The sequence below is a fragment of the uncultured Gemella sp. genome, assembly GCF_963525165.1.
Classification (GTDB): Bacteria; Bacillota; Bacilli; order Staphylococcales; family Gemellaceae; genus Gemella.
Genome location: NZ_CAURJN010000008.1, coordinates 1 through 57,671, shown reverse-complemented (window position 1 = coordinate 57,671; position 57,671 = coordinate 1). Strand labels below are relative to the sequence as shown.

The window sequence follows — 57,671 nt, the reverse complement described above, 5'->3', positions numbered from 1 at the left end:
AATGAAGTTATCATTGCGACTGATGCAGGTCGTGAAGGGGAGCTTGTTGCTCGTTATATTATCGATAAGGCGAAATGCAATAAAAATGTAAAAAGACTTTGGATCTCATCTGTAACTGATAAGGCGATTAAAGATGGTTTTAGAAATTTAAAAGATGGTAAAGAGTATCTTGGCTTATATCATTCTGGTATAGCACGTGCTAATGCTGACTGGTTAGTTGGTATTAATGCATCAAGAGCGTTAACATTAAAGTATAATGCATCACTTAACTGTGGTCGTGTTCAAACTCCAACATTGCAGATGGTTTTTGAAAGAGAAGAAAAGATTAAACAGTTTAAACCAAAAGACTATTATACTTTTGAGGCGCAAATCGACGGCGTGAAATTCAGTTGTGGTAATAGTGAGTTTAATCTGGAAAAAGCAGAACAATTTATTAAAAAGAATATCAATAAAGAAATTAAATTCAATGAGGTTCAGAAGAAAGCTAAAACTTCATCAGCCAAACCTTTATACAATCTAACTGATATTCAACAAACTGCTAGTGCGTTATTCGGTATGTCACCGAAACAAACGTTAAATATTGTTCAAAGTTTGTATGAGAGACATAAGGTATTAACATATCCAAGAACGGACAGTAGATATTTAACTAGTGATATGAAAAATACTCTAAAAGATCGTATTCAAGCTATCGGTGGAGATTTTAGAGAAACTACTGCAAAATTACTTAAAGTAAAAGATTATAATACTAAGAAAATTATTAACAATGCAAAAGTTAGCGATCACCACGCTATTATTCCAACAGAGCAAAGACCTAATTACATGTCGATGTCAGATATGGAGACTAAAATATATAATTTAGTAGCGAAGAGATTTTTAGAGAATTTATTACCAGAGTATAAATACGAAGAGACTACGTATTCGTTTAATATTGAAAATAAAGTATTTTCTGCCAAAGGATTAAAAGCGATTCAAGAAGGATATAAAGAATTAAGTCGAGAAGAATTACAGGATAAAACTATAAATCTTCAAAATGGTAGTCACAAATTTGAAGCATTAGTTTATAATAAAAAGCAAACAACTCCACCAAGTTACTATACTGAAGGTACGCTAATTTATGCTATGGAGAATCCATTTGAGTTTGTTGAGGATGAGAATGAAAGAAAGATTCTTAAGGAGACTAATGGAATAGGTACTGTAGCAACACGTGCAGATATATTAGAGAAATTATTTACAAATGATTACTTAGTTTTAGATAGTGGTCGAATCAAAACTACAAACAAAGCGAAGCAGTTATTGAATCTAGTTCCAAAAAATCTTAAGAGTCCATCTTTAACTGCTGTTTGGGAGAAACAATTAGATAATATCGCTAGGAACAAACTTTCAAAAGATAAGTTTTTAAATGATGTTAAAGATTATACTAAATCATGTATTGCGGAAATTAAAGATAGTGAAGATAGATTTAAACACGATAACATTAGTGGAAAGAAATGTGAAGAATGTGATAGTTTTATGCTTGAAGTAGATAAAAAAGGTACTAAAATGCTAAAATGTTCTAATCCAAGCTGTCGCAATCGCAAGGTCATTAGTAGATTAACAAATCTTCGTTGTGATAATTGCCATAAGAAGATGACATTATTTGGTAATGGTGAAAATGCTACTTATCGTTGTCAATGTGGTAATTCATTAAAACAAAAAGAAGTTGATAAACGAATTAAATCTAGTAAAAAAGACAAAGCAAGTCGTGTAGACATGAAAAAATACATGAAACAAGAAAAATTAGAAAACAATGCTTTGGCAGGTTTAGCTGGATTGAAATTGAAATAATAAAGAGGTGATTAACATAGAAACTAGAAGAAAGTTGTCAAGAAAAGAAATAAACGATATTCTATTAGAGAAAATAAATGAAGAAAATATGAAAGTTATCCAAGAGGAAGATGAGAGAATACAGTTAAATAAGATTGAGTATAGGAAAAATAAGTTTAATGTAGTTTCTCTTTTTAGTGGAGCTGGGGGATTGGATTTAGGTGTTGAATTGGCAGGCTTGGCAAGTGTCTTAGGAGAAGACGTATTATCAAAATGTTATAATTCAACGAAAGAGGAGTTTGATAAAATTAGAGAAGAAGGTATTTTTAATACTATTTTTACGAATGATATGTTTAAAGAAGCTAATGAAACGTATCGAAATAATTTTTCAAATTCGATTATTAAACTTGAGAAAGATATAAGGAAGGTCGCTGAATTTCCTCGTTGTCAAGTTATGATTGGGGGATTTCCTTGTCCGGGGTTCTCAGAAGCAGGACCACGTTTGATAGATGATAAAAGAAATTTTCTTTATATTCATTTTATTCGTGCTTTAATGCAATCACAACCAGAATTCTTCATCGCTGAAAATGTTAAGGGAATGATGACTTTAGGTAAAGGAGAGGTGCTCCGCCAGATTATAGATGATTTTTCAGCTGCTGGATATACAGTATCTGCTCATTTGGTTAATGCAAGGGACTATGGTGTTCCACAATTAAGAGAACGTGTATTTTTAGTAGGGGTCCATAAAGAAAAGATTGAGAAGAAATATGGTTATAGGTATCAACTTCCCGAGAGTACGCATGATGCAAGAGAAAAAATAAATTTATTTTCTTCTAAAAAACCGTATTTAACACTAAAAGATGCAATAGGTGATTTAGTAGAAAATCCTGGGAGAATATATGAAGGTGACTATTCATCTATTTATATGAGTAGAAATAGAAAGAAAAGTTGGAATGAGCAAAGTTTTACTATTCAAGCATCAGGACGTCAAGCCCCACAACATCCTGGGGGGGAACCAATGAATAAAATAGATTCTAACAAATGGGAATTTAAAGGGATGCTTAATAGACGATTATCTATAAGAGAAATCGCTAGAATTCAAACGTTTCCAGATTGGTTTGAATTTTCTGATGGAAATAATGAAAAAATAAGCGAAAATAGTAAAGTTGATAAAATATATAAACAAATTGGTAATGCTGTTCCGGTATTACTTGCTAAGGCAATAACACAACCAATTGCTGATTTTATCTATAAAAACATACTTAAAGAGGAGGATAAAAATGACAACTAATGTTATCGATGCAATACTTAATATTATAAAAACAAATAACTTTTCTCTTCTAGACATATATATTAGTAATAATAGAGCAAATTCTATGGGATTAGCTTTAGAAAAGTATATTATGGATAGTTTTGCCAATACAATCCTAGAGAATGATGAGAAGATACGTAAAGAAAGATATTCACAAGTGTTTTCATATAAAGGTAATACTTCTAATCCACCAGATGCAATGATAAGAGATGGGATAGCTTTGGAAGTGAAAAAGATTGAATCAAAAAGCAATCAATTACAATTAAATAGTTCATATCCGAAATCTAAGCTGTTTCATGATAATCCAAGGTTAAGTAAAGGTGCAAAAAATGCAGAGAGCTGGGTTGAAAAAGACTTTATGTATGCAATAGGATTTGTAAAAGATAATTACTTAAAGGAGTTAGCTTTCATAGATGGTGAGGTTTATTGTGCGGATAAAGAAATATATGAAAATAATTTTGAAAGATTAAAGAAGAGTATTGTAGAAACAGAAGAATTTGAATTTTCTAAAACTAATGAATTAGGAAGGATAAATAGAATTGATCCATTGGGGATAACTAGTTTAAGATTAAGGGGAATGTGGCTTATCGATTCTCCTTTCACGGTATTCAAGGATATTTATAAAGAACAAAGAGGAGATAACTTTACTTTATTTGCATTAATGCCGACATATAAATATAAAAAATACGAAAATCGTAAAGAATTAGAAAAATTATGTTCTAAAGATAACTGTTTAACGATTTCTGATGAATTAATTGAAAATCCAAACAATCCTGTTCAGCTTATCGAGTGTAAGAAAATTGTATTTTCAAAATAGATATGTATATTAACTTTTTTCACTTTAATTCTAGTGTTTGAATCGAGACTATGCTATAATAAATAATGAAAAAATTTGTCTGAGAGGTAAATGATGAAATATGTATCGGTGGCTGTAGATGGGCCAGCAGGATCAGGAAAAAGTACAATAACAAAAATGGTAGCAAAGTCATTAGGATTCAACTATGTTGATACTGGTGCAATGTATAGAGCTTTAACGTATAATTTCTTATCTAATGGATTAGATGAATTAGAAGAAGAAAAAATTAAAGAATTATTAAATAAAATTGATTTCAGAGTTGAATATGTAGATGGTGTTCAATACGTTTATGTTAATGATGAGGAAGTAAGTGATAAGATTCGAACTGAAGAAGTATCGAAATTTACTTCGTTATTCGCTAAATCTCCAGCGGTGAGGGATTTTTTAATCGATACTCAAAGAAATCTAGCCAATACCAATAATATTATTATGGACGGTAGAGATATTGCGTCTGTAGTACTTCCGAATGCGGATGTTAAAATATTTTTAACGGCATCTGTTGAAGAAAGAGCGAGAAGAAGAGTATTGGATTTTGAACGTCAAGGTATTGCAAATGTAGACTTCGAAAAAGTAAAAGAAGACATTAAAGAGCGAGATTGGCAGGATGAAAATAGAGATATTGCACCACTTGTTAAGGTGGATTCTGCAATATTATTAGATACAACAAGTATGACTATTGATGAGGTTGTTGTGAAAATGACTGAATTGGTAAAAAGTGTAGAAAGTAGAAATTAGCAGGAGAGTACTATGTATAATTTTATTAGAAGTTTATTGGCGCTGTACTATAAGATTTTTTATAAAGTCACTATTATCAATAAAGAAAAAATAGAAAATGCTAAAGGTGTTGTAATTTCAGGAAATCATCTTAGTAATCATGATCCACTATTGTTCCCAGCATTTTTTGATAAAAAAATTCGTTTTATTGCGAAAGAAGAATTGTTTAAAATAATTTTTGTAAAACAGGCTTTGGAAGCTACAGGAGCAATTCCAATTAAGCGAGGAACGTTTGATAGAGCTGCGATTAATAATAGCATAAAATTGCTTAGAGAAGGTGAAGTTGTTGGGATTTTTCCTGAAGGAACGCGTTCACATTCGAAAGAATTAGATTTAGGGGAGTCTCACAATGGAGCATCATTCATAGCAACAAGAGCAAAAACTAAAATTATCCCATTTGCAATTATCCCTGATAAAAATTTCAGAATTTTTTCTAGTATTAAGATTGTAATTGGTGATGAAATTGATGCTGCTTCATTAAAAGAAGAAGGTAAGAGTCACGATGAGATTACTGCAATTTTAATGGAGAAAATTTCAGAGTTGATTGCAAAGGAGAAATAAAGTGTACGAAAAAACAATAAAATTTAAATTAGAAAAAAAATTCTTCAATCAAGCAGGTTTTTTAGATAATAAATATGTTTATGATTGGATGAATTTGGCTAAGAAATATTATTTAAATGGCTTAGGAATAGATATTGATTCATTAATGAATTATAATTTATATTATGCCGATATTGATGTTAGGTATTCAATTAGGTCGAATATTAGATATAATAGTCAAGATATATTTATTAAGACGTGGATAGAAAAACATAGCGGTATTAAAACTATATTTTCTTACGAATTTTATGTAGATGGTGAGGTAGTAATCCTTGCTACAAGTTCACATAATATTCTTGGTACTGATAGTGATCGTGCTATTAGAATAGACCGTAATTTACCGAAATGGGACCAGATTCTTAAAGATGTTGTAGGTAATGAATATATAGAATAGGGCTGCTTGAAGGCAATGAACAACTAGTAACTATGAGAAATGATAGTTACTAGTTGTTCCTTTTTTAATTATTTATTAACAAAGTAGCGCTATAAGGTATTAATCTAAAAATTATAATCGAGTGAATTAGTGGTGAATTTTTAACGTAGATTCTACCTTAGAAATAGTTTCTGGTTAGGTATTTGAGTCAAAATTTTAAAAAAATTTATATGAGAATTCATAAACGTAGTGATTTATTGATATCTAAATTTGCTTTATAAAAGCTTTTTAGATGTCTAATAAACTTTGAATGAGTGACTTGAAATAATCGATTTCTTCAAAATTATGATTTTTCAGTTGCTTCTTTAATTTGGGAATTAACATGAATGAATTAGTTTTATTAACAATAGCCACTTTAATTGATAAAATATCTATTTTGTTATATACTTTAAGGTGGTTTAAAATGTAATAATTTTAAAATTAGAAATATATATAATAAAAGAAGAAAGGTAGATAGTATGATATATTTAGATAATTGTGCTACAACTAAACCGTATAAAGAAGTGCTTGATACATTTGTTGAAGTTAACAATTCTTATTTTGGTAATGCTGCTAGTATCAATAAGTTTGGAAAAACGACTAATAAACTTCTTTCAGCTGCCAGAGGACAAGTAGCATCTATCTTACAAGTGGCGGAAGACAGTATATTTTTTACATCTTGCGCTACTGAAAGTAATAACATAGCTTTACTTGGAAGTGTTGAACATAAAAAAGATTTTGGTAATAGAATTATTGTTTCAAAAATTGAACATCCGTCAGTTTTAGAATCTTTTAGAGAATTAGAAAGAAGAGGGTTCATATTAGACTATTTAAATGTTGATGAAGATGGAGTAGTCGATTTAAATCATCTAAAAATACTACTAACAAAAGAGACGATTTTATTAAGTGTAATGCAGGTTAATAATGTTTTTGGAGTAATTCAACCAATAGAAGAAATTTCAGAAATATTAAAAGATTATCCGAAGGTTCACTTCCATGTTGATGGAGTACAGGGGGTATTAAAAGATAAACTTGATTTATCAAAAGTTGATAGCTATGCTATTTCAGCACATAAATTTCATGGTATAAAAGGTATTGGTGTACTGTATTTAAAATCTAGAAGAACAGTTCACAATATAACTTTTGGTGGAGGTCAAGAGGACGGTTTACGTAGTGGAACGGTAAATGTTGCAGCTGCGGCAAGTCTTGCGAAAGCTCTGAGATTATCACAAGAAAAAGTAGAAGCTGTAAAAATAAAACATAGAGAATTTAAGGCTATGATTGTTAATGAATTTTCAAAATACAAGCACATGGTGATTAATTCACCTTTAAATGAAAAGTATATTGATTCAATTATAAATATAAGCTTACCTAAAATAAAAGGAGAAGCAATAGTTAATGCCCTTAATGAAAGGGGGATAATGGTTTCAACGACAAGTGCGTGCTCATCTAAAACTTTTCATCTTAACGAAGCACTTTTTGCAAGAGGGCTGTCAAGAGAGAATATAGAGGGAAGCATTCGTGTAAGTTTTTCAAATGAGACTACTAAACAAGAAGTTGAAACATTTATTGAAGTATTCATTGATGAATATAATAAAAAATTTAAAGAGGTAATTGAAAGTGGAATTTAGTCATATTATAGTAAGATATGGAGAACTTACATTGAAGTCTGGTAACAGAAATGAGTTTTTAAAAAAATTAACTAAAAATATTCGTTACAATCTTCAAGGATTAACAGGTTTCCATGTCCAAACAAAAAGAGATAGAATGTATATTCATCTAGCTCATAATGAAGATGTTCAAGAAATCATGGAGAGATTAAAAAAAGTTCCAGGTATTCACAATTTTTCTCCTGTATTAAGAGCAGGATTAGATGTTGAAGAAGCAAAAAAAGTTATTGATAGACTTTTAGAAACTAAATTGGATAAAGAGTATAAATTCAAAATCCAAACAAAAAGACCAAATAAAAACTTCCCACACAATACTAACGAATTAAATAACGTATTTGGAAGTCATGTTTTAATTAATTATAAGAATTTAAAAGTAAATGTTAAACAACCGGATTTTATAATTAATGTTGAAGTACGAAGTGAAGGAATTTTTATCTTTACTGACTTTATTAAAGGGGTAGGAGGATTCCCGGTAAATACTTCTTCTAAAGCATTGTTGTTATTATCAGGAGGTATCGATTCTCCGGTTGCTGCTCATACTTTACAGGTTAAAGGTGTAGAAGTTGAAATGATTCACTTCCAATCACCGCCATTTACTTCAGCTGAGGCTTTACAAAAGATTTTTGATTTAACAATTAAATTAAGTCAAGTTGTAGGTAAAATTAAACTTCATGTTGTAAACTTTACAAAACTACAAACAGAAATTGTAAAACGTGTACCTTCAAATTATACAATGACTTCAACTAGAAGATTTATGTTGCGTATCGCTGAAGAAGTAGCGAAAAAAGAAGGTTGTTTAGCTATTGCTACAGGTGAATCTCTTGGTCAAGTAGCATCGCAAACGCTTGAGTCAATGAATTGTATTAATGAGGTAACTAATTTACCAGTTCTACGTCCATTATTAACTATGGATAAAGTTGATATAATTAAAATAGCACAAGAAATAGATACTTTAGAAATTTCTAATTTACCGTTTGAAGATTGTTGTACAATCTTCACACCTAAAGCACCGAAAACTAAACCAAGATTAGAAAAAATAACAGCTTATGAAGCTCGTGATGACTATTCTGATCTAATTGCTGAGACACTAGCTAGTGTGGAAACATATCTATTCGATAAGAATGGTAGAGTAGTTACTCAAGATATGAGAGAACAAGAAGTTAAAAAAGAAGAAAAAGATGATTTTTCTGGATTACTATAAAGATAGAAAGAGAGACGATTAATGGAAAAAAAAGTAATAGTAATAGGTGCTGGTTTAGCAGGAAGTGAAGCTGCTTGGCAACTAGCAAAACGTGGAGTTAAAGTAGATCTTTACGAAATGAGACCTAAAAAAATGACACCTGCGCACAAGACTCAAAATTTTGGAGAATTAGTATGTTCTAACTCATTAAGAGCTAATAACGTAACAAATGCTGTTGGTCTTTTAAAAGAAGAAATGAGAATGTTAGATTCTATTATAATTAAATGTGCAGATGCGACTCAAGTACCAGCAGGTGGAGCATTAGCTGTAGATAGAGACAAATTCTCAGAGATGATTACTGAAACTATTAAAAATCATCCAAATATTAATGTAATTGGTGAGGAGTTACCAACAATACCTAAAGGTGATATTCCTGTAATTGTTGCAACTGGTCCACTTACATCAGACGCACTAAGCCAAGATATCAGAAATTATACGAAACAAGATGGATTATACTTCTACGATGCAGCCGCTCCTATTATCGAGAAAGATTCAATCGATATGGATAAAGTTTACCTTAAATCAAGATATGATAAGGGTGAAGCTGCGTACTTAAATTGTCCGATGACAAAAGAAGAATTCTTTAATTTTTATAATGAATTGATAAATGCGGAAGCAGCACCATTAAAAGAATTTGAAAAAGAAATTTATTTTGAAGGTTGTATGCCTTTTGAAGAAATGGCGAAACGTGGAGAAAAAACTTTATTATTTGGACCTATGAAACCAGTAGGTTTAGAAGATCCAAAAACTGATAAACGTCCATATGCTGTTGTACAATTACGTCAAGATAATAGCGAAGGGACTTTATATAATATCGTAGGATTCCAAACACATCTTAAGTGGGGAGAACAAAAGAGAATTATTAACATGATTCCAGGATTAGAAAATGCTAATATTGTCCGTTATGGAGTTATGCATAGAAATACATACTTAAATTCTCCACAATTATTAGAAAAAACTTATAGATTAAAAGAAGAGAAAAACATCTATTTTGCTGGTCAAATGACAGGGGTAGAAGGATATGTTGAAAGTGCAGCTTCAGGAATTGTGGCAGCATTAAATGCTCTACACAATACAGAAGATAAGGAAGTAGTATTCCCAACAGAAACTATGATAGGTGCAATGGCAAATTATATCGTAGATAATACAAGTAAAAATTTCCAACCTATGAATGCAAATTTTGGAATTATTAAACCACTTCCAGAAAGAATTAAAGATAAAAAGGAAAAATACGAAAGATATGCTAAAAGATCACTTGAAATGTTAGAAAATTTCAAAATTGATTAAATTAATTTTTAAAAAGTCTTACAATTTATTAAAATTAATGGTATAATAAGCTAGGAAGTATTTTGTAAGGAGAAAATTAATGGCAAGTTTATTACAAAAAACAAGAAAAATAAGTACAATTTTACAAGAAGGACGCCATGAAAATGTAGATTTTGAAGCTATGGCTATGCGTCTTAGTCCAATTCTAGATTCAGTCGTATATATTCTTGATACTGAAGGTAATATTCTTGGATATGATTCTATAGTTGATTATTCTAATGAACGAATGGAACAAATTATTCAAGCAAGAAAAGTGCCTAAAGCATACTTAGATGCAACTTTAAAAGTTTATGCCACAAAAGTTAATATTCCATTTCAAGATCCATTGTCAATTTTTCCAGAAGAAGAACACGAGCGTTTTGAAGGAAATAGCTATACTGTAATCTTACCTATTAGAGGTGGGGGAGATCGTCTTGGGACATTAGTTATAGGTAGAATGGACAGTGACTTTAAAGATGACGATTTAGTATTAGCTGAATATGCATCAACAGTAGTAGGAATAGAAATTCTGCATGAGAAACAAGATAAAGAGAAAAACTTAGCGCGTGATAAAGATATGGTTAATATGGCATTAAATTCATTATCTTTCTCAGAAAAGGAAGCTATTGAACATATCTTTAGAGAATTAGATGGGACTGAAGGGTTACTTATCGCTAGTAAAATTGCTGATAGAGTAGGAATTACTAGATCTGTAATCGTAAATGCATTAAGAAAATTAGAAAGTGCGGGAATTATTGAATCTAAGTCGTTAGGAATGAAAGGGACTTATATCAAAGTTCTAAAAGAATATTTCTTAGAATTAATGTTTTCTAATGAATTTTAAAAAATAAAATTGTAAAAAAAGAAAGATCGTTTGTGTACGGTCTTTCTTTTTTTGCTATTTATGATAATTTTAATGTTTCTTATGAAAGTTTGCTTAAGAATTTTTCGTTATTAATGATTACTCTAGTGTGCGTAGCATCCCCAATTTTTTTATCTGCCTCAAAAGCTTCCAAAGAAAAAACTATAATTTTTTCTTTGATAATTTCTGTTACCTGACCTTGAACGGTGATTTCTTTACCGACAAGAGTAGGCGCTAGGTGATTTATATTGATGTTGCTACCAACACTACCTAAGTCATCTGTTAGGAAGGTATTCAAGTAATTTTTAGCGGCGTTTTCCATAAATGCAACAAGACTTGGTGTTGCAAGTACATCTAAATCACCACTCCCCATATTTTTAGCAGTATGATTTTCTTCTACTATAAAATATTGTTTGAACTCTGTATTAATTTTAATATCCATAATATTATCCCTCTATTTATTCATAAAATGTTACTTCATAATCGATAAATATATTATCTTTATAGTTGAATTTAGCTGAGAAGAATGGTTTATCTTTGACTAACCAATCAAGAAAGATATAATCTCCTTCCCATGTTTTTATATTGTGTATTTCTGATTTTTTCACCCATATTAGATCGCCTTCGTTGCAATCTTCAGTCAAACTTCCTTTATAATTTGTCGCAGTATATACGTAAGTGTACCAGTCTTTTTCACCATCGAAATTAGGGAACGTTATAATCCCTCTAAGTTTCGGTTTTATTATGTCAAGATTTGTTTCTTCTTTAACTTCTCTAATGACACAGTCTTCTGGACTTTCACCTGGTTCGAATTTTCCACCAACACTAATTGTTAAACCTTCATGTATATCATTTTCTTTTTTATTTCTTTTTAACATTAAAAAACTTTCGCCATCATCAACGTAGCACATAGTTGCAAGAACATTGTTCATATAATTATCTCCTATATTTAAAGAAAAAGTAGGAAGGAGGAAACACTCCTCAATACCTACTTACAAAATTTTTATGTATTTACTAAAAAATTATTTTTCTTCGCGTTTTTTATCTAAACCTACTACGTCTAATAGCGCAACAAAAATTGTAAATAATACAGCAAGTATTGCACAGTCACGAAGTGTATTAATCTCACCATTAGTTCCCAAAATAGATGAAACGATAAATACTATAACAGCTGAAAATATAAACGACCAAATAAGTGAAATAATATATTTCATTGTCACCACTCCTTAAATTTTATCTACAATATCTATTATACAACTATTCTTATAAACTAGCAAGATTTTTATTGATATTTTATGTATTTATATATCTTTTAAATTATAGAGAAAAGGTGTAGAATTATAATAATGATATGTGAGATGGACTTTTATAGGGAATTCTATGAAAACGATATTAAGATTTTATAAATTGTAGATATAAATAAAAATTATGTTATAATATATACAACGTGGAGGTTACTGATGTACCAAAAAGTATACATAGATGATAATATTGAAAATTTAATAACTGATGAAATTAGGAGAATATTTAATGATTATGCTATACCTTTTAGTTTTATAAAAGATTCAAAAATTGTGGATAGAAATGCATTGTATTTAACTAATGATAAAGATAGGCTGAGTGATAAGTTAATAAATGTTTTTTTATTAAGTGAAGAATATGATTTTTTAGATGTAAAAAATGCAATTTTTATTAAAAACATAGAAGATATAGTAAATGTTATAAAAAATGATGTTTGGAAAAATTGGGCACAGGAATTGCAGTTTTTAGCGCAGTGTAGTTTGGCATATAGTAAGGATAGATTTGATAGAGAACGTTCTGAAAGAATTAGAGAAATTGCATGTGAGATGCTGTCGTTCAAATATGATTTACCAATTGAAAAGATAAAAATGGATTTTGCTGGTGAAATAGGGTATCAAACACCCAAAGTTGAAACTAGAGCGGCGGTAATTAAGGATAATAAGATACTGTTGGTTAGGGAACAATTTGATGGGAAATGGGCGCTACCAGGTGGATATCAAGATGTGAATATGAGTATTAGAGAAAATGTTATAAAAGAAGCAAGTGAGGAAGCAGGCGCTGTGGTTAAACCACAAAAAGTAGTAGCAGTCTTTGATTATAATAGACATCATCACGTTAATTTTCCATTTGGTATGGTGAAAATATTTGTCTTATGTGAATATATTTCTCATAATTTTCATGAGAATACGGAAACTTTAGGTGCCGAGTTCTATTCATTAGATGAATTACCGGAATTATCATTAACTAGAACTACGAAAAAACAATTGGAGATGTGTTTTGAATGTTCTAAAAATCCAGAAAAATGGGATACTGTATTTGATTAATATATTTTAGGAGATGGTTTTAAAAATATGAATTTACGAGAGACTTTAATAAATAAAAATCTTCCCGTGCACGAGCAACTCATGTTTTGTTTGTTGTTAACTGCGGTTGGGGGTTTTTTCGATGCCTATACATTTGTTAACTGTGATGGTATTTTTGCTAATGCACAGACAGGAAATTTAATTTTTGTAGGTATAGACTTAATTGAAGGAAACTTTCGAGAGGTCTTACATTATTCAATACCGATATTGTCTTTTATAGTAGGAGTATTGGTAAGTAAACATATCGAAACGAAGTATAAAGAATTATCTATATTTAAACACATATATATGTTATTGCTTACACAAATATTTGCTTTGTTGGTTATATTATTTAAACATCAATATTTAGGTGTAGATATTAGACCTATTGTAATATCATTTATCTGTGCAATTCAGTTTGATGGTTTTAGAAAAGTAAATAATTTAGTTTTTGCAAGTGTATTTTGCACAGGTAATCTGCGCTCTATGAGCGAGCATTTATATAAGTATGTTGTTTTGAAGAAAAAAGAAAGTAAAACTCCTCTTGCGATTTATTCTACGGTTATCTCGATGTTCTTATCGGGGGTAGTTTTAGGGGCTGCAATGTCAAAGATTTTCTTGCATAAAGCGATTTTTGTACCACTGATTATTATATGCATTAACTTATTTTTGGTTACTACTATTTATCATAAGTTTGGGCGAAAAAAAATATAAAATAATAAAATTTCAAGGCGATTTTAGATATTAGTTACTAACTTTTATAAACGTCTTGAAATTTTTATATTTAAATAAAAATTGTTATAAATGCATTTACATAAAGTTTTATAGATGTTATAATCAATATAGAAATAAAAATTAGGGTAATTTTAATACTAAGGGGGTATTTTTATGAGTGAAACAGTATTAAAAAAATTCAATGAATATTTGTTAAATAGAAAAGAGTTTTCTACTAACACTATTAATTCGTACGATAGGGATTTGAAAAAAATCTTTTTATATTTAGCGGAAAAAGGGTATTCTACTGAAGATTATTCTTGGTTAAATGAAGAATTTGTATCTAGATACATTGATTATCTTAAAGATAAGGATTATTCTTCTGCAACTTTATCAAGAACTATTTCGACTGTTCACATCTTTGTGGAGTATTTATGGATTGAAAAGATTATTCCAAATAGAGTAAATATAGAAGTTCATATCGACAAAGAAGATCATCATGATTTAGTGATTTTCACAAGACAAGAAATTGCTAAAATTCTTGATGTGAAAACGAACAATTTAATGGGGTATAGAGATAAAGCTATTTTTGAATTATCTTATTCTATTGGAATTAAACCAACAGAGTGTATTAATCTAGAACTTAAAGATGTTAATACTACTATCGGATATTTAAAATATAGAAAAAAAGATGGCTATAGAACAATAGCACTTAATAGAGAATCAGTTGAAGCTATTGAAAATTATATAGTAGAGTTGAAAAAAGAATATCCAAAAATCAAAGATGATAGTAAATTGTTCTTAAATCATGACGGTGAAGGTATTAGTCGTCAAGGCTTTTGGAAAATATTCAAAAAACGTCAACAAGATTTAGGATTAACAAAAGAACTAAATACTATGAATTTTAGAAATTCTCTTGCTATTCATCTGCTAGAAGATAAGGTGCCTGCAGAAGAGGTTCAAGAGTTATTAGGTTTAAAAAATATTCATAGTTTAAAACTATATTTCTCTAGTTTGGAGAGAAATAAATCGAAAAGAATGATGACGAATCATCCAAGAAAAACGATTAATTAAAGGATAAAATAGATGTATAATGTTAACTTAGAGGTTTTTCAAGGCCCACTTGATTTACTTTTGCATTTAATTGAAAAGATGGAGATAGATATTTATAATATACCTATAGCTCGTCTAACAGAGAGTTATTTGGAATATATAAATAATAGCGAAGAATTTTCATTAGAAAATGCAGAGGAATATATTGTAATGGCAGCAACACTATTACACATAAAGAGTAAAAATTTACTTCCTAAGTTTGAAGATGAAACTATAGAAGACGAAGAAGATTTGGTTCAACAGCTTCTTGATTATAAAAATTACAAGGAACTTAGTGAAAAACTTGATAATCTTCAAAAAATTAGAGCACAGTTTTTAGATAAAGAAAGTGTAAATATTGAAGTAGAGGGTAGTATAGAAACACTAAGAATGCCTTCTTCGAAGTTGTTACGAGCTATGGAGAATATTCTTAGATCTCTTGAAGATAAAGAAAATGACGTGTCATTGGTAAGTTATCGTAGAGAAGTTTCATTTGAACAGGTGAAAGAAGAACTAGTTAATAAGTTTAAAAACAGAAGAAATATGTCATTTTTCGAGTTGATTAAGTCATATTCGCAAAAGAATGAAGTTGTTTTGGTTTTTATGGGGATATTAGCGATGATTAAAGATCAGGAATTGCTATGTGTTGACAAAGATAGTGAAATCATTCTAGAATATAAATCGAAGGAAAATTAATATGCTATTAGATGAAATAAAAAAAATAATTGAGGCTTTACTTTTTATGAAAGGTGAAGAAGGGCTTAATATTGAATATTTCTCTACTTTTATGGAAGTTGAGTCTCATGAAGCTGAAAATATGCTAAATGTATTTTGTGAGGAGTATAATAATGCTAATAATTCACTAATAATTAAGAAATTTGGTACAACTTACAAAATGTTATTAAGAGATGAGATGGCTGAGGTAATAAAAAAAGCTGTAATATCTAAAAATCTTGTTAAGTTATCCAAAGCTTCTTTGGAGACTTTAGCAATTATCGCATATAATCAACCGATAACAAAAGTTCAAATTGATAAAATAAGGGGTGTAAGTAGTGATTCTATATTACACTCTCTTGTTAGTAAAGAACTTGTAGTATCTAATAAGACATTAGATACTATTGGTAAACCAAAGCTATATGAAACAACTGATATATTTTTAGATGTTTTTGGATTAGAAAGTTTGGAACAATTACCTAAATCGGAAATTGTTACTAGTGAAGAAATAAATAAATTTTTACAAAATTAGGAGGACGAGATGGCAGAAAGACTGCAAAAATTAATAGCGGCATCAGGGTACACATCACGAAGAAAGGCTGAACAACTTATTCTTGATGGAAAAGTGAGTGTTAATGGTGAAGTTATAAAAGAATTAGGAGCCAAAGCGGAACCGAGTGACATTATTATCGTAGAAGGAGTACGATTATTAAAAGAAAATAAGAGATATTACTTATTCTATAAACCAGAAAAAGTAATTACGTCTATGTCTGATGAAAAAGATCGTACATGTGTAAAAGACTTTTTTGAAAATGTTAATGAACGTGTAGTACCTGTGGGAAGATTAGACTACGATACTTCAGGCGCACTTATTATGTCAAATGACGGTGAGTTTATTAATTTAGTAACACACCCTAAACATAAAATTAAAAAGACATATGTTGCGAAAATTAATGGTAAATTAGAAGATAATCATCTGAGAATACTTCGTAATGGGGTTAGAATCGATAATTATAAAACTGCTAAGGCAGAAGTAAATATTGTTAAAAATAAAAATAAGAGTGGAAATACGCTAGTAAGATTAACAATTCATGAAGGAAAAAATCGCCAAGTAAGAAAAATGTTTGAAGCATTAGGTTATGAGGTGATTAAATTAAAACGTGAATCTATAGAAGATTTAACTTTAGAAGGGCTAAAAAAGGGTGAGTATAGACCTCTTACAATTCATGAAGTAAAAAGACTTATTAATAAGGCTAAAAATGGAGAGAAGTAAATAATTAGGAAGTGATGTATTGTGGCAGAGAGAGTATTAATAATAGATGACGAAGAAAGAATTAGAAAATTATTAACTATGTATCTTGAAAAAGAAGGATATATTGTTGATGAAGCTAGTAATGGTCATGATGGTTTAGAAAGATTAAAGTATATGGACTATTCTTGTGTGCTTCTAGATGTTCAACTACCGATGCTGAATGGGAAATCAATTTTATCGGAACTTAGAAAGACTAAGGCGACACCGGTGATAATCATGTCAGCTCAAGCTGATGAACAAAGTAGAGTTGAAGGATTTGAATTAGGTGCAGATGACTATGTTGTTAAACCTTTTAGTCCAAGAGAACTTATGTTAAGGATAAATGCAATTCTTCAGCGAACAAAGAGAAGTGTCTTTTATACTCCAGAACTTTATGCAAAAGATGTACTTGTTTTTCCAGGATTAATCATTGATGTTAATTCGCATAAAGTTATTGTCGATGACAGTGAAGTATTGTTAACTCCTAAAGAGTTCGATTTGCTACTATTTTTAGCTAAATCACCGGACAAGGCATTTAAGCGTAATGAAATACTTCGTGCTGTTTGGGATTATGATTTTTATTCAGATCTTAGAACTGTTGACACTCATATTAAACGTGTTAGAAAAAAATTTGATAAAATATCTCCAAAGGTTGCTCAGATGATTGTAACGGTTTGGGGAATAGGATATAAATTTGATACATCACAAAATAGTCTATAAAAGGAGAATATATGCTAGCATTTTATAGAAATTTAGCAAAGTTAACTAGAACTGCGAGTAAATTAGCAGGAAAAAAGGGAACAGATTTACCTGGTAAGGTATTAAGAAAAGTAAATGATAATGTTCTTACTAAATTAGCTAGTGATTTTGATGAAATTGTTTTTGTAACAGGGACTAATGGAAAAACGACAACATCAAATCTTATAGGTCATACTTTAAGATCTGCTGGTGAAAATTTTATTAATAATTTCGAAGGAGCAAATATGTTAGATGGTATTATCTCAACGTTTGCTATTCAAGGGAGAAATAATACTAAATTAGCTATTATTGAAATTGATGAAGGTTCTATTAAACGTGTTATGAAATATATTACACCGACGAAATTTGTTATTAATAACTTCTTTAGAGATCAAATTGATAGATTTGGTGAGATAGACACATTAATTGCGACGATTGGAGAACAGCTTGAAGGTAAGAAAATTCAGTTAATCTTAAATAGTGATGATCCATTTGTTACAAGACTTTCTAAGTATGGTGAAGATAATATATATTTTGGAATTGCAAAAGATGCATATCAGTTTTCTGATTTTGGGATTTCTGAGTCTAAATTCTGTCCAAATTGTGGTATGGAATTGATTTATGATCATGTTCACTATAGTCAACTTGGGTTTTATCATTGTTCTAAATGTGATTTTAAACATCAAAGCGTTAAGTATGAAGTAACAAGAGCAACTGTTGAGCCTTTTATTAATATGTGTATTAATAATGGAGAAGCAATTGAGACGAAACTTGCTGGAGATTACAATATTTATAATTTACTTGCAGCTTATTCTTTACTTAAAGAATTAGGGTTATCTGAAGAAAAGATAAAAAATGGACTTGGAACATATACTCCTACTAATGGTCGTATGCAGAGTATTAGTTTTGCAAATGGATCTACAGTATTATTAAATTTAGCAAAAAATCCGGCGGGGCTAAATGCATCATTAGCTATTGCTAATTCCATTAAGGAAGAAATAAACTACTTATTGGTCCTTAATGATAACGGTGCTGATGGATTTGATATATCATGGATATGGGATACAGATTTCAATATACTAGCAGGACAAAATATTAATAATATAGTTTGTTCTGGAAAGCGGGCAAAGGAATTAGCTCTAAGATTAAAATATAGTGAAGTAGAAGCTAATATTGTTGTTTATGAAGACATATCAGAAGCTGTAGTTAAGTTGAAAGAATATACTGAAAAATATGCGATTGCTATTCCTAATTATACAGCATTGGTAGAAACTCAAAGAGAATTGGAGAAATAATTCTATGGATTTAAAATTATATCATTTTATGCCAGATAAATTGAATTTATATGGTGATATAGGAAATGTGATTGCGCTAAAGAAACGTTGTGAATGGCGTGGAATTAACCTTGAGATTGAAAATATTACATCTACTGATGGTGTTAAACTAACAGATTGTGATATGTTTTTTATCGGTGGTGGCTCTGATAGAGAGCAATGTATTGCAACTGAACAGTTTAGTAAGATTAAGAATGAATTCAAAGCTGCAATAGAAGATGGAATTCCAGCTCTTACTATTTGTGGTGGTTATCAATTTCTTGGTGAGTATTATAAAACTGTAGATGGTGATAAGTTACCAGGATTAAATATACTAGATTTCTATACAGAGTCGAAAAAAGATGCCCCGCGTCTTATAGGTAATATACTAGTTGAATCTGAAAAATTTGGTAATATTGTAGGGTTTGAGAATCATGGTGGAAGAACATATCACAATTATGAAACATTAGGAAATGTAGTGGTTGGATACGGAAATAATGATGAAGATAAAAAAGAAGGGATTCTATACAATAATCTGATTGGAACTTATCTTCATGGTCCAATTTTACCTAAGAACCCTAATGTAACAGATTATTTAATCAAAGCTGCATTAGATAACAAATATGGAACTTATGACTTTATTGAATTAAATAATGATATAGAGTTGAATGCTAATAAACATATGGTCGAACTGTTGAAAAAATCTGTAAAATAAATAAAAACTAGGTGAATCTGTATTTAATTCACCTAGTTTTATTTATTAAAATTGTTGTATACATTCTTTAAACTTAGTGATAAGTTCAAGAATTAATTCTTTATCTAAGCATGAGAATGCTATTCTTATATGCTCATCATCCATTGAATACACTCCATATTTGTATTCATTTAAGAATTTTAATCTAAACTCGTGTGCATTAATTGTGCTAGGTAGTTTAATAGTGAAGAAATAACCAGAGTTGAAAGGTAAAACTGTAACTAAAGTATCTATTTGTTCTTTAGTGATAGCTGATTTTAGTTCATTATATCTTTCTTGGATAATATTATCATTTTCTTCTTTTTCTTTAAGTGATTCTTCGTTGTCTAGTAATCTTATTGCAATTTGTTGCGATAAGTTTGATGGCGATGATGTTGTACTTCTTAAATATCCTTGTGTTTTTTCTTGAAGTTTTAGTCGTAATGAGTCATCCTTTGTGTAATATGTGATGAAACCTACACGTAACCCCCAACTATAATATTCTTTAGTAATTCCATCTAATTTAACTATTAGGCAGTTTGAATTTTCTGCAAGTTTATATGTTGCACTAAGAGTAGGAGTTTTGTGATTATCTTCGAAAAATAATCCGAAGTAAGCATCATCAGAAACGATGATAAGTTGTTTATTTGGGTGCTCTTTAGCGAAAATGTTAATTACTTCAACTAATTGAGTTAATTCTTTATTTGATGGCGTATAACCTGTTGGGTTATTAGGAAAGTTTAATATTAATGAAATTTTATCTTCTTTAATTGCATATAGTGCTGTTTTAAAGTTTTCGACACTAAAATTATTATTTTCATCAAATTGGTTGTATTTATAGATGTTGTTCCCTAATTTAATTGTGTATATTTGTGCGTAGTTTTGCCAAAATAGATTTGGTAAAAGTAAAGCATCGCCAGCTTCACTAAATAAGTTTGCCGCAATATCAATACCTTGTGTAATACCTGTAGTTACCATTGGTAAAGATAAATATTCATCATTGATTTTTGGGTTATCTTTTAAGATTTTTTCTTTCCATAGTTCTCTCATCTTAGGTAATCCTGGTGTAGGAGAATATGGTAAATATTCTGAATTATTTATTTCTGTTATGACTTTGTTTATTGATGGTAGTGCCATTGCTTTTTTGTTTGCTGTAGCGATACCGATAGTAGCATTTATTGCTCCTACAACTGCGGCTGTTTCTTTCGATTGAATTAGTACGTCTTGAGGTAAAATAATATTTTCACCTAATTTTGAAAAAAATGACATAGTATTCCTCCTGTTTAGTATATAAATTAATTATACCACTAATAGCTGATTACTAAAAGATTTTAACAAGAGTATTTTTATAATCGTAGCTAAAATTTGTTATTTATGGTAGGATAGTAATATCTGATTAAAGTAGGAGAATTTGAATGAAAAGTGTAGACTTATTAAAAAATAAAGGTGTAATGAATTTTACTTCGATATTCTTACTAATTATTGCATATTCATTTTTACAAGGTATACTATTTGAATATATCTTTAAAAATATAGTTGGGTATAATATTATATCTGTTTTATGTTCGTATATATTTTCAGCTTTTATTTTATTATTTTTTATTAAGTATTTTGAAAAAACAACGATTGATTATTTTGGTTTTAATAAAGAAAATAATTTAGTAGCTATTAAAGCTGGGTTAGGACTAGCTATATTTAGTGTTTTAGGAGTAGTAGCTATTTTATTGATGTCGAATAACGTATCGCTAACCTTATCTAAGGATTTAAATATTGGCATGATAATTATTCTTATTATATTAGTTTTAATACAAGGTTTTCTAGAAGAGATTGTTTTTAGAGGTTATTTGATGACTAGATTAGCAGCAAAAAAAGGGAAATGGATAGCCATTATATTGAGTTCGCTATTTTACTTAGTATTCCGTATGTCTAATCCGACTACATCAAAACTAGATTTAATAAATATATTTTTAATATCAATTGTAATGTCATTATTATATTGGTATTTTGATAATGTTTTAATTATTGCAATTTTTCATGCTTTTTGGAATTGTATTTCAGGTGTGATATTTGGGTTTAATATAAGTGGGATTAGGGTATCTGATTCAATATTTATTGTTGAGGCAATTAGTGATAAACAAATACTAATCGGAGGAAGTTATGGAATAGAGGGTAGTATTATTGCTACAGTTTTCTTTGCTATTTTAGGACTTTTGGTGTATATGGGTTTATATTTAAAAATGTTTAGAAAGATTGCAAAGAGATAATTAGAAATTGACTAAGATATAAAATTTTAAGATTATTATTTTATATCTTATTTTTTATTGTTTTTAATGCTAAAAAGTAACAAAACAATCAGTTCAAATGTTCTTATATTAATTATTTTTAGTACTATTTGCTAGTAAATATAGATAGAATATGTTATAATAATGTGTATCTTTTTGGGCTTTATATCGATTTGATAATAAAAAGATAATAAGATATAAGAAAAGTTCAATAATGTGAGGTGTAATTATGGTTAAAAAGAAAGATGAAGTAAGATGCTCTTTTTGTGGAAAAAATACTAACGAAGTTTTTAAAATGATTGCAGGGAATGACGTGTTTATTTGTGATGAATGCGTTGATTTATGCTCAGATATAATCGAAGAAGAAATTGACTATAGAAATGCAAAAAATAAACCGGTATTTAAATTATTAGAACCTCAAAAGATCATGGAACATTTAAATGAGTATGTAATTAGCCAAGATAAAGCTAAGAAATCAGTAGCTGTTGCTGTTTACAATCATTATAAGAGAATTATAGCAAAAGAAAACAAGGGTATTGAATTACAAAAAAGTAATATTGCTTTAATAGGTAGCACTGGATCTGGGAAAACGTTAATAGCGCAAACATTAGCGAAGATGCTTGATGTTCCTTTTGCGATTTCTGATGCAACTACATTAACAGAAGCTGGATATGTAGGGGAAGATGTTGAAAATATTCTTCTTCGCCTTATTCAAAGTGCAAATTACGATATAGAAAGAGCGGAAAAAGGTATTATCTATATCGATGAAATTGATAAAATTGCTAAAAAAGGTGAGAATGTTTCAATTACACGTGATGTTTCTGGAGAAGGGGTTCAACAAGCTCTTCTTAAAATTTTAGAAGGTACTGTCGCTAGTGTTCCACCACAAGGAGGAAGAAAACACCCTGGTGAAGAAATGATAAAAATAAATACGAAGAATATACTATTTATTATTGGTGGTGCATTCTCAGGTATTGAAGAAATTATTAAACGTCGTCTTGGAGAAAAAGTTATTGGTTTTTCTAAGAGTGATGAGTTAAATGATAATGAGGATATCATTTCTAAAGTTAAACACGAAGATCTTGTTAAGTTTGGTATGATTCCAGAATTTATAGGACGTATCCCAGTGGTATGTTACCTTGAAGAACTAGATGAGAATGATTTAGTTAGGGTTCTAACAGAGCCTAAGAATTCGGTAGTTAAACAATATGAATATTTATTTGAACTTGATGGAGTAAAACTAGTATTTGAAAAAGAGGCATTAGTAGAAATTGCTAAAGAATCGATTAAGAGAAAAACAGGAGCTCGAGGCTTACGTTCTATTATCGAAGAGTTACTTTTAGATGTAATGTTTGAAATTCCAAGTAAAAAAGATATTAAAACTTGCACGGTAACACGTGATAATGTAATTAATAAAACAAAACCAATTTTAAAATAAATAGGTTAGAGAGGAGTTCGTTTTGACAAAATATTATTTATTAGAGAATAGAGATTTATTCTTTCCGTCTAATACTTATACAATAGATGTAACGGACAAAAAATTTTTAAAAACGATAAAAACTGTAAAAAAAGATAAAATTCCAGTTTTTGTAACGTATAAGAGAAAACCAATTGATAGTTATGATGATTCATTTTCTGAAGAGGATGTATTTGATAGTAATGGATTCAATGTTTTCTTTGGTACATATGGTCAACTTACAATTGATAAAAAAAATAAAAAGTATGAATATCACTGCTACGGTATAGCTGAGGTAAAGAGTGGTGTTTATAACAATAATATTGTAGAAAATTTAGATATTAATATAAGAGAAATCGTAGATAATGGATTTGATAAAGAAGGATTATTAAATAGCATCAAAACAAAGTTTGAAAACTATTTAAAGAGAGAGAACTTTGATATTGATTATTATAAAACTGATGATTTAGAGAAATTTATAAATAAAAATATTAAATTTTTCCCAATCGATAAGATGCTAAAACAAAGAGTATTGTTTTTACTAGATTTAGAGAAAAAAGCAATTTTCTTAAATAGAAGTTTAGAAGCGTTTTTAGTTGGTAATAGTTATAAACGTGAAATAGATGAAAAAGTTCGTACGAATATCGATAATCAACAGAAAGAGTATTTCTTAAGAGAACAGATGAAAGTTGTGCAAGATGAATTGAAACAAATTGCACCTGAAGATGATGATATTGAAAAAATTCGTCAAGCGATTAATGCAATTGAGTTATCTGAAGAAGACAAGGCAGTATTATTAAAGGAAGTAGACCGTTTAGAGAAAACACCGGTAATGAGTCCAGAACATTCTATAATTAGAACTTACCTAGATACTGTAGTGGCTTTACCGTGGAACACATTAACTGATGATGAAATTGATATACAAAATGCCGAAAAAATTCTAAATGAAGATCATTATGGTCTAGAGAAAATTAAAAAAAGAATTTTAGAGTTTCTAGCTGTTAAGAAGTTACGTGATGATATGAAGTCACCAATATTATGTTTATCTGGACCTCCAGGGGTAGGTAAGAGCTCATTAGCTAAGTCTATTGCCGCTTCTATGGGAAGAAGTTTTGTACGTATTTCTTTAGGAGGTGTCCATGATGAAGCTGAAATTCGTGGACATAGGCGAACATATTTAGGTGCTTTACCTGGTAAAATTATTCAGTCACTGAAAAAAATTAAAACTAAGAATCCTGTTATTTTATTAGATGAAATTGATAAAATGGCTTCTGATATAAAAGGTGACCCGGCAGCTGCAATGCTTGAGGTGATTGATCCAGCTCAAAATAATGAGTTTGTTGATCATTACTTAGATATTCCATTTGATTTATCGAAAGTGCTGTTTATTGCTACTGCAAATAATTTAAGTTTAATTCCAGCGCCTCTTAGAGATAGGATGGAAGTTATTGAACTTGAATCATATACGATTAAAGAAAAGGAAAATATTGCTACTAAGTATTTAATTCCACGTCAAATTAAAGAAAATGGACTTAAAAAAGGTCAAATTACTTTTAGTAAGCAAGCTATTAATAAAATAATTAATGGATACACTTATGAGGCTGGTGTTAGGAATTTAGAGCGTATCTTTGGTTCTGTTTGTAGAAAAGCTGCGTTAAAAGTTCTTAAGGGTGAAGAGAAAATCAAGGTTGGAGTTAATAATCTTGAGGAATTTGCGGGTCCAGAGAAATATAGTGCTAAAGATAAAAATGTAAAACCTGAGATTGGATTAGTTAATGGTTTAGCATATACTGTTGTAGGTGGGGATACACTTGAGATAGAAACAGGAATTTCTAAAGGTAATGGGAAAATCATTTTAACTGGTAAGCTAGGGGATGTCATGAAAGAGTCAGCTCAAATGGCTATTTCATTTTTACGTTCTAATGCAGAAAAACTAGGAATTGAAGATGTTAATTTTTCAGAAATTGATATACATCTACATGTTCCAGAAGGAGCTGTTCCTAAGGATGGTCCGTCAGCAGGTATTACTATTACTACTTCAGTATATTCAGCTTTAACTAAAAAGCCAGTTGATAATAACATTGCGATGACTGGAGAGATGACTCTACATGGTAAAGTACTACCAATCGGTGGGGTTAAAGAGAAAATCTTAAGTTCTGAAAAAATGAATATTAATACTATTATTATTCCAACTAAGAATAAAAAAGATTTAATTGATATACCTGAAGAAGTTCTTGAAAAATTAACTATTCACGCAGTAGACAATATTCAAGAAGTATTTAAAATAGTATTTGGAGAATAATAATGAAAAAGTTAAATACACATAATGTAGATTTACTTATAAGTGCCGTATCAAAAAAACAATATCCAGAACATGATAAACCAGAAGTTGCGATGTGTGGTCGTTCAAACGTTGGGAAATCATCTTTTATTAATACAATTTTAGAAAGAAAAAACTATGCTCGTGTTTCTTCTAAACCAGGGAAAACTCGTACACTAAACTTTTTCGATGTAAATGATCAAGTAGTTCTAGTAGACGTGCCGGGATATGGGTATGCAAAATTATCAAAACCTGAAAAAGAAAAACTATATGATATGATAGTTGAGTATTTTACTAATAGTGAAAACCTTGGATTTGTATTACATTTAATTGATAGTAGACACAAGCCTTCGCAAGATGATATTGAGATGAATGAATTTTTAAATTACTACGAGATACCATTCGTAATCGTTATGACAAAAATTGATAAAATATCAAAAAATGAATTGGCTAAAAATACGGGAATTATAAAACGAGAATTAGACCTAACGAACAATATGGCGATTATTCCATTTTCTTCGGTTACTAAAATAGGTAAAGATCAAGTACTTAGTGAAATTGCTAAAGTTTTAGAAGATTAAAATTTGAAATATATGTTAAAGATGATTCAAAAATCGTGATTTCGTGGAAATCGATTTTGTTGAGTCACTTCTTATTTTTGATTATCCTTATGGTATAAGGTGTATTTTTTTATAAATATTTTATCTTTACTTAGTAAAATAAACTTGGTATAATAAGGATTAGGTGAGTCAACAAAAAAAGTTGACATTTTTCACCGAAAAGTATTGACATACTTTTAGTTTAATGTTAGAATAATATCTAGCTTAGAAAACTTAGCGTTATAGATTCAACTTTTTCATTAAAACACTTCATAAACACACACATAAAATTAATAAAAAAGTTGAAACATAAGGAGTACAAACATGGCAGTAAAAATCCGTTTAAAAAGATTAGGTGCTAAAAAATCACCTTTCTACCGTATCGTTGTTGCTGATTCAAGATCTCCACGTGATGGACGTTCTATCGAAACTATCGGTACTTACAATGCTGTTAAAGAACCAGCAGAAGTTAAAATCGATGAAGAGTTAGCATTAAAATGGTTAGGTAATGGAGCTCAACCTTCTGACACAGTTAGAAGTTTATTATCAAAAGAAGGAATTATGAAAAAATTCCACGAATCAAAATTAAATAAATAAGAAATTTAGCCCCTTAGTAAAATAAGGGGTTTTTGTTTGTTTTAAATTGTGTTATAATATAATATAAAAATTCTAAACACAACACAACTATATGGCTGTAGAGTGGAATAAAAAATATAAAAAAGGAGGATAATATATGGAATATTTAATTGAAATATTACCAAGTCTGATGAATGGTGCATTAATAACTTTAGAAGTATTCTTCTTAGTATTAATTTTATCTATTCCATTAGGTATTTTTGTTGCATTCATAATGCGTTTTAATATAAAGATACTAAATTATTTTATTAATATTTATATTTGGATTATGCGTGGAACACCGTTATTATTACAGTTAATTTTTATCTATTATGTACTGCCTTCAGTAGGAATACGTTTTGATAGATTACCTGCAGCTATTATTGCATTCACCTTAAATTATGCAGCGTACTTTGCTGAAATATTCCGTGGAGGTATTGAATCTATACCAAAAGGACAATATGAAGCGGCAAAGGTATTGAAATTTACTCAGTTTCAAACAATTAGATATGTAATATTACCGCAAGTAGTTAAAATAGTTCTACCTAGTGTATTTAATGAGATAATGAGTCTTGTTAAAGATACATCTTTAGTTTATGCATTAGGAATCAGTGACCTAATATTAGCAAGTAGAACAGCAGCCAATAGGGATGCTAGTTTATTACCAATGTTTGTTGCAGGAGCTATTTATCTGATTTTAATAGGGGTAGTAACGCTTGTATCTAAACAAGTAGAGAAACGTTATAATTATGATAGGAGGTAACTTATGTTAGAATTAAAAAGTATTAGTAAAAAATTCAAAGATCGACAAATACTATCGGATTTTAATTTAACAGTTGAAGAGAATAAGATTTTAGCAATAGTAGGACCTTCTGGTGGTGGGAAAACAACCCTATTAAGAATGTTAGCTGGTCTTGAAAAAATAGACTCAGGTGAAATTATTTATAATGGTGAATCTCTTCCGATTGATGAATTGGAAAAAAGAAATCTTTTAGGTTTTGTATTCCAAGATTTTCAACTTTTCCCTCATCTTACTGTCCTAGAAAATCTAGTTTTATCTCCAATTAAAACTATGAATATGGCAAAAAGTGATGCTGAGAAAAAGGCGATTGAATTGTTAGAAAAACTTGGTTTAGAAAAACAGATTAATAATTATCCGACTTCATTATCAGGAGGTCAAAAACAAAGGGTTGCTTTAGCTCGCGCTATGATGATAGAACCAAAAATTATAGGTTATGATGAACCGACAAGTGCATTAGATCCTGAATTAAGGTTAGAAGTTGAAAAATTAATACTTAAGAATAGAGAACTAGGTATTACACAAATTGTTGTAACTCATGATTTACAGTTTGCTGAAAATATTGCCGATAGTATTCTAAAAGTAGAACCGAAATAAGAGGTGATTAAATGAGAAAATTAAAATTCTTTCTAACACTTATTATTACTATTTTAATAATTACGGGTTGTGCTTCCGGAGGAAAAGATAAACCAAAAAAAGATAATTGGAATGATTTTCAAAAAGATAAGAAGATTGTTATTGGTTTCGATAATACATTTGTACCGATGGGCTTCCAAGATAAAAGTGGAAAAAATGTTGGCTTTGATATAGATTTAGCGAATTCTGTCTTTGAAAAATATGGAATTAAGGTAGAGTGGCAAGCTATAAACTGGGATTTAAAAGAAACAGAATTAAAGAATGGTAATATTGATTTAATTTGGAATGGATATTCGAAAACTGCAGAAAGAGAAGCTGTTGTGCAATTTACTAAGCAGTATATGATAAATGAACAGGTCGTAGTTGTAAAGAAATCTAAAGGTATTAAAAATGTAACAGACTTAAAAGATAAGGTTCTAGGTGCTCAAAATGGTTCATCTGGATATGATACTTTTAATGAAAATCCAGATGTTCTTAAAAATATTGTAAAGAATAATGATGCTACTCAGTACGAAAGTTTCAATGAAGCTTTAATTGACTTAGAAAATGATAGAATAGATGCATTGTTAATCGATAGAGTGTATGCAAACTATTATTTAAAACAACAAAACAAATTAGAAGATTTTGATATTTTAAATGCTGGATTCGATAGTGAGGCTTTTGCAGTCGGAGCAAGAAAAGCAGATGTAACACTTGTTAAAAAAATTAATGAAGCATTCTATGAGATGTACAAAGAGGAGAAATTCCAAGAGATTTCTAAGAAATGGTTCGGAGAAGATGTTGCAACTGAAGAAGTAAAAAGTAAATAAATTATTAGGAGGCAAGCTATTGAAAAGAATTTAAATAGTAAGCCTCCTTTTAGTGTAAACATGTAAAAAAGAAAATTAGGGATAAAATTTAAAAGGTAGAAGAAGTAATAGCTGTCAACAAAAAAAGTTTACAAATATTAGTAAAAGTACTTGATTTTTTTTAGAATATTATTTATAATAAGTAGGTATGTGATTAACTCACTGAAAAATAACTCTGTTCGTATTAAAAGCGTTCAGGGCAGAAGGAGACGATAATAATGAGAGAAGGAATTCACCCAGATTACCGTAAAGTTGTATTCATGGATACTACAAGTGGTTTCAAATTTTTAAGTGGTTCTACTAAACCATCTAAAGAAACTATCGAGTGGGAAGATGGAAATACATACCCATTATTAAAAGTTGAGATCTCTTCAGATACACACCCATTCTACACAGGGCGTCAAAGATTCGCTCAAGCAGATGGTCGTATCGAACGTTTCAACAAAAAATACGGTATCAAGTAAGAAAAATAAAACAGACATTTCTTTATTGGATTGTCTGTTTTTATTCTATTAGTAATTGTATAATATAAGCCCGAGGGGATTAATAATGATAGAAAATAGAAAATTCGGATGGATAGAATGTATTTGTGGTAGCATGTTTTCTGGGAAGTCAGAAGAGTTACTTAGACGTATAAAACGTGGAGTAATTGCTAAGCAGAACGTGCTTCTATTTAAACCGTCTATAGATAATAGATACGAAGAGAACAAAGTCTCTACTCATAATGGAAATAGTTATGAATCTGTAAATATTGATAAAGCAGAGCAGATTTATGACTATATAAATGATAAAAAATATGATATCATAGGAATTGACGAAGTACAGTTCTTTGACGATAAAATTGTTGAAGTTATAAATAAGCTTGCTGATGATGGAGTTCGTGTTATTGTTGCAGGTTTAGATATGGATTTCAAAGCAGAACCATTTCATCCTATGCCTGAAATTATGGCTGTTAGTGAGATGGTAACTAAACTTCATGCTGTATGCAATAAATGTGGAAAAGAAGCAAGTCGAAGTCAAAGATTGATTAATGGAGAACCTGCTAAGTATGATGATCCAATCGTAGTTATTGGAGCTAGTGAATCATATGAAGCTAGATGTCGTCATTGTCATGAAATTAAAAGATAAATTAGGAGGAACAAATGGAAATTTTTGGACAACTTGAGATAGTTGAAGAACGTTATGAAAAGTTAAACGAATTACTTAGTGATCCAGATGTTGTAAGTGATACAAAGAAACTTATGGAATATTCAAAAGAACAACGCTCTATTGAAAAAACAGTAGCTGTATTTAGAGAATATAAAGATATAGTTCAACAAATTAAAGATACAAAAGAACTTCTTGAAATTGAAGAAGATAAAGAAATGAAAGAAATGATGCAAGAGGAGATTAAGGAATTAGAACCAACTCTTGCACCTATGGAAGAAGAATTAAAAATTCTATTATTACCAAAAGATCCTAACGATGGTAAAAACGTTGTTGTTGAGGTTCGTGGAGCAGCCGGTGGTGATGAAGCACAATTATTCGCAGGTGATTTATTACGTATGTACACTAGATTTGCTGAATCACAAGGATGGAAAGTTGATGTATTAGAACGTTCTGAAACTGGAATCGGTGGTATTAAAGAAGCAATCTTCATTATTTCTGGAGAAGATGTATACTCTAAGATGAAATTCGAAAGTGGAGCGCACCGCGTACAACGTGTTCCTACAACAGAATCAAGTGGACGTATCCATACTTCAACAGCAACAGTAGTAGTATTACCAGAAGCTGAAGAGATTGAAATTGATATTAATGAAAATGATATCCGTGTTGATACATTTGCATCAAGTGGTGCTGGAGGTCAATCGGTAAATACAACAATGTCAGCTGTACGTTTAACTCACATTCCTACAGGTGTTGTAGTATCTATGCAGGACGAGCGTTCGCAGATTAAGAATAAAGAAAAAGCTATGAAAGTTTTACGTGCTCGTGTATATGATAAATATCAACAAGAAGAACAAGCCAAGTTTGATGCTGAACGTAAATCTAAAGTTGGTACTGGGGATCGTTCTGAACGTATTAGAACATATAACTATCCTCAAAACCGTGTTACTGACCATAGAATTGGTTTAACTATTCAAAAATTAGACCAAATTATGGAAGGGAAACTTGATGAAGTTCTAGAAGCACTTCGTATTGCTGAGCAAGCTGAGAAAATGGCAGAACTTAATAAAGGTGAAGAACTATAATGAACAGAAGGCAAGCTATAACAAAGGCTTGTCTTCTTTTAAGAAGACAAGGAAAAGAAGAATCTTTGGCTAGATTTTTACTAATGTACATGCTAGACGAAAGTCCACAGTTATTCTCGAATTGCATGTCAGAGCAAATGTCTAAAGAAAATGAAGAAAAATATTTTTCTTTGATTGAAAAACATATTAAAGAAGATGTTCCATTAAGTCATTTGGTAGGTTTCGAATATTTTTATGATAGAAAATTTAAAGTTACGAAAGATGTCTTATCACCGAGGATGGAGACTGAGGAGCTTATATATAAAGTGATTGAATATGTAAAAGCGAATAATAAGAATAATTTAAAAATTCTAGACCTTTGTACGGGAAGTGGTATTATTGCTATTACATTAAAAAAAGAACTAGATCAAATCTCGATTGATGTCGTAGCTAGTGATATTAGTGAAGAAGCTATAGAAGTTGCAAAAGAAAATGCACAATATCATGATACTGATGTTAGATTTATACAATCGGATATTTTTAATAATATTGATGATAAATTTGATATTATTGTTTCTAATCCTCCTTATATTGACCGCAAAGATGAAGTGACTATGAAAGAAAATGTACTGAACTATGATCCGCATCTTGCTTTATTTGCTGAAGAAGAAGGTATGTTCTTCTATCGAAAAATTATCGAACAAGCCAAAGACTATCTAAAAGAAAATGGTGTAATGTTCTTCGAAATTGGTTATGATCAAAGAGATAAGATAATAAATCTATCTGAGAAAAATGATTATTTAGCACAAGTTTATAAAGATATTAATAATAGAGATAGAATGGCATTTTTAGTTCGTAAATAAAAAAAGCGAGAGTTACTTAGAAAAGTATCTAAGTTATCAAACTCTCGTTTTTTTGTCATAAATAATCTGTTTAAAATCAAAAAATTAAAGTTCCCTATATACACCAACGCATTCTCCAATTATTTCTACGTTACGCGTAACAATAGGCTCATAATTAGGATTGCAAGGATAAAGAATTACATTGTCATTTTTAACGAATATTTTCTTTAAAGAAGCTTCATTCCATTCAGTTAGACGAACAGCAGCAATTTTTCCGTTTCTAACTGAACTTTGTTGGCGGATAAATACTAAATCGCCATCAAAAATACCAGCTTCAATCATACTATCTCCCTTTACTCTTAGTGCAAAATCAGCTCTCATTCCTTGATCTATGAAAATATGCTCATCATATTCCTCTTCAATATAAACACCATCACCGGCACAGATAGTTCCAAGAATAGGTAACTTTGAAACATCATCGGAAAAATCTTCTGTGTTAAATAACTTTTCTTTAGGAGTTTCGATAGCCATTGTATCACTGTCGCCGACAAGCCAATCTGGATTAACCGATAAATATTCAGCTAAAACAATAAGCTTATCTCTTTTTGGAGTATATTTACCTTTAGACCAATCGCTAATTGATGATGGAGTAATATTAGTAGAACGAGCAAGTTCAGCTTGCTTTATATTCTTTTCTTTTAAACATTGTTTAAATCTGATACTAAATGTTGTAGTCATAATATTTTTTCCAATCTTTTTTTATCTATATATAAATTATAAAGTAAACCGTATATAAAATCAAGTAACTTTATAAAAAAAATTAAGAAATATGAATTTTTTACTTGATTTTCGGTTTTCCGTATGTTATTATATAAGTACGATAAGAAATTAAGTTTTACGTATAAAAAGAAAGAAGGTAATTTTATGTTTATATATTGGATAATTATACTAGTTTTATTGGCAAAAGTATTTACATTTTTTGAAACTAATAAATTAAAAATTGTAAAAAGAGGAAAGTTGAACCGTAAAGTGTATTAATATAAACATTTTCTGTTCTAAAGGTTATTATGATAAAAAAATATTGTTTACTACTTTAAGATTAGGTGTACTGTAATTAGAGCCTAATCTTATTTTTATATACTAATATATATCAGTAAATACTACAACATAAATGTGGCTGACCCAAAAGTCCTAAAATCTAACAAAGTTCATATGATAACTCATAGACGCAGTGGTTTATTGATATCTAAATTCGCTTTATAAAAGCTTTTTAGATATCTAATAAACTTTGCGGGGGTGACTCGACAAAATCTTGTTTCTTCGAAATCACGATTTTTGAGTCACTCCCGTTTTCAATTGTGTTTTTCACATAAAAACTATGTACTAATACTAGAAAATATTGTATAATAAAAATATAATAACAAAACTAGGAGGATTTCTTAAATGAAATTAGTATTAACTAGACATGGTGAAAGCCAATGGAACCTTGAAAACAGATTTACTGGATGGGTTGATGTAGATATCACTGATAAAGGTAGACAAGAAGCTATTAAAGGTGGACAAACTCTTAAAGAATTAGGTCTTACTTTTGATGTAGCTTACACTTCATACCAAAAACGTGCTATCAAAACTCTAAACTTATTCTTAGAAGAATTAGATTTATTATGGATTCCAGTACACAAAAGCTGGAGATTAAACGAAAGACACTATGGAGCTTTACAAGGTCTTAACAAAGCTGAAACAGCTGAAAAATATGGTGACGAACAAGTTCACATCTGGAGAAGAAGTTTTGACGTAGCACCTCCTGCGTTAGATAAATCTAGCGACATGTACCCAGGAAACATCGATAGATATAAAGAAATTCCAGAAGGAGAAATCCCAACAGGAGAAAGCTTAAAACTTACTATTGATCGTGTATTACCATACTGGGAAAGTGATATTTCTAAACAAATTAAAGCTGGTAAAAACGTACTTATCTCTGCTCACGGTAACAGTTTAAGAGCGTTAATCAAATACTTATTAAACATCTCAGATGAACAAATCTTAGATCTTAACTTACCAACTGGTACTCCATTAGTATTTGAAATCGACGAAAACTTAAACATTATCTCAGCACCAGAATTATTCTAATAAGTAATGAAAAAGCTGATAATATTACTGACAACCTTGCTAATTTTGCAAGGTTGTAGTTCTAAAGGAGATATTTCTACTGAACAATTGCAAAATCTTACTAATTCTGTTTCAATAAGCCAGCTAGAAAAAACAGAATTTAATAAAAAAGATAATAAATTAGTTATTTCAACTAATGATGAAGTAATAAGTAAAGAAGGTTTTGATGCACTGTTAAAATCATTGAAATTAAATGGTTTTAATGGGAAAGCAATTAATATCGAGGGTATTAATTCAAACGAATTTAATAATAAAGACTTCAATATTGTAATTGTTACTAAAAATAATAACACTGCTACATTTAGTGTTAAAGATAGTGCTAATAAGAGTTTTGAAATTACAAATAAGAAATATTCAAAAGATTATATGAAAAATAAATTAACTTCGTTTTCTAAAGAGTTGATTAGTTTTGACGAATTGGCAGGAACTATTCAAACTGATCTTGATAAAAGTCGTTCTTTAGGAGATAAAGTTGATAAGTTCAAAGAAGTAACAGAAAAGGTAAATTCTTCAATGTTAACTTTAAAATCATTATCTAACGAGACTATTGAATATGGAAAATTAGATGAGGTTAAGCAAAAAATTACTCGTTTAGAAGTTTTAACTAAAAATGTAGTAAGTGCTGTAAACTCTTCAGTAGAAAGTAAGAAAGGTGCTGCAATAGATGCTGCTTTCTTAAATATTAATGATATAGATAAGATTGCACGTGATCTTGTAGCAATGTAAATACAATAAACAAAACCTGGAAGTGGATGTTACTCTATTTCCAGGTTTCGTTATTATGATTAAAGGAAGTCGGTTGGTTTTATATTATCCATACCAATCATTGGATCGATAGTATTAATATTTTGAAAATCTAAGATATATTCTTTAATTTCTTCTTCTAATTCAATATCTTGTATTTCCGCTTCTCTATCTGTAGTGAAGAACCACTCTAGTGAAGTTTGTCTAGTTACGACATTTGTTGGTTCAATAGATTTATAAAATACCTTTGAATCACCGCATAATATTAATTTTTTCTTGGCTCGCGTTATTGCTGTATATGTTAGATTTTTGTTTAACATAAAATTATAATTATCAATAAATGGTATTATAACATTTTCAAATTCAGAACCTTGTGCTTTGTGAATTGAACAAGCATAAGAAAGGGTAATTTGATTCAACTCTGTCTTTTCATAGGTTACAAAATTTCCATCATAATCTATTACTATTTTTACTTTATTTCCTTCTTTATAAATTTCTTCTATATATCCTATATCTCCATTGAATATATTATCTTCAGGTCTATTTACTAACTGCATAACACGATCATTAACTTTATAAATTAATTCTCCATATTCTATTTTCTCTTCATTATCATTAAATCTCGATTGAATAGCCATATTGATTTCGTTAATTCCACTTGTTCCTTTGTATATAGGAGCTAAAATCTGAATATTTTCTTTATTTGTATTTTTTATTAAATCATCATAAACTGCTGAAATTACGTTTATCATTTCATTTTTGTTTGCTGAAATAAACTCTTTATCATCGAAGTTTTCTAATATATCAAATGGTATATTATTTTTTATTGAATGTGAAATGTTAATAATACTTGAGTGTTCGCTTTGTCTAAAAATTTTATTTAATTTAACAGTCGAAATTGCTTTTGAATTAATCAGGTCATTTAGGACGTTACCTGGAGCAATGGAAGGAAGTTGATCATTGTCACCGACTAGAATAATTTTAGCATCTTTATTAATGATTTTTAGTAAGTTGTACATTAAGAATACGTCAATCATACTAGACTCATCGATTATGACAAGTTCTGATTTTATATATTTTTCGCTAACGAATTCTTCCATGTTTTCATCTTCTGTACTCCAACCTATGGCTTTGTGAATTGTTGAAGCATAAAAGCCGGTACTTTCTGCCATTCTTTTTGCTGCTTTACCGGTGGGTGCACATAAAGTAAGAATACTTCTAGTTTTATCAAGTAAGTCATGCATACTGTAGTTTTTTATTTTTTGGAAGATTTTTATTACTGCGAGTATGATGGTAGTTTTACCTGTTCCAGGTCCACCTGTTAAAATGGAAAAATTATTGAGAATACAGTTTTTGATTGCTGCAATTTGTACTATATCGTAAGAGATTTCTAATTCTTCTTCAACTTCTTCGATATATTTATCAAGTAAGCTGTCGCTGATTTCAAAATTATCATCAAGTTCTAATCTTCTGCTGATGTCACTATAAATAGAGTACTCAGAATAGTAAATCTCAGGTAAAAACACCCTGTCTTCAATTTCAACTAATTTTCCAGTATCTAAAGCAAAAGTGTAAGAGTTTAAGATATCCTCTTTAGACACTGCTATGTTTCGTGATGCATATAATGTATTAAATGTATTGTATAATAGGTTGTTTTTTGATATGTAAGTATTACCTGTTGAAAAGCAATACGAGTTGATAGTAAAAATAAATCCATATAAAATTCTATTTTGATCATTTGCAGGAATTTCATTAGTCTCAGCTATTTTATCTACAGTTTTAAAGTTAATTCCTTTTATATCTTTTATTAGAGCGTAGGGGTTTTCTGTGATTGTGCGTAAGGTATTATGTTTATAAAAATTATATATTTTAAGAATTAAATTGTTGCTTAAATTATATTCATTTAGTTTTAATATGATATCTTGGGTTTGTTTATTTGCAACAATAGTAGCATATATTGTATCTTTTCGTTGCTCTGGAATACCTTTTATGTTAAATAGGGAATCTTTATCTTCATAAATTTTATCTAATGCATCAACTCCAAGTGTATCAACTATTAATTCGGCTGTTTTTCTACCGACACCTTGGAAAATTGAACTGGATAGGTAAGATACAATGGATTCTTTATCTTTTTCAATAACTGGTTCTACTACAATAGCAGATAATTGTGTACCGTACTTTCTATGTTGCACTATTTCACCTTTAAACGAGTATAAATCATCTTCTACAAATTCAAAGTCATTAAATGTTCCAACAACACTTAAATAGTCTCCCTCAATGAAGTCATATTGATCATTTAAAAATATTGATAAGATATAATAATTATTCTCTTTGTTATGGAAAATAATCTTATTTAAATAACCTTCTACTATCTGCATAATAAACTCCTACTAATTTCTTTATAAGAACAATAATAATATAATATATAAAAAATGTCTAGTAGTGCTGAAGCAAAAGTCCTAAATTTTAAAAAAAGTTTATATGAAAAAACTCATAGATTTCATAGGTTCAATCGTTTATTGATATCTAAATTTACTTTATAAAAGCTTTTTAGATATCTAATAAACTTCGCAAGGTGACCTGACAAAATCTTGCTTCTTAAAAAATCACAATTTTTGAGTTACTCACTTCGAAAAAAACTCCATTTTCAAGTTACTTCCTTCGATAATCTTTTATTGCTATTAAAAATATTATTTAAACTTATACTTTTATAGATTTAGCAAAAAATATTAAAGAAAATAAATATGTTATTTTAGTTACAAACTATGTTTCGCTATGGCAATATTTTTTATAAAGTGTTATAATAAAATGATAATAATATAAGGAGGTTAGATTTGTGATCACTGTTAAAAACGTATATAATCATTTAAATGAATTGGCAGATGTTAAATTAGCAGAAAAATGGGATAATGTAGGTTTAATGTTAGGTAGTTACAATAATAATGTTAATAAAGTTTTGGTATGTTTAGATGTCACAACTAAAGTAGTTAGAGAAGCTATTGACAATAATGTTGATTTAATAGTCTCTCATCATCCTTTAATATTTAAACCATTGAAATCATTGGATTTTACAGATGATTTCAAATCTAATATTATTCGGGATTTAATAAAGAATGATATTTCTGTTATTTCATTTCATACTAATTTAGATTCTGCAAAGTTAGGATTAAATGATTATCTAGCTAAGTTATTAGATTTAAATGATATTAAAGTATTGTTTGAACATAGTTTAGATAAGGAAGCGGGATTAGGAAGAATTGGAAAATTACCTACACCACTAGCCATGGAAGAGTTTATTAAATACATTAAAGAAAGATTTTCACTTGATAATGTTTCTGCAGTTATTAGCTCTGAAAAGGAAGTTAGTACTGTTGCATTATTAGGAGGGAGTGGGGCTGATTTTCTATATTCACTACCTGAGGTTGATATATATTTGACTGGAGATATAGGATATCATGCGGCACTTGATGCTATTGAAATGAAAAAAAATATTATTGATATCGGTCACTTTACAGAAAGTCTAGTTAAAGGTTTATTACTAGATTATATTTCTAAAATTGGAGTTGAGGTTATTAAATCAACTGTCGAGAAATCACCATTTAAAATATTATAAAGGAGGAGTACTAATATGGCAAAAGCTACACCAACCATGGAAGATTATATTGAAGTAATATATTCTTTAGTTAAAAACAAAGGTTATGCGAGAAGTGCTGACATAGCTGAGAAATTGGAAGTTTATCCATCTACTGTTACTAAGATGCTGAAAAAATTGGATGTTGAAGGGTATATTGTATATGAAAAATATAGAGGTATTGCCCTTACTGAGCAAGGTGAGAAGATGGGAGAATATGCACTAACAAGACATGAATTGTTAGAAGATTTTCTTAGATTAATCGGAGTAGATGAAGATAAAGTTTACGAAGAAGTAGAAGGTATTGAGCATCATTTTGGCAAAAGTTCTTTAGAAAAAATTAAGGAACTAATGAGATACTTGAGAGAACATAATTATAGAGCGTAATGGAGAATTAGAGTGGCAGATAAAGAGTATTTAAAATTGTGTAATTATATTTTACAAAATGGAATTGAGAAAGATGATAGAACGGGTGTTGGAACTAAAAGTATTTTTGGTTACCAAATGAAGTTTGATCTGTCTGAAGGATTTCCGTTATTAACTACAAAAAAAGTTAATTTTAACTTAGTATGGTCAGAATTACTTTGGTTTATAAAAGGTGATACAAATATTAAGTTTTTATTAGAGAACAAAAATAATATTTGGAATGAATGGGCTTTTAAGAAATGGGTTGAAAGCGATGAATATACTGGACCTGATATGACTAATTTTGGGCATAGAACATTAATAGATGAGGAGTTTTCTAAACAGTATAAAGAACAAATGACTATCTTTAAAGAAAGAATTCTTTCAGATGAAGAGTTCGCTAATAAGTTTGGTGATTTGGGTAACGTATATGGAAAACAGTGGAGAAATTTTAATGGTGTTGATCAATTGAAAAATGTAGTAGAGCAAATTAAAACTAATCCATCTTCTCGTCGATTAATAGTTTCTTCTTGGAATCCAGCGGAAGTAGACACTATGGCACTTCCACCTTGCCATTCATTATTCCAATTTTATGTGAATGATGGAAAGTTAAGTTGCCAGCTGTATCAAAGAAGCGGAGATGTATTTTTAGGAGTACCTTTTAATATTGCCTCTTATTCACTGCTTACTATTTTGATAGCTAAGGAATGTGGACTTGAAGTAGGGGAATTTGTTCATACGCTAGGAGATGCACATATTTATAAAAACCATTTTGAACAAGTCACAGTGCAAATGTCTAGAAATCCTTATCCGTTACCTAAAGTGAAAATTAATGATTTTGAAAGTATCTTTGATCTTAAGATTGGGGATGTTGAAGTTGTTAATTATGAAAGTCATCCATTTATAAAAGCACCAATCGCAGTTTAGGAGGGGTAATATGTTATCACTAATAGTTGCATATGATAAAAATAAATCAATAGGTCAAGAAAACACGATACCATGGCGTATAAAAAGGGATATGCTGAGAGTTAAAGAGTTAACTACAAATCAAACGATTATTATGGGTCGAAAAACACTGGACAGTATTGGTAGAGCTTTACCTAATAGAATTAACAGAGTTCTTACTCGTGATGAAAATTCTTTAAATCATTATTCAAATATAGAAGTGTATACTGATGATTCAATTTTAGAAAATATTGAAACAGAAAAGGCATATATATTTGGTGGTGGAACAGTATATAATAAGTATTTAGATAAATGTGATGAAATGTTTATTACCGAAGTGGATACAGTTGTTGAGGCTGATACGAAGTTTCCAGAATTTGATGAAAATGATTGGGATTTAATTAGTAGGGAAGAATTCTCAAAAGATGAAAATAATGAATTTAATTTTGTATTTATGCATTATAAGAGAAAGAGGAAAGAATAAATGTTAGAGAAAGTAAAAGTAATTATTGATTCATCAAGTGATTTAACTTTTGATGAAATTGAAAAATATAATGTGGATGTTATTCCTCTTACAATTAATATTGATGGTACAGAGTATGATTATCGTACAATTAGTAATGATGAATATATTGAAAGAATGAGGACAGCATCAACTTATTCAACTAGTCAGCCAGCGATAGGCAAATTTATTGAAGCGTTTGAAAAGTGGACTAAAGAGGGATATAAAGTGATAGTTTTAACTCTTTCTTCGGCTTTAAGCGGGACATATAATACCGCGGTTACGGCTAGTTTAGAATTTGAAGGAATTTATGTAGTTGATACAAAGACAACTACTCGTGGGATGGTTTTCTTGCTTAAAGAATGTTTAAGTCAACTTGAACAACAGATAGAAATAGAAACGATTGTAGAAAATCTTAGAGAAAAAGCCAAGAATATTTTAACGTATGTTACAATCGATAAACTTGACAATTTGGTAAAAGGTGGTAGACTAAGTAAGTCGCAAGCTTTAATCGGAGGGTTACTAAACATTAAAGTTTTAACTCAGTTAAAAGAAACTGAGTTGGTTGCTTTAGATAAAGTTCGCGGTAAGAAAAAGTTAGTTCATACCTTAATTAATCATATTGAAGAAGCAAAACAAGGTAAATCAATTAAAAATATAAGTTTACCAAATTCATTAGCGGATGAATATGTTACACTGATAAAATCAGAACTAGAGGAAGTATTTGGTTATATTGTTGATGAAAAAGAGATTTTCACGACAACACCAATTATTTCAACGCACACAGGAGAAAATGCAGTAGGTATCTTAGTAGAGTTAGAATAATCGGAGGTAATGATTATGACAAATTTCGATGAAACAAGATTATTTGATAGCAATTTTTATGATAAAAATGATATTCACAACATTTTAAGAAATGTTGTAGAAACAATTAAACAGCGTGGTTATGATCCTATAAATCAATTAATGGGCTATATTAAAACAGCTGATCCAGTGTATATTCCTAGGGATAATCATGCTAGAGAGCAAATTAGATTAATAGAAATGGATGATATACTAGAGTACTTATTATACTTTTTTATACAGGAGTCGTAAATGTTAGATAAGAGAATTATGGGTCTAGATTATGGATCAAAGACTATTGGAGTTGCCGTAAGTGATTTGTTAGGTTTTACTGCTCAAGGTATCGAAACTATAAATATTAATGAGCAGGTAAAAGATTTTAAAATAAAAAGAATTAAAGAGTTAGTTCAAGAACATAATGTCGGAACTATCGTTGTAGGTCTTCCTAAAAATATGGATAATTCTGTAGGATTTAGAGGGGAAGCAACACTGTATTTTGTAGAAGTGTTGAAAAAGAAAATTAAAAATGTTGAAATAATTCTACAAGATGAGCGCTTAACAACGATGGGCGCTGAAAGAGTACTTCTTGAAGCAAATGTTTCAAGAAAAAAAAGAAAAAATGTTATTGATAAAATGGCTGCGGTATTAATACTACAGACATATTTAGATAAATTAAATTAATATAAATCTTAGGAGGAAAATAAAATGCAAGAAAAAGATTTAAAAAACATTAGTATTGATAATACAGAAGAGGTGTACACACTTAGTACATTAGAAGGTGAAGAAAAAGAATATCGTAAGATTTTAGAGTTTACTAATCCAACAAACGGTAACTTATACTATATCTTTGCTGAAGAAGAAACAATAGATGAAGAAGAAATTAGCATCTTCCCAATGGTATGTGTTGAAGATGGTGAGGATAGCGTGAGATTTGAGCCAGTTGAAACAGATGAAGAATACGATATGATTTCTGAAGTATTAGATACTTTTTACTACGATGAAAGTGAGTAAAAGATGAAAGAAGATAAAATAAGAAGAAGTAGAGAATTAAGGCGAAAAAATAAGAAAAAAAAATCATTTATTCCTACAATTTTGACTATTATAGTTGTTCTTGGAATTACTGCCTTATCAGTTTTCTATTATATGATAACACCGGTAGATAAAAGCAATAATAAAGATATTTCTGTTGAAATTAAAGAAAATTATGGAAGTGCTAAGATTGCTCAAGAACTTAAATCTAAAGGCTTAATCAAAAATGAAGAAGTTTTTAAAATCTATTCTAGATTATCGCCTAATACATCATTTTATGTTGGTAAGTTCAAGTTAAAACAAAGTATGAGTCTACCTCAAATTATCCAGGAACTCGGTTCAAAAAATAAGGCTAATTCTGGTAATACGTTTGCTTTAATTGAGGGTGACAGTATTTTGAAGATTTCTAAGAATTTGGAAAAAACTAAGTTAAACAAAGATGAATTTTTAGAGAAGGTTAATGATGCGGAGTTTATCAAAAAATTACAAAAACAATTCCCTGAATTAATCACTAATGAAGTATTCGGTAAAGATATTAAATATGCATTAGAAGGGTATCTATATCCAGCAATTTATGATCTTAGTGACAATGAGACTGTAGAAAGTTTAATCACTAAGATGGTTAAGTTAACTAATGAAAAAGTTGTTCCATTATATCAAAAGAATAACAAATCTTGGAAAATAAATGGTCAACAGATGCAAATATCTATTCATGATTATATTACTATGGCAAGTATTCTTGAAAAAGAATCAACTAAATCTGATGAAAATAAACTTATTGCAAGTGTATTCTTAAATAGATTAGCTCAAGGAATGAAATTACAGACAGATCCATCTGCAAACTATGCAGCTGATAAATTGACAGGAGCACCTACACAGACAGAATTAACGTTAAATTCTCCTTATAATACTTACGTGATTGTAGGACTGCCACCTGGACCAATTTCATCTGTTGGAAGTGCTTCATACGAGGCATTAAATAATGCAGAAAATACAGATTATCTATATTTCTTACATGCAACAAAAGATGGAAAGGCGTATTTCTCTAAAACATATGCTGAACATGAAGCATTAGCTAAGGAACATATTGAAGGTTATATTCCAGCTGGAAACTAATTAAGATATTATAAATTGAATATTAGTCAGAATTTTGTTTGAATTATTTTCAAGCTGAGTTTAATAAAGAAAGTAGCGACTTGTAAATTCTATTTGCGAGTCGTTACTTTTATATTAGGGATGCTACTATTGAATAAATATCAATAATGAGGTAAAATTAATTGTAAGATTAAAAATTAGGAGTTTTTATGCAACAGTATTTTTTAAATGAAGAATTTAATATTGAATCAACATATGAGCTGTCAAAAGATGACAGTAATCATATTGTGAGAATCATGAGGAAAAAAATAGATGATAAGGTGTATGTTGTATTTAATAATGAAGTTAAATATATTTGTACGATTGTTGATAATAATGTAGATAAAGTTCTAGTTACACCATATGAACAAGTAATAGGTACTAATGAATTATCAACAAAGATAACAGTAGCTATACCACCTTTGAAAAATGATAAAATTGAATATTTAATGCAAAAATTAACTGAATTAGGTGTTAGTAATATAGTGTTATTTAATTCTGAGAGAAACATTGCTAAGATAAAAAAAGATAAGGTGGATTTTAAGATTAATAGATGGAATAAAATTGTTAAAGAAGCTGCAGAACAATCTAAGAGAAATATAATTCCTGATATTACATATGTAGATAGTTTAAAAGATTTAATAACTTTTTCTGAAAAGTTCAATCATAAAGTAGTGGCGTATGAAAAAGAATCAGTTAATGAGAAAAATATCAACTTGAAAAATTTATTGCATTCTGATTTAAGTAATAAAGAGGTAATAGCAGTATTTGGAAGCGAGGGTGGACTTTCTGAAAAAGAAGTTGATTTTTTAACTGAAAATAAATTTGATGTGATAGGATTAGGTAAGAGAATACTAAGAGCAGAAACAGCACCACTATATTTTGTTAGTTGTGTCGCATATTTTAGTGAATTTAATTAGAGGAGTTAAAAAAATGAGTGTTGAATTGAATTTAACAGCAAAAGAAATTTATGAAAAAGAGTTTAAAAAAAGCAGAGTTAAAGGATATAGCGAAGAAGATGTTAATGATTATTTAGATTTAATAATTGAAGACTATATGAAACTAGACAAACTTATAACGAGACTAAAAGAATTAGAAATTGAAAACCAAAATCTAAAAATTAAAATTGAAGCTATAAAAAATACAAGTCGTGAAGATAAACCTGTTCAAGTAACAAACTTAGATATACTAAAACGATTATCTAAACTAGAAACTGCAGTTTTTGGACCGAATAATGCTGATAATGCTGATCATGACCTATATTAGTTAGTTTATCTATTAAGATTAAAAGGAGAATTTCATGAATATTTTATTAATAGTTTCCGGAGGAATTGCAGCTTACAAATCAATAGATTTATGTAGTTCTCTTGTGAAGCAAGGTAATAATGTTAAAGTAATACTGACAAAGAATGCCGAAAATTTTGTAACGCAGTTACCTTTTCAAACTTTAACAAAAAATAGAGTGTATACTAGTACTTTTGAAGAAATAGATGAGAATGAAATACAACATATAGATTTAACGAAGTGGGCTGATAAGATAATTGTAGCTCCAGCTACAGCTAATCTAATTTCAAAATTTGCAAATGGGATTGCAGATGATTTAGCTTCCTCGTTAATGTTAGCGGTGCGAGATGTTTCTAGGATATATATAGTTCCTGCGATGAATACGTTTATGTATAGAAATCCAATTATTAAAGAAAATATGAATAAACTGATAAAACTTGGATTTAATTTTGTAGAGCCTGATAGTGGACTTTTGGCATGTGGTGATGTAGGAGAAGGTAAATTTCCATCAATAGAGAAAATCGAAAATGCACTATTCCAAGAAATTGAACAAGAGTTAAAAAATAAAAAAGTATTGGTAACTGCGGGTCCTACAAAAGAATTTATAGATCCATTTAGGTGTCTTACAAATCCTTCTACTGGTAAAATGGGAATAGCTATTGCTAATGAGTGTGCTAAAAGAGGAGCAGAGGTGATTCTTGTATCTAGTATAAACGATGATAGCATCAGTAATAAAGTCAAAAAAGTTAAAATTATTAGTACAAATGATATGTTTGAAGCGGTAAAAAATAATTTCAAAGATTGTGATTTTATTATTAAAGCAGCAGCTGTTTCAGATTATACACCTGTACAAATCTTTGATAAAAAAGTAAAAAAACAAGATGGAAATCTATCGATTGAATTTAAGAGAACACAAGATATTCTAAAATATGTTGGAGATAATAAGAGTGATAATCAAAAAGTAATAGGTTTTGCTGCAGAAACAAATAATTTAATAGAGTATGCAAAAGAAAAAATAATCAAGAAAAATCTTGACTATATTGTTGCTAATGATATATCAAAAAAAGATATTGGCTTTGGTAGTGAAGATAATGAAGTGTATATTATCGATAAGCATGATAACATTAAAAAAATTGATAAAAATAGTAAAAATAATATAGCAAAAGCCATAATTGATGAGATATCGAAATAGAAGCAGATTGATGAATAGGAGGTGGGATTATGTATGCTGAGGTAATAATTGATGTTAATAATCATAATGTTAACCAGAGTTTCTATTATCTTGTGCCTGATGAGTTGAAAACCAGAAGCTTAGTGGGATATAGAGTCGAAGTGCCATTTGGAACAAGAGTAGTTCAAGGTTATATAGTAAATATTAGAAAAGATAATATTGAAGATCAATCTTCAAAGAGTTTTAAGTATATAAAAAAGATAAAAGATGATTTTCCTATATTAACTAAAGAAATGATTTTGTTATCAAAGGTGATGGCAGATGAATTGTTTTGTACAAGAATACAAGCTATTGAAACAATAGTTCCTACAAGTTTAAAAAACAAATATGTAGAATATTATGAGTTAATAGATGCTAATACTACGTTACTTCTAGATTATGCTAAATACTTTAATAATGATAAGCTTATTGAAAAGAAAAAATTTGAGAAATTATTTACAGTTGAACAAATCGGCTACCTAATCTCACTTAAAGCTATTAAACTTGTAAGTAAAATTAAAGAAAAAAATAATAACGAAACTGAAGAATTTTTTGTATTAGATAACTATAGAGATTCTAAATTAACAAAAAAACAAAAAGAATTAGTTGATTATTTAATTTCACATGAAAGGATTAAAAAATCAAAGGTTAAGGAAGAGTTAAAAATAGGGACTTCTGTCACGAAAAAATTACTTGAAAAGAATGTAATTAGAGTTATTGAAGAAGATGTTAAACATGATATAAATACATCTATACTAGAAAATAATACGAAGCTAAGTGAACATCAACAAAAAATTTACAACAGGATTAGCGAGAATTTTGATAGTGAAAAGTTCAATGAGTATCTTTTACATGGTGTAACAGGTGCAGGAAAAACAGAGATCTATATAAAACTTGTTGAAGCGGTGCTTAAAGAAGGGAAAGACGCTATCATTTTAGTTCCCGAGATTATATTAACACCACAAATTGAAAAGAAATTTAGGAAGATATTTAGTGATAATATTGCAGTTATACACTCTAGATTAAATTCAAAAGAAAAGTATAATGAGTGGAAAAAAATCAGAGATGGAAAAGTTAAGATATGCTTAGGTACTAGATCAGCAGTTTTTGCACCTTTTAATAATCTAGGTATTATTATTATAGATGAGGAGCATGAAAACAGCTATAAACAAACAGATTCGCCTAGATATGATGCTAAAGATATTGCAAAAAAACGTGGAATTTATAATAAGTGCACAGTAGTATATGCTAGTGCAACGCCCTCTGTAGATTTATATTATAATTTTGAAAAAAATAATCCTAATAATTTGTTAAAGCTTACGCATAGGTTTAACAATAAATTACCAAAGATAAATATAGTTCACATTGAAGAAAAAGAAGACGTGATTGCTAGTGAATTACTTGTTAAGATCAAAGAAAAAATAGAGAAGAAGGAACAAGTACTCTTATTAATGAATAAACGTGGATATACTAACTTTATTCGTTGCTTTTCATGTGGGCATTTATATAAATGTGAAAATTGTGATATAAGTTTAAACTATCATAAACATGATAATTCATTGCATTGTCATTTTTGTGGATATCAAAAGAAAATTTCTAATATACCTAAATGTTGTGAACACCCTGAATTAGTTTCGGGAAATTATGGTATACAACGAGTTGAAGAATACTTATATCAAAACATACCAGATATTAGAATAACAAGGATGGACTCTGATACCACTAGTAGAAAAGGAGCGTATGAAAAACTACTTACTGATTTTAAAAATCACAAATCTGATATACTTTTAGGTACTCAGATGATATCAAAAGGACTAGATTTTCCCAATATTACTTTAGTTGGTGTATTATCAATAGACAGTATGATTGCGCTACCTAGCTTTAAAGCCAATGAGAAACTGTTCCAATTACTAGTTCAAACAGCTGGTAGGGCTGGACGTAGTGAGAAAGAGGGGGAAGTTGTCTTTCAAACAAATATAGCTAGTAATATATTAAATTATGCGATAGTACATAGTTATGAAAAATTTTATAAATATGAACTAAATAGACGTAAATTAATAGATTATCCACCGTTTTGTAAAATCTCTTTTATAACTATAAAAGGATATGATGAACAAAAGACAGAACGTGTAGCTAAGATGATATTTGATTTTATTAGTAAAAAACAAAATGATTTATCTGTCTTGGGACCTAATAAGAGTTTATTTTATAAAATAAATAATGAATATAAATTCAATATAGCAATAAGATATCAAGATGAGAATTATAAGAAACTTTATCCGATATTAAAATATATAAATGATTACTTTGCCGAAAGCTTTTCTAAAGAAAAAATTACAATTACTATAGATAATTCAGCACTAGATTATATATAAAAAATAAAAAAATTTTATATCAGAATTGTATAAAAAGATTATAAAACCAACTAAAAAAACTATATATTTAGTTGGTTTTATTTTTATTAATAACGATAAAAATTTGAAAAAAACGCGATTTTATCGTATAATATAGAGATGTAGATTTATATTTAATGACTGGAGGAAGATTGTGGAAATAGAACAGGTTATTAAAATTTCACAACTCTATGATTTTTACTCTGAATTACTAAGTGATAAACAAAAACAGTATTTAGATGATTACTATTTCAACGATTTATCACTGACAGAGATTTCTGAGAATTATAATATATCAAAACAAGCCGTGTCTAATAATATTAAGAGAACAATATTAGAATTAGAACAGTTTGAAGAGAAGTTAAATTTAATAAAATTAAACAATCAGAGATTGTTTTTACTAAATGAGATAAAGAAATCAACTACGGATACAGAAGTACTAACGTATGTTGAAGAATTGATAAAATTAGAAAATTAGGAGAGCTTGTATGGCATTTGAAAACTTATCAGAAAGATTACAAAATACAATAGCTAAGCTTACTGGAAAAGGTAAAGTTTCAGAAGCGGATGTAAAAGAAATGATGCGAGAAGTTAGGTTAGCTTTACTAGAAGCTGACGTTAACTTTAAAGTTGTAAAAGAATTTGTAAAAAAAATCAGTGAAAGAGCTGTTGGGACAGAGGTTATGAAATCTCTTACTCCAGCACAACAAGTAGTAAAAATCGTAAATGAAGAATTAGTTGAACTATTAGGTGGTTCTAATGTTGAATTAAATCAAGGTGGTAAAATTACTACTGTTATGATGGTTGGTCTTCAAGGGGCTGGTAAAACAACAACAGCAGGTAAATTAGCGCTTAAAGTTAAAAAGACTATGAAGAAAAAACCGCTTCTTATTGCTGCTGACGTTTATAGACCCGCTGCAGTTCAACAATTAAAAACATTAGGTAAGCAACTTGATATCGAAGTATTCTATGTAGATAAAGATCCAGTAGATATTGTTAAGGATGGATTAGCTTTTGCTAAGGAAAATTACTTCAACTATGTAATTATCGATACAGCAGGGCGTTTACACATCGATGAACTATTAATGGATGAATTAAAAAATATTAAAGCTGCTACGACACCAGACGAAATCTTACTTGTTGTCGATTCTATGATAGGGCAAGAAGCAGTTAATATTGCAACATCATTTGACGAGCAACTTGACATTACCGGTTTAGTGCTAACTAAATTAGATGGTGATACTCGTGGTGGTGCTGCACTATCTATTAAGTCTATTACAGGAAAACCAATTAAGTTAGTCGGTATGGGTGAAAAAATGAATGACCTTGAGTTATTCCACCCAGAACGTATGGCATCTCGTATTTTAGGTATGGGTGACGTACTTACATTAATTGAAAAAGCACAAGCTTCTATCGATGAAGATGAAGCTAAAAAAATGCAGGAAAAAATTCTAAATCAAAGTTTTACTTTTGAAGATTTCTTAACTCAATTAGAACAAGTTAAAAAACTAGGAAGCCTTAAAGACATACTTGGAATGATTCCTGGAATGGGTAAACTGAAAAATATGAATTTAGATGCTGTTGATGAAAAACAATTTGTTTATATCGAGGCTATTATTAAGTCAATGACAATTGAAGAAAGACAAAATCCTGATATTATAAATGTACCACGTAGAAAACGTATTGCCCAAGGTAGTGGTCGTCCTCTTAATGAGGTTCATAAACTTATCAAACAGTTCGAAGAAATGAGAAAAATGATGAAACAATTCGGTGGACTTATGAATGATAAATCTAAAAGAAAGGGTCTTGGAAGAATGTTTGGTGGCAAACTTCCATTTTAGTTAATTATGAATAATATAGTTTTATTCCAACCAGAGATTCCTGCTAATACAGGAAACATTGCACGCACTTGTGTTGGAACTAATACAAGATTACATTTAATTAGACCGCTAGGATTCTCTATTGATGATAAACATGTAAAGAGAGCTGGTTTAGATTATTGGGAACATCTAGATTTAGTTGTTTGGGATAGTTTTGATGAATTTTTAGAAGCTACTAATGACGAACACTATTATCTTATAACTAAATTTGGAACAAAAAATTATTGTGATTTTGATTTTTCAAATGAGAATAATGAAGATATCTATTTTATTTTTGGTAGAGAGACAAAAGGATTACCAAAAGAATTTAGAGAGAAATATAGCGAACAGGCATTACGTATTCCAATGAGTGGAAATGTTCGTTCTCTAAACTTGTCTAATACAGCTGCATTAATAATTTATGATGCTTTAAGACAACAGAACTTTAATAAACTTAAATAATGGTAAGGGACTTTTAAAATCTAAATATTTAGATTATCCCTTTAAAATGCGAATAAATAAGGAGAAAACCATGACATTTGTTGATATTATAGATGATAATAACTTAGTAGAAGATAGCACTAAAGATATGTTACTAAAACTATTAGAATGTGCTGCAGAGTATGAAAATGTTGATACTGAGATTACTGAAATGTCGTTATCATTTGTTAGTAAAGAAGAAATACAAGAAATTAACCGTGATTATAGAGGAAAAGATGTTCCTACTGATGTTATTTCTTTTGCTCTAAATGATGAAGTAGAAGATGAAATTGATATTATTGGTCTTGAAGATGAGATTAATTCTATTGGTGATGTAATTATCTGTGTTGATATTGCTCATGAACAAGCAAAAGAATATGAACATAGCTTTGATAGAGAAATAGGTTTTCTTGCAGTACATGGATTTTTACACTTATTAGGCTATGATCACATGACTGAAGAAGATGAAAAAGAAATGTTTGGTAAACAAGATAAGATTCTTGAGAAGTTTGGTTTAAGGAGATAAACATGTTTGAAGAACAAATTAAAACGGGATTTGTCACTATCATTGGTAGACCTAACGCTGGTAAATCTACGTTATTAAACAATATACTACAACAAAAAATAGCCATAATGTCGGATAAACCGCAGACAACTCGTAATATTATAAATGGTGTTTATACTAATAATGACTCACAAATTGTCTTTATTGATACTCCTGGTATTCACAAGCCAAAACATAGACTTGGTGATTATATGATGAAACTTGCAAGTAGTGCAATTCAAGAGTCTGAGATTGTGTATTTAATTATAAATGCGAGTGAGAAGTTTGGTCCTGGAGATCAACATTTAATAAACATAGTTAAGGAATTAAAAGTTCCTACATTTTTACTTATTAATAAGATTGATTTAATATCGCCTGAACAACTTATTCAGATTATTGAATTTTATAAAGACTTATATGATTTTGTTGAGATAGTTCCTATTTCAGCATTAAAGTCTATTAATATGGATAATTTATTAAATACAACAAAAAAATATTTACAACCAAGCTTTAAAATGTATCCTGATGATGTAATTACTGACTCTCCGGAGTATTTCGTAATATCAGAATTCATCAGAGAAAAAGTATTGCAATTAACAGAGCAAGAGATTCCTCATTCAATTGCTGTTATAATTGATAGAATAGAGAAACAACCTGGTAAAAAGAAAAATATCATTGCTACAATAGTTGTTGAAAGAAAATCACAAAAAGGTATGATTATTGGTAAACAAGGTAAAATGATAAAAGAAATTGGTTCTAGAGCAAGAAAAGATATAGAGGTTCTTCTAGGAGAGAAAGTATTTTTAGAGCTTTGGGTTAAAGTAATTGATAACTGGAGATCAAAACCAAACCAAATTCGTGACCTTGGTTATAGGGATGATATCTTTGACTAATAGAAATTTTATTACAGGAATAATAATAAAAAAAATAAGATATAGAGATTACCATGAAATATTACATGTTTTAACTGAACAGGGTAATATAGAAAGTTTTTTCTATGAAAATGTCCATAAAAGTAAGAAAAAAATTAAGGTGAGTACTCCATATGAGGTATCTATTAATTTTTTTCCTACTAGTGGTATGAACAAAATTACAAACCTTGAGATAGAAAATACGTATACAAATATTGTATATGACATATTAAAAAATAGCTATGTTGCCAATATGTTGGAATATGTTAGTTTGATAAATGATGATACATTTAATATGTATAAGTTATTAAATGTATGTTTAAAAAATATAGAAAATGATGTTTCTGAAAAACTTGTTTTAATATATTTTTTGTGTCAAATTTTAAAAGGTCAAGGTTTTATGTTTAAATATCAAAAAACAGATCAACCTTATGTAGGATATAGCTTTTTAAAGAATAGCTTTGTTGATAAGTTTAATATTGATCATAGTGTATATGGTCTTAGTGATTCATTAGTGAAACTTACATATTATATGACTGTTAAAAATATCGACTTTTTAGAAAGTTTGGAAATTGAAAACAAAGATTTAATTCGATTATTCTCATTTTTAAATATGGTATTTAAAGAATTTGTAGGAATAGAAACTAAATCTTATACTAAAATATTAGAACTAGAAGAGATGCTCGGTTCTAATTAAGAAAGAGGCCATATATGAATAATGCAATAGGAGTATTTGATAGTGGAGTAGGTGGACTAACAGTTGCTCGCGAGATTATGAGACAGTTACCCAATGAAACTATCTATTATTTCGGAGATGTTAAAAATTGCCCTTATGGTGATAAAACAAAGGAAGAAATAATAAAAAATACGGATAGAGCAGTGAAATTCTTAATAGATAAAGGAGTGAAGATGGTTGTTTTAGCATGCAATACTGCGACAGCTGCGGCACTAGATTATCTACAGAGTAAGTATGAAGTACCTATTATAGGAGTTGTTCAACCAGGAGCAAGACGAGCTATACAAGCAACAGAGAATAATAAAGTACTAGTATTAGGAACAAAGTTCACAGCAAACTCAAAAGTATATGATATAGAAATTGAAAATATCAATTCTGATATTATTGTTTTTGATAAAGCTTGCCCAGCTTTTGTACCTTTTATAGAATCAGAAGGAAATCTTGATAAAGAAGCTACTAAAAATTTGATATCTGATACATTAGGTAATACCAACACGCTAGGCGTTGATACAGTAGTACTTGGATGTACGCATTATCCAATATTGAAGAAAGATATAGAAGAGTATTATGGTAATAATATTAAAGTTATTTCTTCAGGAAGAGAAGCAGCACGCGAAGTAAGTACTGTTTTAGGATATGCAAAATTACATCAGAAAAAGCTAAATAAAAAAGAACACAGATTCTTTATTTCAGAAGAAAGTGATAATTTTAATAGTATTGCTTCTAAGTGGTTAAAGAAAGATATTAATGCAGAAGTAGTTGAAATATAGGAGTGATATAATGAAAGAATTGATTTTAGCATCAAATAATGCACATAAAGTTGAAGAAATTAAAAGCATATTGAGTGATTATAATATACTAACTTTAAAAGATATTAATTTTACTGATGAGATTATTGAAGATGGATTAACATTTGAAGAAAATGCTTTGATAAAGGCAAGAACAATCTCAAAATATTCAGGAAAAACTGCAATAGCAGATGATAGTGGACTTAGTGTTGAACTATTAGATGGTCGTCCTGGAGTTTATTCTGCAAGATATTCAAAAGAACAAACTGATGCAAAGAATATAGAGAAAGTTTTATCTGAGTTAGATGGTAAGAAATCAAATGCTAAGTTTGTATCAGTTATAGCTTTAGTTAAACCTGATGGTACAGAATTTACTTTTAGAGGAGAATGCCATGGTGAAATTATCTCTGAACAAAGAGGAAATAACGGATTTGGATATGATCCTATATTTTATGTTCCAAGTTTAGCTAAAACATTTGCAGAATTAAGTTCTGAAGAAAAAAATAGTATCAGTCATCGAAAAGAATCGTTGGAGAAATTTTCTGATTTTTTGAAAGAAGAAAATAATGAAAACTAAAATAATACGAGAAGATTGTATTGCTTGTGGGAATTGCAATGCGATATGCCCTGATGTCTATGATTATGACGAAGATGGAATAGCGTATTGCATTATCGATGATAATAAGATGACTGAAGAAGTTGCTGAAAAGTATCGTAGTTTAGTCTTAGAAGCAAAAGTTAATTGTCCAACTGAGGCAGTTTTTGTAGAAGAAGACTAGAAAGGAGAGAAGATTGAGCAATAAAAAGACAAAAAGTACAAAAAAAACAAGTAAAACTAATAAAAACAAGCATTCCACTAAAGTTAGTGGTAAAAAGACAAGTGTAAAGAAAGCTCCAAAGAAAAATATTATTCCTAATTTCTCTAAAGAAGCCTATCGCGGATTATATTTTGTAATTTCTGTTCTTATAGTAATTTTATCTGTTTTACAAATGGGATTTATTGGTAGATTTTTTGATACACTTTTTAAATATTTATTTGGAAGTTTTAGTTATCTTATCTATATAATAATAGTTGCAACACCGATATATTATATTATGAATAAAAAGCTAAAAACTCCAGCAATTATTGTAATATTATTAATTTTAGTGGATTTTCTATTTCAGTTAATTTACATTAGTAATACTGATAATAATTTGTTAGGTTTTAATGATATTTACAATAATAAAGTTAGTTCATATGGTGGAGGATTAATTTCTTATTATCCTGTTAAATTTTTAATATATTTATTATCCTATTATGGTTCATTATTGGTGATAATATCAGCTATAATAACAGTTATATTTTTATATTTTAATATTAATCATAGGGAGTTAGTCCTAAGGATTAAACATCATATAGTTAATGCATTTGATAAAAATGAGTATATCGAAGATACTTTAGATGACTATCAAGAAGAGGATGATATTATTTATGATGAATATAATTCGTCTAATATTAATAAAGAAAACTCTAATGAACAGAGATATAATAAAATTAAAGATAAAGATTTAGTTGTTGATATAAGAGAATTCAAAGAAGATGAAGAATTCTATGATGAGGAAATTGTACAACGTCCTTCAAGAAAACAAACTAAAGTAAAAAAAGAACATATTCCTGTTGAAGAAGAAATGGTTAATGAAATAGTTTCGGAAGAGACGTATGATAATTATCAACTTCCACCAGTCACACTACTTAATAATCCAGTTAAGAAGCAAACTATTACTAAAGGCGATGTGGTAGAAAAATCGAAAATTCTTCAAAGTACATTTAATAACTTTGGTATTGAGGTTAAGATCGTCAAAGCAATAGTAGGACCATCGATTACACAGTTCCAAATATTGCCAACTCCAGGAACCAAAGTTAGTAAGATAGTAAATCTGAGCAATGATATAGCACTAAATCTTGCAGCTAAAGATGTACGTATAGAAGCCCCAATTCCTGGTAAATCATTAATAGGTATAGAAATACCTAATACAGTAAATGAGCTAGTAACGATGAAAGAGGTTTTTGTCAATGATGAAGATAATTCACCACTATCTGTTGCATTAGGTAAAGATGTATCAGGTGAATCAATTTTCACTAGAATTGATAAAACTCCTCACTTATTAATAGCAGGTTCTACAGGAAGTGGTAAGTCGGTTTGTGTAAATACGATAATTACAAGTATATTATTAAAAAATAAACCTGATAAAGTTAAATTGATAATGATAGATCCTAAGATGGTTGAATTATCAATTTATGATGGCATTCCACACTTACTTACTTCTGTTGTTACAGATCCAGTAAAAGCGGCAGATGTTCTTCATAAAGTCGTTCTTGAAATGGAAAACAGATACAGAGAATTTGCTAGAGCTAGAGTAAGAAATATGGAAGGGTATAATCGAATAGCGGCTAAAGACCCAGATTACAAAGAACTTCCATATATTGTGGTGATTATAGATGAGTTAGCTGATTTAATGATGGTATCTTCTAAAGAAGTAGAAGAATCGATTGCTCGAATAGCACAGAAAGCAAGGGCAGCTGGTATACATATGATAATAGCAACTCAAAGACCATCAGTTGATGTAATTACAGGAGTTATTAAAACTAATATACCATCTAGAATTGCGTTTGCTGTGAGCTCTAGCATTGACTCAAGAACTATCCTTGATAAGTCAGGTGCAGAAACATTACTTGGTAAAGGTGATATGCTGTACTTATCAGCTGAATCAAGTAAACCAGTACGTGTACAAGGAGCTTTCTTATCCGATGAAGAAGTAGAGAAAGTTGTTGATTTTGTTAAAAGTCAGTCTGAAGCACAATATGATCCAAATATGACGCCAAGTGAAGTAAGCTCTCAAAATGGAGGCTCATCTGGTGAAGATGTAGATCCATTATACAAAGAGATACTGTTATTTATAGCTAAAACACAGAAAGCTTCAGCATCATTATTGCAAAGAAGATTTAAAATAGGTTATAATAGAGCAGCAAGGATAATGGATATGCTTGAGGAAGATGGATATATTGGACCTGTAGAAGGAAGTAAACCTAGAAAAGTATTTCTAGAAAAAGAATATGCAGAGGATTATGAATAACGGTAGTCCCCTGCATAAGATTTACATAAAATAATTTATGTAAACTAAATAATAAAATAGAGGTGAATAAAAGTGAAAAAAAATAAAAAATTATTAATTGGATTGTTAACTATAGTAATTATAGCGGTAATTGGTTTGTCTGTTTATGCGTATCAAAAACAACAAACGCTAAATAATAAACCAAAGGTAGAGAAGAAAAAAGAAGATTTTAAGTTAGAAAAATTAATCAAAGATACGATTTCTAAGTTTGATAAAGAGAATGATTTAAATAAAAAAATTGAAATTTTCAAATCTTTAGTTGATAAAAAAGATGAAATTTCAAAAGAGAAAAAAGATAAATTAAATTCTGATTATAATGATGCAATTAAAAATATGCGTGAAAAAATTTCAAATAGCATTAAAGAAAAGATAAAGAACGCTACTTTAAGTGATGAAGATAAAAAAAATAACGAGAAAGTAGATTCTGTGAAAAAAGAATTAAACGAATTACAATCTACTCTTGAAAAAGAAAAATCAGTTTTATTTGAAAAAGAAGAAGACTACAATTCTAT

At 29.3% G+C, this 57,671-nt stretch carries 63 protein-coding genes (1 of these 63 running past the window's edge); 57 read left to right on the top strand and 6 right to left on the bottom strand.

The features are described 5' to 3' along the window. The 10 genes from RWQ74_RS02830 to codY form a co-directional block, all read left to right on the top strand. Nucleotides 1–1,824, top strand: partial view of a DNA topoisomerase III gene (locus RWQ74_RS02830; RefSeq protein WP_314396605.1) — the 3' portion only. 285 nt of this gene lie to the left of the window's left edge; 1,824 of the gene's 2,109 nt are visible here — the last part of the coding sequence; its start codon lies beyond the left edge, outside the window; the stop codon is at nucleotides 1,822–1,824. Nucleotides 1,825–1,831: 7 nt separating this feature from the next. Beyond that, entirely contained in the window at nucleotides 1,832–3,094 is a 1,263-nt protein-coding gene (locus tag RWQ74_RS02825; RefSeq protein ID WP_314396603.1) for a DNA cytosine methyltransferase, read from the top strand. Next, entirely contained in the window at nucleotides 3,084–3,932 is an 849-nt protein-coding gene (locus tag RWQ74_RS02820) for an NgoPII family restriction endonuclease (protein ID WP_314396601.1), read from the top strand. The genes RWQ74_RS02825 and RWQ74_RS02820 overlap by 11 nt, the downstream gene beginning before the upstream one ends. A 93-nt stretch (nucleotides 3,933–4,025) precedes the next feature. After that, nucleotides 4,026–4,706, top strand: a complete 681-nt coding sequence (cmk, locus tag RWQ74_RS02815; protein WP_314396599.1) for a (d)CMP kinase — start codon at nucleotides 4,026–4,028, stop codon at nucleotides 4,704–4,706. Between the two features lie 12 nt (nucleotides 4,707–4,718). Next, complete coding sequence (locus tag RWQ74_RS02810; RefSeq protein WP_314396597.1) at nucleotides 4,719–5,306, top strand: lysophospholipid acyltransferase family protein; 588 nt, start codon at nucleotides 4,719–4,721, stop codon at nucleotides 5,304–5,306. Nucleotide 5,307: 1 nt separating this feature from the next. After that, nucleotides 5,308–5,739, top strand: a complete 432-nt coding sequence (locus tag RWQ74_RS02805) for a hypothetical protein (RefSeq protein ID WP_314396595.1) — start codon at nucleotides 5,308–5,310, stop codon at nucleotides 5,737–5,739. Between the two features lie 497 nt (nucleotides 5,740–6,236). Beyond that, on the top strand, nucleotides 6,237–7,388 hold the full coding sequence (locus RWQ74_RS02800) for a cysteine desulfurase family protein (protein WP_314396593.1): 1,152 nt from the start codon (nucleotides 6,237–6,239) through the stop codon (nucleotides 7,386–7,388). Next, a complete protein-coding gene (gene thiI, locus RWQ74_RS02795; RefSeq protein WP_314396591.1) occupies nucleotides 7,378–8,628 on the top strand; it encodes a tRNA uracil 4-sulfurtransferase ThiI in 1,251 nt (416 codons plus the stop codon). The genes RWQ74_RS02800 and thiI overlap by 11 nt, the downstream gene beginning before the upstream one ends. A gap of 21 nt (nucleotides 8,629–8,649) precedes the next feature. Further along, nucleotides 8,650–9,954, top strand: a complete 1,305-nt coding sequence (gene trmFO, locus RWQ74_RS02790) for an FADH(2)-oxidizing methylenetetrahydrofolate--tRNA-(uracil(54)-C(5))-methyltransferase TrmFO (RefSeq protein WP_314396589.1) — start codon at nucleotides 8,650–8,652, stop codon at nucleotides 9,952–9,954. Nucleotides 9,955–10,033: 79 nt separating this feature from the next. Next, entirely contained in the window at nucleotides 10,034–10,816 is a 783-nt protein-coding gene (codY, locus tag RWQ74_RS02785; RefSeq protein ID WP_314396588.1) for a GTP-sensing pleiotropic transcriptional regulator CodY, read from the top strand. A gap of 79 nt (nucleotides 10,817–10,895) precedes the next feature. Here codY and RWQ74_RS02780 read toward each other — a convergent pair whose 3' ends face one another. The 3 genes from RWQ74_RS02780 to RWQ74_RS02770 all read right to left on the bottom strand — a co-directional run bounded on the left by RWQ74_RS02780 (nucleotide 10,896) and on the right by RWQ74_RS02770 (nucleotide 12,048). Continuing rightward, on the bottom strand, nucleotides 10,896–11,276 hold the full coding sequence (locus RWQ74_RS02780; protein ID WP_314396586.1) for a thioesterase family protein: 381 nt from the start codon (nucleotides 11,274–11,276) through the stop codon (nucleotides 10,896–10,898). Nucleotides 11,277–11,292: 16 nt separating this feature from the next. Further along, nucleotides 11,293–11,766, bottom strand: a complete 474-nt coding sequence (locus RWQ74_RS02775) for an 8-oxo-dGTP diphosphatase (RefSeq protein ID WP_314396584.1) — start codon at nucleotides 11,764–11,766, stop codon at nucleotides 11,293–11,295. Nucleotides 11,767–11,856: 90 nt separating this feature from the next. After that, nucleotides 11,857–12,048 (bottom strand): DUF2929 family protein, encoded by a 192-nt coding sequence (locus RWQ74_RS02770; protein WP_314160204.1) that lies wholly within the window; start codon nucleotides 12,046–12,048, stop codon nucleotides 11,857–11,859. 246 nt (nucleotides 12,049–12,294) lie between these two features. On the opposite strand from RWQ74_RS02770, the gene RWQ74_RS02765 reads away from it, so the two are divergent. The 9 genes from RWQ74_RS02765 (at nucleotide 12,295) to RWQ74_RS02725 (ending at nucleotide 19,774) form a co-directional block, all read left to right on the top strand. After that, nucleotides 12,295–13,179: an NUDIX hydrolase gene (locus RWQ74_RS02765; protein WP_314396582.1), complete on the top strand. Its 885-nt coding sequence runs from the start codon at nucleotides 12,295–12,297 to the stop codon at nucleotides 13,177–13,179. A 27-nt stretch (nucleotides 13,180–13,206) separates the two neighbouring features. Beyond that, nucleotides 13,207–13,911, top strand: a complete 705-nt coding sequence (locus tag RWQ74_RS02760; protein WP_314396580.1) for a YoaK family protein — start codon at nucleotides 13,207–13,209, stop codon at nucleotides 13,909–13,911. Between the two features lie 174 nt (nucleotides 13,912–14,085). Further along, complete coding sequence (locus RWQ74_RS02755) at nucleotides 14,086–14,985, top strand: tyrosine-type recombinase/integrase (protein ID WP_314396578.1); 900 nt, start codon at nucleotides 14,086–14,088, stop codon at nucleotides 14,983–14,985. A gap of 12 nt (nucleotides 14,986–14,997) precedes the next feature. Next, the gene (locus RWQ74_RS02750) at nucleotides 14,998–15,699 is read left to right on the top strand and encodes a segregation/condensation protein A (protein WP_314396576.1); all 702 of its coding nucleotides are present in this window, start codon (nucleotides 14,998–15,000) and stop codon (nucleotides 15,697–15,699) included. A 1-nt stretch (nucleotide 15,700) separates the two neighbouring features. Further along, nucleotides 15,701–16,249, top strand: a complete 549-nt coding sequence (scpB, locus tag RWQ74_RS02745; protein WP_314396574.1) for an SMC-Scp complex subunit ScpB — start codon at nucleotides 15,701–15,703, stop codon at nucleotides 16,247–16,249. A gap of 9 nt (nucleotides 16,250–16,258) precedes the next feature. Further along, a complete protein-coding gene (locus RWQ74_RS02740) occupies nucleotides 16,259–16,990 on the top strand; it encodes a pseudouridine synthase (RefSeq protein WP_314396572.1) in 732 nt (243 codons plus the stop codon). A gap of 21 nt (nucleotides 16,991–17,011) precedes the next feature. Then, a complete protein-coding gene (locus RWQ74_RS02735; RefSeq protein ID WP_314396571.1) occupies nucleotides 17,012–17,728 on the top strand; it encodes a response regulator transcription factor in 717 nt (238 codons plus the stop codon). An 11-nt stretch (nucleotides 17,729–17,739) separates the two neighbouring features. Beyond that, nucleotides 17,740–19,041, top strand: a complete 1,302-nt coding sequence (locus RWQ74_RS02730) for a MurT ligase domain-containing protein (protein WP_314396570.1) — start codon at nucleotides 17,740–17,742, stop codon at nucleotides 19,039–19,041. A gap of 4 nt (nucleotides 19,042–19,045) precedes the next feature. After that, nucleotides 19,046–19,774, top strand: coding sequence for a glutamine amidotransferase (locus RWQ74_RS02725; protein WP_314396568.1), 729 nt, complete (start codon nucleotides 19,046–19,048; stop codon nucleotides 19,772–19,774). 45 nt (nucleotides 19,775–19,819) lie between these two features. Here the strand turns inward: RWQ74_RS02725 and RWQ74_RS02720 are convergent, their stop codons facing one another. Then, the gene (locus tag RWQ74_RS02720) at nucleotides 19,820–21,061 is read right to left on the bottom strand and encodes an aminotransferase class I/II-fold pyridoxal phosphate-dependent enzyme (protein ID WP_314396566.1); all 1,242 of its coding nucleotides are present in this window, start codon (nucleotides 21,059–21,061) and stop codon (nucleotides 19,820–19,822) included. Between the two features lie 146 nt (nucleotides 21,062–21,207). Here RWQ74_RS02720 and RWQ74_RS02715 point away from each other — a divergent pair, with 146 nt between their 5' ends. From RWQ74_RS02715 to prmC, 12 genes are all read left to right on the top strand, one after another. Beyond that, entirely contained in the window at nucleotides 21,208–22,056 is an 849-nt protein-coding gene (locus RWQ74_RS02715; protein ID WP_314396564.1) for a type II CAAX endopeptidase family protein, read from the top strand. A gap of 247 nt (nucleotides 22,057–22,303) precedes the next feature. Continuing rightward, nucleotides 22,304–23,512 (top strand): ATP-dependent Clp protease ATP-binding subunit ClpX, encoded by a 1,209-nt coding sequence (gene clpX, locus RWQ74_RS02710; RefSeq protein WP_314396562.1) that lies wholly within the window; start codon nucleotides 22,304–22,306, stop codon nucleotides 23,510–23,512. Between the two features lie 22 nt (nucleotides 23,513–23,534). Then, nucleotides 23,535–25,832, top strand: coding sequence for an endopeptidase La (lon, locus tag RWQ74_RS02705; RefSeq protein WP_314396559.1), 2,298 nt, complete (start codon nucleotides 23,535–23,537; stop codon nucleotides 25,830–25,832). Nucleotides 25,833–25,834: 2 nt separating this feature from the next. After that, entirely contained in the window at nucleotides 25,835–26,431 is a 597-nt protein-coding gene (yihA, locus tag RWQ74_RS02700; RefSeq protein ID WP_294682432.1) for a ribosome biogenesis GTP-binding protein YihA/YsxC, read from the top strand. 342 nt (nucleotides 26,432–26,773) lie between these two features. Then, on the top strand, nucleotides 26,774–27,046 hold the full coding sequence (gene rpsP, locus RWQ74_RS02695; RefSeq protein ID WP_314086294.1) for a 30S ribosomal protein S16: 273 nt from the start codon (nucleotides 26,774–26,776) through the stop codon (nucleotides 27,044–27,046). Between the two features lie 136 nt (nucleotides 27,047–27,182). After that, nucleotides 27,183–27,827: an amino acid ABC transporter permease gene (locus RWQ74_RS02690; RefSeq protein WP_314396556.1), complete on the top strand. Its 645-nt coding sequence runs from the start codon at nucleotides 27,183–27,185 to the stop codon at nucleotides 27,825–27,827. A gap of 3 nt (nucleotides 27,828–27,830) precedes the next feature. Then, nucleotides 27,831–28,460: an amino acid ABC transporter ATP-binding protein gene (locus RWQ74_RS02685; RefSeq protein ID WP_314396553.1), complete on the top strand. Its 630-nt coding sequence runs from the start codon at nucleotides 27,831–27,833 to the stop codon at nucleotides 28,458–28,460. A gap of 11 nt (nucleotides 28,461–28,471) precedes the next feature. Continuing rightward, a complete protein-coding gene (locus tag RWQ74_RS02680; RefSeq protein ID WP_314396551.1) occupies nucleotides 28,472–29,308 on the top strand; it encodes an amino acid ABC transporter substrate-binding protein in 837 nt (278 codons plus the stop codon). Nucleotides 29,309–29,565: 257 nt separating this feature from the next. Next, nucleotides 29,566–29,811 (top strand): type B 50S ribosomal protein L31, encoded by a 246-nt coding sequence (locus tag RWQ74_RS02675; RefSeq protein WP_003145327.1) that lies wholly within the window; start codon nucleotides 29,566–29,568, stop codon nucleotides 29,809–29,811. A gap of 85 nt (nucleotides 29,812–29,896) precedes the next feature. Then, entirely contained in the window at nucleotides 29,897–30,475 is a 579-nt protein-coding gene (locus tag RWQ74_RS02670; RefSeq protein WP_314396549.1) for a thymidine kinase, read from the top strand. A gap of 14 nt (nucleotides 30,476–30,489) precedes the next feature. Next, the gene (gene prfA, locus RWQ74_RS02665) at nucleotides 30,490–31,578 is read left to right on the top strand and encodes a peptide chain release factor 1 (protein ID WP_003145535.1); all 1,089 of its coding nucleotides are present in this window, start codon (nucleotides 30,490–30,492) and stop codon (nucleotides 31,576–31,578) included. Further along, complete coding sequence (gene prmC, locus RWQ74_RS02660; protein WP_314396547.1) at nucleotides 31,578–32,420, top strand: peptide chain release factor N(5)-glutamine methyltransferase; 843 nt, start codon at nucleotides 31,578–31,580, stop codon at nucleotides 32,418–32,420. The genes prfA and prmC overlap by 1 nt, the downstream gene beginning before the upstream one ends. An 84-nt stretch (nucleotides 32,421–32,504) precedes the next feature. Here prmC and RWQ74_RS02655 read toward each other — a convergent pair whose 3' ends face one another. Next, nucleotides 32,505–33,137 carry a S24 family peptidase gene (locus RWQ74_RS02655; protein ID WP_314396544.1) on the bottom strand — a complete coding sequence of 211 codons (633 nt, stop codon included), beginning with the start codon at nucleotides 33,135–33,137 and terminating at the stop codon, nucleotides 32,505–32,507. Nucleotides 33,138–33,842: 705 nt separating this feature from the next. Here RWQ74_RS02655 and gpmA point away from each other — a divergent pair. Further along, entirely contained in the window at nucleotides 33,843–34,529 is a 687-nt protein-coding gene (gpmA, locus tag RWQ74_RS02650; protein ID WP_060914713.1) for a 2,3-diphosphoglycerate-dependent phosphoglycerate mutase, read from the top strand. A 45-nt stretch (nucleotides 34,530–34,574) separates the two neighbouring features. After that, a complete protein-coding gene (locus tag RWQ74_RS02645; protein ID WP_314396542.1) occupies nucleotides 34,575–35,294 on the top strand; it encodes a hypothetical protein in 720 nt (239 codons plus the stop codon). 59 nt (nucleotides 35,295–35,353) lie between these two features. Here the strand turns inward: RWQ74_RS02645 and RWQ74_RS02640 are convergent, their stop codons facing one another. Further along, nucleotides 35,354–37,690: an ATP-dependent RecD-like DNA helicase gene (locus RWQ74_RS02640; protein WP_314396541.1), complete on the bottom strand. Its 2,337-nt coding sequence runs from the start codon at nucleotides 37,688–37,690 to the stop codon at nucleotides 35,354–35,356. A gap of 458 nt (nucleotides 37,691–38,148) precedes the next feature. Between RWQ74_RS02640 and RWQ74_RS02635 the strand changes: the two genes are divergently transcribed. From RWQ74_RS02635 to RWQ74_RS02520, 24 genes are all read left to right on the top strand, one after another. Then, nucleotides 38,149–38,925, top strand: coding sequence for a Nif3-like dinuclear metal center hexameric protein (locus RWQ74_RS02635; protein ID WP_314396539.1), 777 nt, complete (start codon nucleotides 38,149–38,151; stop codon nucleotides 38,923–38,925). Nucleotides 38,926–38,940: 15 nt separating this feature from the next. Then, nucleotides 38,941–39,330, top strand: coding sequence for a transcriptional regulator MntR (gene mntR / locus RWQ74_RS02630; protein ID WP_314160227.1), 390 nt, complete (start codon nucleotides 38,941–38,943; stop codon nucleotides 39,328–39,330). A gap of 12 nt (nucleotides 39,331–39,342) precedes the next feature. Beyond that, entirely contained in the window at nucleotides 39,343–40,275 is a 933-nt protein-coding gene (locus RWQ74_RS02625; RefSeq protein ID WP_314396537.1) for a thymidylate synthase, read from the top strand. A 10-nt stretch (nucleotides 40,276–40,285) separates the two neighbouring features. Beyond that, the gene (locus RWQ74_RS02620) at nucleotides 40,286–40,777 is read left to right on the top strand and encodes a dihydrofolate reductase (protein WP_314396535.1); all 492 of its coding nucleotides are present in this window, start codon (nucleotides 40,286–40,288) and stop codon (nucleotides 40,775–40,777) included. Beyond that, nucleotides 40,778–41,620, top strand: coding sequence for a DegV family protein (locus RWQ74_RS02615; protein ID WP_314396533.1), 843 nt, complete (start codon nucleotides 40,778–40,780; stop codon nucleotides 41,618–41,620). A gap of 15 nt (nucleotides 41,621–41,635) precedes the next feature. Further along, nucleotides 41,636–41,890 (top strand): IreB family regulatory phosphoprotein, encoded by a 255-nt coding sequence (locus tag RWQ74_RS02610; RefSeq protein ID WP_314160230.1) that lies wholly within the window; start codon nucleotides 41,636–41,638, stop codon nucleotides 41,888–41,890. Next, nucleotides 41,891–42,319 carry a Holliday junction resolvase RuvX gene (gene ruvX / locus RWQ74_RS02605; protein WP_003145599.1) on the top strand — a complete coding sequence of 143 codons (429 nt, stop codon included), beginning with the start codon at nucleotides 41,891–41,893 and terminating at the stop codon, nucleotides 42,317–42,319. Between the two features lie 24 nt (nucleotides 42,320–42,343). Then, on the top strand, nucleotides 42,344–42,649 hold the full coding sequence (locus RWQ74_RS02600; protein ID WP_003145557.1) for a DUF1292 domain-containing protein: 306 nt from the start codon (nucleotides 42,344–42,346) through the stop codon (nucleotides 42,647–42,649). Between the two features lie 3 nt (nucleotides 42,650–42,652). Next, a complete protein-coding gene (gene mltG, locus RWQ74_RS02595; RefSeq protein ID WP_314396530.1) occupies nucleotides 42,653–43,783 on the top strand; it encodes an endolytic transglycosylase MltG in 1,131 nt (376 codons plus the stop codon). 188 nt (nucleotides 43,784–43,971) lie between these two features. Continuing rightward, entirely contained in the window at nucleotides 43,972–44,721 is a 750-nt protein-coding gene (locus RWQ74_RS02590) for an RsmE family RNA methyltransferase (RefSeq protein WP_314396528.1), read from the top strand. Between the two features lie 13 nt (nucleotides 44,722–44,734). Further along, the gene (locus tag RWQ74_RS02585; RefSeq protein WP_314396526.1) at nucleotides 44,735–45,067 is read left to right on the top strand and encodes a DivIVA domain-containing protein; all 333 of its coding nucleotides are present in this window, start codon (nucleotides 44,735–44,737) and stop codon (nucleotides 45,065–45,067) included. 34 nt (nucleotides 45,068–45,101) lie between these two features. Beyond that, the gene (gene coaBC / locus RWQ74_RS02580; RefSeq protein ID WP_314396524.1) at nucleotides 45,102–46,277 is read left to right on the top strand and encodes a bifunctional phosphopantothenoylcysteine decarboxylase/phosphopantothenate--cysteine ligase CoaBC; all 1,176 of its coding nucleotides are present in this window, start codon (nucleotides 45,102–45,104) and stop codon (nucleotides 46,275–46,277) included. Between the two features lie 29 nt (nucleotides 46,278–46,306). After that, the gene (priA, locus tag RWQ74_RS02575) at nucleotides 46,307–48,670 is read left to right on the top strand and encodes a primosomal protein N' (RefSeq protein WP_314396522.1); all 2,364 of its coding nucleotides are present in this window, start codon (nucleotides 46,307–46,309) and stop codon (nucleotides 48,668–48,670) included. A gap of 172 nt (nucleotides 48,671–48,842) precedes the next feature. Continuing rightward, nucleotides 48,843–49,166 carry a YlxM family DNA-binding protein gene (gene ylxM, locus RWQ74_RS02570; protein ID WP_294682646.1) on the top strand — a complete coding sequence of 108 codons (324 nt, stop codon included), beginning with the start codon at nucleotides 48,843–48,845 and terminating at the stop codon, nucleotides 49,164–49,166. A 10-nt stretch (nucleotides 49,167–49,176) separates the two neighbouring features. Continuing rightward, complete coding sequence (gene ffh, locus RWQ74_RS02565; RefSeq protein ID WP_060914725.1) at nucleotides 49,177–50,529, top strand: signal recognition particle protein; 1,353 nt, start codon at nucleotides 49,177–49,179, stop codon at nucleotides 50,527–50,529. A gap of 3 nt (nucleotides 50,530–50,532) precedes the next feature. Continuing rightward, on the top strand, nucleotides 50,533–51,009 hold the full coding sequence (trmL, locus tag RWQ74_RS02560; RefSeq protein ID WP_314396619.1) for a tRNA (uridine(34)/cytosine(34)/5-carboxymethylaminomethyluridine(34)-2'-O)-methyltransferase TrmL: 477 nt from the start codon (nucleotides 50,533–50,535) through the stop codon (nucleotides 51,007–51,009). 70 nt (nucleotides 51,010–51,079) lie between these two features. Continuing rightward, a complete protein-coding gene (gene ybeY, locus RWQ74_RS02555) occupies nucleotides 51,080–51,553 on the top strand; it encodes an rRNA maturation RNase YbeY (RefSeq protein WP_314396517.1) in 474 nt (157 codons plus the stop codon). A gap of 2 nt (nucleotides 51,554–51,555) precedes the next feature. Next, nucleotides 51,556–52,464 (top strand): GTPase Era, encoded by a 909-nt coding sequence (gene era / locus RWQ74_RS02550; RefSeq protein WP_314396514.1) that lies wholly within the window; start codon nucleotides 51,556–51,558, stop codon nucleotides 52,462–52,464. After that, the gene (gene recO / locus RWQ74_RS02545; RefSeq protein ID WP_314396512.1) at nucleotides 52,448–53,179 is read left to right on the top strand and encodes a DNA repair protein RecO; all 732 of its coding nucleotides are present in this window, start codon (nucleotides 52,448–52,450) and stop codon (nucleotides 53,177–53,179) included. Before era ends, recO begins: the two co-directional genes overlap by 17 nt. A 14-nt stretch (nucleotides 53,180–53,193) precedes the next feature. Then, nucleotides 53,194–53,988: a glutamate racemase gene (gene racE, locus RWQ74_RS02540; RefSeq protein ID WP_314396510.1), complete on the top strand. Its 795-nt coding sequence runs from the start codon at nucleotides 53,194–53,196 to the stop codon at nucleotides 53,986–53,988. Between the two features lie 10 nt (nucleotides 53,989–53,998). Beyond that, nucleotides 53,999–54,583 carry an XTP/dITP diphosphatase gene (locus RWQ74_RS02535; RefSeq protein ID WP_314396508.1) on the top strand — a complete coding sequence of 195 codons (585 nt, stop codon included), beginning with the start codon at nucleotides 53,999–54,001 and terminating at the stop codon, nucleotides 54,581–54,583. Next, nucleotides 54,573–54,785 (top strand): ferredoxin, encoded by a 213-nt coding sequence (locus RWQ74_RS02530; RefSeq protein WP_314090364.1) that lies wholly within the window; start codon nucleotides 54,573–54,575, stop codon nucleotides 54,783–54,785. The genes RWQ74_RS02535 and RWQ74_RS02530 overlap by 11 nt, the downstream gene beginning before the upstream one ends. Nucleotides 54,786–54,996: 211 nt before the next feature. Then, nucleotides 54,997–57,120 (top strand): DNA translocase FtsK, encoded by a 2,124-nt coding sequence (locus RWQ74_RS02525; RefSeq protein WP_399540728.1) that lies wholly within the window; start codon nucleotides 54,997–54,999, stop codon nucleotides 57,118–57,120. 72 nt (nucleotides 57,121–57,192) lie between these two features. Then, nucleotides 57,193–57,671 (top strand): hypothetical protein (locus RWQ74_RS02520; RefSeq protein ID WP_314396503.1); only part of this gene is annotated, 479 nt, incomplete at its 3' end.

Coding starts and splice junctions, on each gene's coding strand:
- cmk (WP_314396599.1), top strand. CDS start 4,026: ATGAAATATGTATCGGTGGCTGTAGATGGGCCAGCAGGATCAGGAAAA.
- RWQ74_RS02810 (WP_314396597.1), top strand. CDS start 4,719: ATGTATAATTTTATTAGAAGTTTATTGGCGCTGTACTATAAGATTTTT.
- RWQ74_RS02765 (WP_314396582.1), top strand. CDS start 12,295: ATGTACCAAAAAGTATACATAGATGATAATATTGAAAATTTAATAACT.
- RWQ74_RS02610 (WP_314160230.1), top strand. CDS start 41,636: ATGACAAATTTCGATGAAACAAGATTATTTGATAGCAATTTTTATGAT.
- RWQ74_RS02730 (WP_314396570.1), top strand. CDS start 17,740: ATGCTAGCATTTTATAGAAATTTAGCAAAGTTAACTAGAACTGCGAGT.
- prfA (WP_003145535.1), top strand. CDS start 30,490: ATGGAAATTTTTGGACAACTTGAGATAGTTGAAGAACGTTATGAAAAG.
- RWQ74_RS02760 (WP_314396580.1), top strand. CDS start 13,207: ATGAATTTACGAGAGACTTTAATAAATAAAAATCTTCCCGTGCACGAG.
- RWQ74_RS02655 (WP_314396544.1), bottom strand. CDS start 33,137: ATGACTACAACATTTAGTATCAGATTTAAACAATGTTTAAAAGAAAAG.
- ffh (WP_060914725.1), top strand. CDS start 49,177: ATGGCATTTGAAAACTTATCAGAAAGATTACAAAATACAATAGCTAAG.
- prmC (WP_314396547.1), top strand. CDS start 31,578: ATGAACAGAAGGCAAGCTATAACAAAGGCTTGTCTTCTTTTAAGAAGA.
- RWQ74_RS02685 (WP_314396553.1), top strand. CDS start 27,831: ATGTTAGAATTAAAAAGTATTAGTAAAAAATTCAAAGATCGACAAATA.
- RWQ74_RS02820 (WP_314396601.1), top strand. CDS start 3,084: ATGACAACTAATGTTATCGATGCAATACTTAATATTATAAAAACAAAT.
- coaBC (WP_314396524.1), top strand. CDS start 45,102: ATGAATATTTTATTAATAGTTTCCGGAGGAATTGCAGCTTACAAATCA.
- era (WP_314396514.1), top strand. CDS start 51,556: ATGTTTGAAGAACAAATTAAAACGGGATTTGTCACTATCATTGGTAGA.
- RWQ74_RS02775 (WP_314396584.1), bottom strand. CDS start 11,766: ATGAACAATGTTCTTGCAACTATGTGCTACGTTGATGATGGCGAAAGT.
- recO (WP_314396512.1), top strand. CDS start 52,448: ATGATATCTTTGACTAATAGAAATTTTATTACAGGAATAATAATAAAA.
- RWQ74_RS02770 (WP_314160204.1), bottom strand. CDS start 12,048: ATGAAATATATTATTTCACTTATTTGGTCGTTTATATTTTCAGCTGTT.
- RWQ74_RS02535 (WP_314396508.1), top strand. CDS start 53,999: ATGAAAGAATTGATTTTAGCATCAAATAATGCACATAAAGTTGAAGAA.
- RWQ74_RS02530 (WP_314090364.1), top strand. CDS start 54,573: ATGAAAACTAAAATAATACGAGAAGATTGTATTGCTTGTGGGAATTGC.
- RWQ74_RS02525 (WP_399540728.1), top strand. CDS start 54,997: ATGGGATTTATTGGTAGATTTTTTGATACACTTTTTAAATATTTATTT.
- RWQ74_RS02690 (WP_314396556.1), top strand. CDS start 27,183: ATGGAATATTTAATTGAAATATTACCAAGTCTGATGAATGGTGCATTA.
- RWQ74_RS02585 (WP_314396526.1), top strand. CDS start 44,735: ATGAGTGTTGAATTGAATTTAACAGCAAAAGAAATTTATGAAAAAGAG.
- racE (WP_314396510.1), top strand. CDS start 53,194: ATGAATAATGCAATAGGAGTATTTGATAGTGGAGTAGGTGGACTAACA.
- RWQ74_RS02680 (WP_314396551.1), top strand. CDS start 28,472: ATGAGAAAATTAAAATTCTTTCTAACACTTATTATTACTATTTTAATA.
- ruvX (WP_003145599.1), top strand. CDS start 41,891: ATGTTAGATAAGAGAATTATGGGTCTAGATTATGGATCAAAGACTATT.
- RWQ74_RS02715 (WP_314396564.1), top strand. CDS start 21,208: ATGAAAAGTGTAGACTTATTAAAAAATAAAGGTGTAATGAATTTTACT.
- clpX (WP_314396562.1), top strand. CDS start 22,304: ATGGTTAAAAAGAAAGATGAAGTAAGATGCTCTTTTTGTGGAAAAAAT.
- RWQ74_RS02600 (WP_003145557.1), top strand. CDS start 42,344: ATGCAAGAAAAAGATTTAAAAAACATTAGTATTGATAATACAGAAGAG.
- codY (WP_314396588.1), top strand. CDS start 10,034: ATGGCAAGTTTATTACAAAAAACAAGAAAAATAAGTACAATTTTACAA.
- scpB (WP_314396574.1), top strand. CDS start 15,701: ATGCTATTAGATGAAATAAAAAAAATAATTGAGGCTTTACTTTTTATG.
- priA (WP_314396522.1), top strand. CDS start 46,307: ATGTATGCTGAGGTAATAATTGATGTTAATAATCATAATGTTAACCAG.
- RWQ74_RS02800 (WP_314396593.1), top strand. CDS start 6,237: ATGATATATTTAGATAATTGTGCTACAACTAAACCGTATAAAGAAGTG.
- RWQ74_RS02590 (WP_314396528.1), top strand. CDS start 43,972: ATGCAACAGTATTTTTTAAATGAAGAATTTAATATTGAATCAACATAT.
- yihA (WP_294682432.1), top strand. CDS start 25,835: ATGAAAAAGTTAAATACACATAATGTAGATTTACTTATAAGTGCCGTA.
- mltG (WP_314396530.1), top strand. CDS start 42,653: ATGAAAGAAGATAAAATAAGAAGAAGTAGAGAATTAAGGCGAAAAAAT.
- RWQ74_RS02755 (WP_314396578.1), top strand. CDS start 14,086: ATGAGTGAAACAGTATTAAAAAAATTCAATGAATATTTGTTAAATAGA.
- trmFO (WP_314396589.1), top strand. CDS start 8,650: ATGGAAAAAAAAGTAATAGTAATAGGTGCTGGTTTAGCAGGAAGTGAA.
- RWQ74_RS02670 (WP_314396549.1), top strand. CDS start 29,897: ATGATAGAAAATAGAAAATTCGGATGGATAGAATGTATTTGTGGTAGC.
- RWQ74_RS02720 (WP_314396566.1), bottom strand. CDS start 21,061: ATGTCATTTTTTTCAAAATTAGGTGAAAATATTATTTTACCTCAAGAC.
- RWQ74_RS02640 (WP_314396541.1), bottom strand. CDS start 37,690: ATGCAGATAGTAGAAGGTTATTTAAATAAGATTATTTTCCATAACAAA.
- RWQ74_RS02750 (WP_314396576.1), top strand. CDS start 14,998: ATGTATAATGTTAACTTAGAGGTTTTTCAAGGCCCACTTGATTTACTT.
- RWQ74_RS02725 (WP_314396568.1), top strand. CDS start 19,046: ATGGATTTAAAATTATATCATTTTATGCCAGATAAATTGAATTTATAT.
- RWQ74_RS02620 (WP_314396535.1), top strand. CDS start 40,286: ATGTTATCACTAATAGTTGCATATGATAAAAATAAATCAATAGGTCAA.
- ybeY (WP_314396517.1), top strand. CDS start 51,080: ATGACATTTGTTGATATTATAGATGATAATAACTTAGTAGAAGATAGC.
- RWQ74_RS02740 (WP_314396572.1), top strand. CDS start 16,259: ATGGCAGAAAGACTGCAAAAATTAATAGCGGCATCAGGGTACACATCA.
- RWQ74_RS02675 (WP_003145327.1), top strand. CDS start 29,566: ATGAGAGAAGGAATTCACCCAGATTACCGTAAAGTTGTATTCATGGAT.
- RWQ74_RS02615 (WP_314396533.1), top strand. CDS start 40,778: ATGTTAGAGAAAGTAAAAGTAATTATTGATTCATCAAGTGATTTAACT.
- rpsP (WP_314086294.1), top strand. CDS start 26,774: ATGGCAGTAAAAATCCGTTTAAAAAGATTAGGTGCTAAAAAATCACCT.
- gpmA (WP_060914713.1), top strand. CDS start 33,843: ATGAAATTAGTATTAACTAGACATGGTGAAAGCCAATGGAACCTTGAA.
- mntR (WP_314160227.1), top strand. CDS start 38,941: ATGGCAAAAGCTACACCAACCATGGAAGATTATATTGAAGTAATATAT.
- RWQ74_RS02780 (WP_314396586.1), bottom strand. CDS start 11,276: ATGGATATTAAAATTAATACAGAGTTCAAACAATATTTTATAGTAGAA.